At 56.7% G+C, this 54,305-nt stretch carries 67 protein-coding genes (1 of these 67 only partly in view); 33 read left to right on the top strand and 34 right to left on the bottom strand.

The features are described from left to right. On the top strand, positions 1–32 hold the 3' end of the coding sequence (locus I9187_RS18700; protein WP_171180944.1) for an iron chelate uptake ABC transporter family permease subunit. 766 nt of this gene lie to the left of the window's left edge; only the last 32 of its 798 coding nucleotides appear in the window; its start codon lies off the left edge, out of view; it ends in the stop codon at positions 30–32. Positions 33–44: 12 nt separating this feature from the next. On the opposite strand, the gene I9187_RS18695 is transcribed toward I9187_RS18700, so the two are convergent. Continuing rightward, positions 45–1,559: a malonyl-CoA synthase gene (locus I9187_RS18695; RefSeq protein ID WP_209940291.1), complete on the bottom strand. Its 1,515-nt coding sequence runs from the start codon at positions 1,557–1,559 to the stop codon at positions 45–47. A gap of 81 nt (positions 1,560–1,640) precedes the next feature. Beyond that, positions 1,641–2,237 carry a LysE family translocator gene (locus tag I9187_RS18690; RefSeq protein WP_171180940.1) on the bottom strand — a complete coding sequence of 199 codons (597 nt, stop codon included), beginning with the start codon at positions 2,235–2,237 and terminating at the stop codon, positions 1,641–1,643. Between the two features lie 73 nt (positions 2,238–2,310). Between I9187_RS18690 and I9187_RS18685 the strand changes: the two genes are divergently transcribed. Beyond that, the gene (locus tag I9187_RS18685) at positions 2,311–2,763 is read left to right on the top strand and encodes an Lrp/AsnC family transcriptional regulator (protein ID WP_171180938.1); all 453 of its coding nucleotides are present in this window, start codon (positions 2,311–2,313) and stop codon (positions 2,761–2,763) included. Between the two features lie 119 nt (positions 2,764–2,882). Then, positions 2,883–3,461 carry a PA14 domain-containing protein gene (locus I9187_RS18680; RefSeq protein ID WP_171180936.1) on the top strand — a complete coding sequence of 193 codons (579 nt, stop codon included), beginning with the start codon at positions 2,883–2,885 and terminating at the stop codon, positions 3,459–3,461. A gap of 42 nt (positions 3,462–3,503) precedes the next feature. Here the strand turns inward: I9187_RS18680 and I9187_RS18675 are convergent, their stop codons facing one another. After that, positions 3,504–4,466, bottom strand: a complete 963-nt coding sequence (locus I9187_RS18675; protein ID WP_171180934.1) for an L-malyl-CoA/beta-methylmalyl-CoA lyase — start codon at positions 4,464–4,466, stop codon at positions 3,504–3,506. Between the two features lie 295 nt (positions 4,467–4,761). Between I9187_RS18675 and dgcN the strand changes: the two genes are divergently transcribed. The 3 genes from dgcN (at position 4,762) to I9187_RS18660 (ending at position 7,674) form a co-directional block, all read left to right on the top strand. Beyond that, positions 4,762–5,763, top strand: a complete 1,002-nt coding sequence (dgcN, locus tag I9187_RS18670; RefSeq protein ID WP_171180932.1) for an N-acetyltransferase DgcN — start codon at positions 4,762–4,764, stop codon at positions 5,761–5,763. Between the two features lie 74 nt (positions 5,764–5,837). After that, positions 5,838–6,803, top strand: coding sequence for an N-acetyl-D-Glu racemase DgcA (gene dgcA / locus I9187_RS18665; RefSeq protein WP_171180931.1), 966 nt, complete (start codon positions 5,838–5,840; stop codon positions 6,801–6,803). Positions 6,804–6,813: 10 nt separating this feature from the next. Beyond that, a complete protein-coding gene (locus tag I9187_RS18660) occupies positions 6,814–7,674 on the top strand; it encodes a D-amino-acid transaminase (protein WP_171180929.1) in 861 nt (286 codons plus the stop codon). 42 nt (positions 7,675–7,716) lie between these two features. Here I9187_RS18660 and I9187_RS18655 read toward each other — a convergent pair whose 3' ends face one another. The 3 genes from I9187_RS18655 to I9187_RS18645 form a co-directional block, all read right to left on the bottom strand. After that, positions 7,717–8,031 carry a DUF1244 domain-containing protein gene (locus I9187_RS18655; RefSeq protein ID WP_170469595.1) on the bottom strand — a complete coding sequence of 105 codons (315 nt, stop codon included), beginning with the start codon at positions 8,029–8,031 and terminating at the stop codon, positions 7,717–7,719. A gap of 80 nt (positions 8,032–8,111) precedes the next feature. Then, a complete protein-coding gene (locus I9187_RS18650) occupies positions 8,112–8,351 on the bottom strand; it encodes a DUF6868 family protein (RefSeq protein ID WP_171180927.1) in 240 nt (79 codons plus the stop codon). 88 nt (positions 8,352–8,439) lie between these two features. Continuing rightward, complete coding sequence (locus I9187_RS18645) at positions 8,440–9,177, bottom strand: N-formylglutamate amidohydrolase (RefSeq protein ID WP_171180925.1); 738 nt, start codon at positions 9,175–9,177, stop codon at positions 8,440–8,442. 141 nt (positions 9,178–9,318) lie between these two features. Between I9187_RS18645 and pyk the strand changes: the two genes are divergently transcribed. From pyk to I9187_RS18615, 6 genes are all read left to right on the top strand, one after another. Continuing rightward, positions 9,319–10,764, top strand: a complete 1,446-nt coding sequence (gene pyk, locus I9187_RS18640; RefSeq protein ID WP_171180923.1) for a pyruvate kinase — start codon at positions 9,319–9,321, stop codon at positions 10,762–10,764. A 255-nt stretch (positions 10,765–11,019) separates the two neighbouring features. Beyond that, positions 11,020–11,457: a universal stress protein gene (locus I9187_RS18635; RefSeq protein ID WP_171180921.1), complete on the top strand. Its 438-nt coding sequence runs from the start codon at positions 11,020–11,022 to the stop codon at positions 11,455–11,457. Positions 11,458–11,470: 13 nt separating this feature from the next. Further along, positions 11,471–13,021, top strand: coding sequence for an alanine/glycine:cation symporter family protein (locus I9187_RS18630; RefSeq protein ID WP_171180919.1), 1,551 nt, complete (start codon positions 11,471–11,473; stop codon positions 13,019–13,021). Between the two features lie 184 nt (positions 13,022–13,205). Next, a complete protein-coding gene (rpmI, locus tag I9187_RS18625) occupies positions 13,206–13,406 on the top strand; it encodes a 50S ribosomal protein L35 (RefSeq protein ID WP_005981143.1) in 201 nt (66 codons plus the stop codon). 14 nt (positions 13,407–13,420) lie between these two features. Next, positions 13,421–13,786 carry a 50S ribosomal protein L20 gene (gene rplT, locus I9187_RS18620; protein WP_152457001.1) on the top strand — a complete coding sequence of 122 codons (366 nt, stop codon included), beginning with the start codon at positions 13,421–13,423 and terminating at the stop codon, positions 13,784–13,786. 200 nt (positions 13,787–13,986) lie between these two features. Then, the gene (locus I9187_RS18615; protein ID WP_171238786.1) at positions 13,987–14,793 is read left to right on the top strand and encodes a phytanoyl-CoA dioxygenase family protein; all 807 of its coding nucleotides are present in this window, start codon (positions 13,987–13,989) and stop codon (positions 14,791–14,793) included. Positions 14,794–15,049: 256 nt separating this feature from the next. On the opposite strand, the gene I9187_RS18610 is transcribed toward I9187_RS18615, so the two are convergent. Then, positions 15,050–15,535, bottom strand: a complete 486-nt coding sequence (locus tag I9187_RS18610) for a DUF3124 domain-containing protein (RefSeq protein ID WP_171180915.1) — start codon at positions 15,533–15,535, stop codon at positions 15,050–15,052. Between the two features lie 153 nt (positions 15,536–15,688). Next, the gene (locus I9187_RS18605; protein ID WP_171180983.1) at positions 15,689–17,080 is read right to left on the bottom strand and encodes an aminotransferase class III-fold pyridoxal phosphate-dependent enzyme; all 1,392 of its coding nucleotides are present in this window, start codon (positions 17,078–17,080) and stop codon (positions 15,689–15,691) included. A 222-nt stretch (positions 17,081–17,302) separates the two neighbouring features. Between I9187_RS18605 and I9187_RS18600 the strand changes: the two genes are divergently transcribed. Beyond that, complete coding sequence (locus I9187_RS18600; RefSeq protein ID WP_171180912.1) at positions 17,303–18,931, top strand: acyl-CoA synthetase; 1,629 nt, start codon at positions 17,303–17,305, stop codon at positions 18,929–18,931. On the opposite strand, the gene I9187_RS18595 is transcribed toward I9187_RS18600, so the two are convergent. The 8 genes from I9187_RS18595 to hmgA form a co-directional block, all read right to left on the bottom strand. Further along, positions 18,928–19,263 (bottom strand): DOPA 4,5-dioxygenase family protein, encoded by a 336-nt coding sequence (locus I9187_RS18595; protein WP_171180910.1) that lies wholly within the window; start codon positions 19,261–19,263, stop codon positions 18,928–18,930. The two genes, I9187_RS18600 and I9187_RS18595, sit on opposite strands and share 4 nt — an antisense overlap. A gap of 85 nt (positions 19,264–19,348) precedes the next feature. Further along, positions 19,349–19,987, bottom strand: a complete 639-nt coding sequence (maiA, locus tag I9187_RS18590; RefSeq protein WP_171238787.1) for a maleylacetoacetate isomerase — start codon at positions 19,985–19,987, stop codon at positions 19,349–19,351. Positions 19,988–19,998: 11 nt separating this feature from the next. After that, positions 19,999–20,196: a DUF2783 domain-containing protein gene (locus I9187_RS18585; RefSeq protein WP_171180906.1), complete on the bottom strand. Its 198-nt coding sequence runs from the start codon at positions 20,194–20,196 to the stop codon at positions 19,999–20,001. A 5-nt stretch (positions 20,197–20,201) separates the two neighbouring features. Continuing rightward, complete coding sequence (locus I9187_RS18580; RefSeq protein WP_171180904.1) at positions 20,202–21,812, bottom strand: FAD-dependent oxidoreductase; 1,611 nt, start codon at positions 21,810–21,812, stop codon at positions 20,202–20,204. A 131-nt stretch (positions 21,813–21,943) separates the two neighbouring features. Continuing rightward, positions 21,944–22,894 (bottom strand): MBL fold metallo-hydrolase, encoded by a 951-nt coding sequence (locus tag I9187_RS18575; protein WP_171180902.1) that lies wholly within the window; start codon positions 22,892–22,894, stop codon positions 21,944–21,946. Between the two features lie 10 nt (positions 22,895–22,904). Continuing rightward, entirely contained in the window at positions 22,905–24,161 is a 1,257-nt protein-coding gene (fahA, locus tag I9187_RS18570) for a fumarylacetoacetase (protein WP_171180900.1), read from the bottom strand. 21 nt (positions 24,162–24,182) lie between these two features. Next, positions 24,183–24,806: a LysE family translocator gene (locus tag I9187_RS18565; protein WP_171180898.1), complete on the bottom strand. Its 624-nt coding sequence runs from the start codon at positions 24,804–24,806 to the stop codon at positions 24,183–24,185. After that, on the bottom strand, positions 24,803–26,158 hold the full coding sequence (gene hmgA / locus I9187_RS18560; RefSeq protein WP_171180895.1) for a homogentisate 1,2-dioxygenase: 1,356 nt from the start codon (positions 26,156–26,158) through the stop codon (positions 24,803–24,805). Before hmgA ends, I9187_RS18565 begins: the two co-directional genes overlap by 4 nt. A gap of 56 nt (positions 26,159–26,214) precedes the next feature. Here hmgA and I9187_RS18555 point away from each other — a divergent pair, with 56 nt between their 5' ends. The 5 genes from I9187_RS18555 (at position 26,215) to I9187_RS18535 (ending at position 30,102) form a co-directional block, all read left to right on the top strand. Then, positions 26,215–26,667: a MarR family winged helix-turn-helix transcriptional regulator gene (locus I9187_RS18555; RefSeq protein ID WP_171180893.1), complete on the top strand. Its 453-nt coding sequence runs from the start codon at positions 26,215–26,217 to the stop codon at positions 26,665–26,667. A 60-nt stretch (positions 26,668–26,727) separates the two neighbouring features. Further along, the gene (locus tag I9187_RS18550; RefSeq protein ID WP_171180891.1) at positions 26,728–27,978 is read left to right on the top strand and encodes an adenylate/guanylate cyclase domain-containing protein; all 1,251 of its coding nucleotides are present in this window, start codon (positions 26,728–26,730) and stop codon (positions 27,976–27,978) included. A 136-nt stretch (positions 27,979–28,114) separates the two neighbouring features. Further along, complete coding sequence (locus I9187_RS18545; protein ID WP_171180889.1) at positions 28,115–28,525, top strand: hypothetical protein; 411 nt, start codon at positions 28,115–28,117, stop codon at positions 28,523–28,525. Continuing rightward, complete coding sequence (locus I9187_RS18540; protein WP_171180887.1) at positions 28,518–29,744, top strand: biotin/lipoyl-binding protein; 1,227 nt, start codon at positions 28,518–28,520, stop codon at positions 29,742–29,744. The genes I9187_RS18545 and I9187_RS18540 overlap by 8 nt, the downstream gene beginning before the upstream one ends. A gap of 31 nt (positions 29,745–29,775) precedes the next feature. Beyond that, positions 29,776–30,102 carry a potassium channel family protein gene (locus I9187_RS18535; RefSeq protein WP_209509767.1) on the top strand — a complete coding sequence of 109 codons (327 nt, stop codon included), beginning with the start codon at positions 29,776–29,778 and terminating at the stop codon, positions 30,100–30,102. Positions 30,103–30,191: 89 nt separating this feature from the next. Here the strand turns inward: I9187_RS18535 and I9187_RS18530 are convergent, their stop codons facing one another. After that, a complete protein-coding gene (locus I9187_RS18530; RefSeq protein ID WP_171236198.1) occupies positions 30,192–31,001 on the bottom strand; it encodes a division plane positioning ATPase MipZ in 810 nt (269 codons plus the stop codon). Between the two features lie 218 nt (positions 31,002–31,219). Here I9187_RS18530 and I9187_RS18525 point away from each other — a divergent pair, with 218 nt between their 5' ends. Beyond that, positions 31,220–32,107 (top strand): AEC family transporter, encoded by an 888-nt coding sequence (locus I9187_RS18525; RefSeq protein ID WP_171180881.1) that lies wholly within the window; start codon positions 31,220–31,222, stop codon positions 32,105–32,107. 93 nt (positions 32,108–32,200) lie between these two features. Then, the gene (locus I9187_RS18520; RefSeq protein ID WP_050605279.1) at positions 32,201–32,572 is read left to right on the top strand and encodes a VOC family protein; all 372 of its coding nucleotides are present in this window, start codon (positions 32,201–32,203) and stop codon (positions 32,570–32,572) included. Between the two features lie 72 nt (positions 32,573–32,644). On the opposite strand, the gene rpmE is transcribed toward I9187_RS18520, so the two are convergent. After that, positions 32,645–32,866 carry a 50S ribosomal protein L31 gene (gene rpmE, locus I9187_RS18515; protein ID WP_050605278.1) on the bottom strand — a complete coding sequence of 74 codons (222 nt, stop codon included), beginning with the start codon at positions 32,864–32,866 and terminating at the stop codon, positions 32,645–32,647. Positions 32,867–32,877: 11 nt separating this feature from the next. Next, complete coding sequence (gene rplS, locus I9187_RS18510) at positions 32,878–33,261, bottom strand: 50S ribosomal protein L19 (protein ID WP_170575547.1); 384 nt, start codon at positions 33,259–33,261, stop codon at positions 32,878–32,880. A 381-nt stretch (positions 33,262–33,642) separates the two neighbouring features. Here rplS and I9187_RS18505 point away from each other — a divergent pair, with 381 nt between their 5' ends. Continuing rightward, positions 33,643–34,443, top strand: coding sequence for a GH25 family lysozyme (locus I9187_RS18505; protein WP_171180879.1), 801 nt, complete (start codon positions 33,643–33,645; stop codon positions 34,441–34,443). Here the strand turns inward: I9187_RS18505 and I9187_RS18500 are convergent. The 10 genes from I9187_RS18500 to ffh form a co-directional block, all read right to left on the bottom strand. Next, a complete protein-coding gene (locus I9187_RS18500; RefSeq protein WP_171238791.1) occupies positions 34,440–34,865 on the bottom strand; it encodes a hypothetical protein in 426 nt (141 codons plus the stop codon). The two genes, I9187_RS18505 and I9187_RS18500, sit on opposite strands and share 4 nt — an antisense overlap. A gap of 134 nt (positions 34,866–34,999) precedes the next feature. After that, on the bottom strand, positions 35,000–35,809 hold the full coding sequence (gene trmD / locus I9187_RS18495) for a tRNA (guanosine(37)-N1)-methyltransferase TrmD (RefSeq protein WP_171180875.1): 810 nt from the start codon (positions 35,807–35,809) through the stop codon (positions 35,000–35,002). Further along, positions 35,806–36,621, bottom strand: coding sequence for a hypothetical protein (locus I9187_RS18490; protein WP_209940290.1), 816 nt, complete (start codon positions 36,619–36,621; stop codon positions 35,806–35,808). Before I9187_RS18490 ends, trmD begins: the two co-directional genes overlap by 4 nt. Then, complete coding sequence (rimM, locus tag I9187_RS18485) at positions 36,621–37,124, bottom strand: ribosome maturation factor RimM (RefSeq protein ID WP_171180872.1); 504 nt, start codon at positions 37,122–37,124, stop codon at positions 36,621–36,623. The genes I9187_RS18490 and rimM overlap by 1 nt, the downstream gene beginning before the upstream one ends. Before the next feature lie 148 nt (positions 37,125–37,272). After that, positions 37,273–37,908, bottom strand: coding sequence for a 5,6-dimethylbenzimidazole synthase (gene bluB / locus I9187_RS18480; protein WP_209509766.1), 636 nt, complete (start codon positions 37,906–37,908; stop codon positions 37,273–37,275). 12 nt (positions 37,909–37,920) lie between these two features. Continuing rightward, the gene (rpsP, locus tag I9187_RS18475) at positions 37,921–38,310 is read right to left on the bottom strand and encodes a 30S ribosomal protein S16 (RefSeq protein WP_170388164.1); all 390 of its coding nucleotides are present in this window, start codon (positions 38,308–38,310) and stop codon (positions 37,921–37,923) included. 67 nt (positions 38,311–38,377) lie between these two features. Continuing rightward, positions 38,378–38,674, bottom strand: coding sequence for a chorismate mutase (locus I9187_RS18470; protein ID WP_050605269.1), 297 nt, complete (start codon positions 38,672–38,674; stop codon positions 38,378–38,380). After that, positions 38,671–39,210, bottom strand: coding sequence for a GNAT family N-acetyltransferase (locus tag I9187_RS18465; protein WP_171238793.1), 540 nt, complete (start codon positions 39,208–39,210; stop codon positions 38,671–38,673). Before I9187_RS18465 ends, I9187_RS18470 begins: the two co-directional genes overlap by 4 nt. Then, positions 39,207–39,815: a GNAT family N-acetyltransferase gene (locus I9187_RS18460; RefSeq protein ID WP_171180859.1), complete on the bottom strand. Its 609-nt coding sequence runs from the start codon at positions 39,813–39,815 to the stop codon at positions 39,207–39,209. The genes I9187_RS18465 and I9187_RS18460 overlap by 4 nt, the downstream gene beginning before the upstream one ends. Beyond that, complete coding sequence (gene ffh, locus I9187_RS18455) at positions 39,816–41,324, bottom strand: signal recognition particle protein (RefSeq protein ID WP_171180857.1); 1,509 nt, start codon at positions 41,322–41,324, stop codon at positions 39,816–39,818. Between the two features lie 252 nt (positions 41,325–41,576). On the opposite strand from ffh, the gene I9187_RS18450 reads away from it, so the two are divergent. Next, positions 41,577–42,464, top strand: a complete 888-nt coding sequence (locus I9187_RS18450) for a sulfotransferase domain-containing protein (RefSeq protein WP_171180855.1) — start codon at positions 41,577–41,579, stop codon at positions 42,462–42,464. Here I9187_RS18450 and I9187_RS18445 read toward each other — a convergent pair. Beyond that, positions 42,461–42,982: a hypothetical protein gene (locus tag I9187_RS18445; protein WP_171180853.1), complete on the bottom strand. Its 522-nt coding sequence runs from the start codon at positions 42,980–42,982 to the stop codon at positions 42,461–42,463. The two genes, I9187_RS18450 and I9187_RS18445, sit on opposite strands and share 4 nt — an antisense overlap. Before the next feature lie 184 nt (positions 42,983–43,166). Here I9187_RS18445 and I9187_RS18440 point away from each other — a divergent pair, with 184 nt between their 5' ends. Then, complete coding sequence (locus I9187_RS18440; protein WP_171180851.1) at positions 43,167–43,697, top strand: prolyl-tRNA synthetase associated domain-containing protein; 531 nt, start codon at positions 43,167–43,169, stop codon at positions 43,695–43,697. Between the two features lie 51 nt (positions 43,698–43,748). Here I9187_RS18440 and I9187_RS18435 read toward each other — a convergent pair whose 3' ends face one another. Then, a complete protein-coding gene (locus tag I9187_RS18435) occupies positions 43,749–44,492 on the bottom strand; it encodes an aspartate/glutamate racemase family protein (RefSeq protein WP_171180850.1) in 744 nt (247 codons plus the stop codon). 72 nt (positions 44,493–44,564) lie between these two features. Continuing rightward, entirely contained in the window at positions 44,565–45,146 is a 582-nt protein-coding gene (locus I9187_RS18430; protein WP_171180848.1) for an NAD(P)H-dependent oxidoreductase, read from the bottom strand. 119 nt (positions 45,147–45,265) lie between these two features. Here I9187_RS18430 and I9187_RS18425 point away from each other — a divergent pair, with 119 nt between their 5' ends. The 3 genes from I9187_RS18425 to I9187_RS18415 all read left to right on the top strand — a co-directional run bounded on the left by I9187_RS18425 (position 45,266) and on the right by I9187_RS18415 (position 47,593). Continuing rightward, positions 45,266–46,144: a LysR family transcriptional regulator gene (locus tag I9187_RS18425; RefSeq protein WP_171180846.1), complete on the top strand. Its 879-nt coding sequence runs from the start codon at positions 45,266–45,268 to the stop codon at positions 46,142–46,144. After that, on the top strand, positions 46,141–47,055 hold the full coding sequence (locus I9187_RS18420; RefSeq protein ID WP_171180844.1) for a DMT family transporter: 915 nt from the start codon (positions 46,141–46,143) through the stop codon (positions 47,053–47,055). The genes I9187_RS18425 and I9187_RS18420 overlap by 4 nt, the downstream gene beginning before the upstream one ends. Before the next feature lie 124 nt (positions 47,056–47,179). Further along, complete coding sequence (locus tag I9187_RS18415) at positions 47,180–47,593, top strand: universal stress protein (protein WP_171180842.1); 414 nt, start codon at positions 47,180–47,182, stop codon at positions 47,591–47,593. On the opposite strand, the gene I9187_RS18410 is transcribed toward I9187_RS18415, so the two are convergent. Continuing rightward, a complete protein-coding gene (locus I9187_RS18410; protein WP_171180839.1) occupies positions 47,590–47,925 on the bottom strand; it encodes a metalloregulator ArsR/SmtB family transcription factor in 336 nt (111 codons plus the stop codon). The genes I9187_RS18415 and I9187_RS18410 overlap by 4 nt on opposite strands. A 612-nt stretch (positions 47,926–48,537) precedes the next feature. Between I9187_RS18410 and I9187_RS18405 the strand changes: the two genes are divergently transcribed. The 6 genes from I9187_RS18405 to I9187_RS18380 all read left to right on the top strand — a co-directional run bounded on the left by I9187_RS18405 (position 48,538) and on the right by I9187_RS18380 (position 52,140). Continuing rightward, positions 48,538–48,870: an AtpZ/AtpI family protein gene (locus I9187_RS18405; protein WP_209940289.1), complete on the top strand. Its 333-nt coding sequence runs from the start codon at positions 48,538–48,540 to the stop codon at positions 48,868–48,870. Between the two features lie 2 nt (positions 48,871–48,872). Next, complete coding sequence (locus I9187_RS18400) at positions 48,873–49,631, top strand: F0F1 ATP synthase subunit A (RefSeq protein WP_171180836.1); 759 nt, start codon at positions 48,873–48,875, stop codon at positions 49,629–49,631. Between the two features lie 49 nt (positions 49,632–49,680). Then, the gene (locus I9187_RS18395) at positions 49,681–49,905 is read left to right on the top strand and encodes a F0F1 ATP synthase subunit C (protein ID WP_005981269.1); all 225 of its coding nucleotides are present in this window, start codon (positions 49,681–49,683) and stop codon (positions 49,903–49,905) included. Between the two features lie 86 nt (positions 49,906–49,991). Next, a complete protein-coding gene (locus I9187_RS18390) occupies positions 49,992–50,543 on the top strand; it encodes a F0F1 ATP synthase subunit B' (protein WP_171096175.1) in 552 nt (183 codons plus the stop codon). Positions 50,544–50,548: 5 nt separating this feature from the next. Further along, a complete protein-coding gene (locus I9187_RS18385) occupies positions 50,549–51,109 on the top strand; it encodes a F0F1 ATP synthase subunit B (protein ID WP_171096173.1) in 561 nt (186 codons plus the stop codon). Between the two features lie 176 nt (positions 51,110–51,285). Beyond that, entirely contained in the window at positions 51,286–52,140 is an 855-nt protein-coding gene (locus I9187_RS18380; RefSeq protein ID WP_171236179.1) for a hypothetical protein, read from the top strand. A 40-nt stretch (positions 52,141–52,180) separates the two neighbouring features. Here the strand turns inward: I9187_RS18380 and I9187_RS18375 are convergent, their stop codons facing one another. Beyond that, on the bottom strand, positions 52,181–52,951 hold the full coding sequence (locus I9187_RS18375) for an FCD domain-containing protein (protein WP_171180832.1): 771 nt from the start codon (positions 52,949–52,951) through the stop codon (positions 52,181–52,183). 149 nt (positions 52,952–53,100) lie between these two features. Here I9187_RS18375 and I9187_RS18370 point away from each other — a divergent pair, with 149 nt between their 5' ends. Continuing rightward, complete coding sequence (locus I9187_RS18370; RefSeq protein WP_209940288.1) at positions 53,101–54,294, top strand: PLP-dependent aminotransferase family protein; 1,194 nt, start codon at positions 53,101–53,103, stop codon at positions 54,292–54,294. The last annotated feature ends 11 nt before the right edge of the window (positions 54,295–54,305 follow it).

Genomic DNA, 54,305 nt, shown 5'->3' with positions numbered 1-54,305 from the left:
TCCTTGGATGGAAATCCCAAGGCAGGGTGTAAAGACGCTCGGCCTTAGGCGTTTGTGAACATGTCCTTGTACTGATCACGCAGGATGTTTTTCTGAACTTTGCCCATGGTGTTGCGGGGCAGTTCGTCCATCAGGATCAGTTCGCGGGGATGCTTAAACCGGGCCAGGCTTTTGCACACTGAGGTCTGTATCTGATCCAAATCGGGGCTCGCACCGGGCTCGGCCACGATCACGCCCAGGACGGTTTCGCCGAAGTCCGGGTGCGGCACACCGATCACCGCGCTTTCCAGCACACCGGGTTGGTCGTCCAAAACCAGTTCGATCTCTTTGGGGTAAATGTTGTACCCGCCCGAGATGATCAGGTCTTTGTTGCGGCCAACGATGTGAACGTATCCGTCCTCATCAACACGGCCCAGATCACCGGTGATAAAGAATCCATCTGAGCGCAGTTCCGCAGCGGTCTTCTCGGGCATCTGCCAATAGCCCTTGAAGACGTTGGGGCCGCGTACCTCTAGGACACCGATTTCTCCTTGCGGAAGGGTGTTGCCATCGGTGTCGCAGACCTTGAGCTCGACCCCGGGCAACGGGAAGCCAACGGTTCCTGCGCGCCGTTCGCCGTCATAGGGGTTTGACGTGTTCATATTGGTTTCGGTCATGCCATAGCGTTCCAGGATACGGTGGCCGGTACGATCCTCGAACTGCACATGGGTGTCTGCCAGCAAAGGCGCCGAGCCGGACACGAACAACCGCATATGGGCCGACAGGTCCTTGGTGAAACGCGTGTCTCCCAGCAGGCGGGTGTAGAAAGTTGGAACGCCCATCATCGACGTGGCGCGCGGCATCCAGTCGATGATCTGGTCCAGATCGAATTTGGGCAGCCAGATCATGCTGCCACCTACCGCCAACATGACGTTGGTCGCCACAAACAGCCCATGTGTGTGAAAGATCGGTAAGGCGTGCAGCAGCACGTCGTCAGAAGTAAAGCGCCACTCGTCAACCAATGTCTGTGCGTTGGATAGCAAGTTGTTCTGGGACAGCATCGCGCCTTTGGATCGACCGGTGGTGCCAGAGGTATAGAGGAAGGCGGCCAAATCCTCTTCGTCCCGGTCAACGGTTTCGAAATGCGTGGGCAGCCCTGCTGTCTGATCTAAAAGAGAACCCGAGCCATCGGCGTTCAGGGTTTCGATCTGTGCGTCAAGTCGGGCTGCAATAGGCGAAAGGTTGTCTAGGGCGCCGCTGTCACAAACAACTAGCGACGCACCGCTGTTTTCGATGAAATAGGTCAGCTCGTCCGCAGTATAGGCGGTGTTGAGCGGCAGAAACACAAGGCCCGCTTGCGCGCAGGCCGCAAAAAGCGCCAGCGCCTCGGGTGATTTTTCAATCTGTGCGGCGACACGATTACCGGGTTTCAGGCCCAGCTTAACGGTCACATGGGCGATCTGAGCCGCGGTGTGCAAAAACGCTTGATAGCTGAGGGTTTTACCATCAGGCAAATACAAAAAAGTTGTGTCTTTTCCTGCGTGAACGCCGAACAAACCATCGTAAAGTGGGTTGGCCATCAGGGGTACCTTTCTTGCATGCCGCGTCGCGTGTCAGATGCCATGCGGAATAGCCTAAGTGCCAATGCTTGTCATCATCACTCAGTGTGGCCAAAGCACAGGGTAGAGCGAGGCAATAAGCAGCGCGGCCATCGTCCAGTTGAAAGCAACCAGCCTGCGCGGATTTGTCAGCAGGCGTGCCATCTGCTGACCAAGGACCGTCCAGGTGCTGACCGAGGGCAGATTGACCGCGCCAAAGACAAGGGCCACCAGCAGGATCGCGTGCAACGTCTGATTGGGGGCGTATGCAGTCGTGGCCGTCAGGGCCATGGCCCAGGCCTTGGGGTTCACCCATTGAAAGGCGGCAGCTTGCAGAAATGTCATCGGGATGCCCGACGCCTCTGATCCCTTGGCTGGCGCGGCATGGGCAATCTTCCACGCCAGATACAGAAGATAGACGACTGAAACGATCTTCAACGCGGTGTGGCTGATAGGGTATCTGTCGAACACCTGCACCAACCCTGCACCAACCAGCAGCACCATGACCGTGAACCCCAGGCCAATGCCCAGCATATGCGGGATCGAGCGTCGAAAACCGAAGTTCGCGCCAGATGCCATCAGCATCAGATTGTTGGGTCCCGGCGTGATCGAGGTCACAAAGGCAAAGACGATCAGGGCCATAAGGATGTCATAGGTCATAGCGCGTAGTATTGATCGTGCTCATGAAAATGAAATTGCTTATTTGTGCGTGTTTCCGGTAATTACACAACTTATGATGAAGAATGATCAAATTAACCGCCAGATATTGCGTGAACTAACGCGCGACGGGCGCATCAGCAACCTGGAACTGGCGGAACGGATCGGCCTGTCTCCCTCGGCTTGCTTGCGTCGTGTTCAAGAGCTTGAAAAGGCTGGGGTGATCACCGGCTATCGCGCCGTTCTGGACCCTGCCGCCATGGGTGTGGGCTTTGTTGCTTACATCGGTGTTGGCTTGGGTGAACACACAAAAGCCGCGCAGGAGGGGTTTGAACGCGCCTTGCAACAAGCCCCCGAGGTTGTCGAATGCCACAACATCACTGGCACTATCGAATACCTACTTCGGGTCGAATGCGCCGACCTGCCGTCCTACAAGACTTTTCATACCGAGGTGTTGGGAACGCTGCCCCATGTTACGTCGATCACGTCGTATGTGGTTATGGGATCACCCAAGGATTTGAGGGCATAACCCTTGAAATTGTGAAGTTTCACTCTCTTGCAGGGTAAAAATTCACAGCCTAGTGTCATGGTAATGACGTTGCCAGGGGATAGGCCCAGCCAAAACGGCGCGCAAACAGGGAGATTACGATGAAACTCGTTCGAACAGTGGCGACCGCAGTAGCCATGTCGCTTGTTGCCGGGGCTGCTTTGACTGCCCCGCTGAAACTGCAACCTGCCAGCCCGCAACCTGCTCCGAAAGCGGGGCTGAATGTGAAATACTATGGTACTGGCAACCAACACAAAAAGATCCGCGATCTGAGCCAGGCCAAAAGCTTGCTGTCTCAGGCGAAGCCGGGAAAACCGTTGCGTGGGTTGGATTACCGGGACACCAGCAAGGGCGAGGACGTCATGACCTTCGACCAAGCCTACAATGTTGCCGCCGAGGTGACGGGGTATATGCGGTTCGACTCGCCTGGGGTTTACGAGTTGGAAACTTGGTCAAATGACGGGATCGAGGCTTGGGTTGGCGGCCAACAGATTGGCCGTGTTACAAGCATTCAGGGCTGTGAAGCCAATCAACGCACCGAAGTAGAAGTACCCAAAGCGGGCTGGTATCCATTAAAGATCGTCTATTTCCAAAAACTGGGAACATCGTGCCTGATGATGAAGTCAGGAAAGAAGGGTGAACGCTTCACATGGACACCGAACGAGGTTTTTGGTCGTTGAAATAACACAAAAAGGGCGCTCGATTGAGCGCCCTTTTTTGACTTAACTGCCTGCCGCAATCAGTTCGGCCTGCGCCACAATGACTTCCGCCTGCTTGATTGAGGCGATGTCGACCAAGCGCCCCTTATAGACAGTCGCGCCTTCGCCATTTGCCTTGGCCTGTTCCATCGCGGCAAGAATTTCGCGGGCCTCGGAAACGGCTTCGTCAGATGGGGTGAAGACCTGATTGGCCAATGCGATCTGCTTGGGATGGATCGCCCATTTCCCAACCATACCCAAAGTCGCTGAACGTTTAGCCTGCGCGATATAGCCTTCGTCATCGCTGAAATCGCCGAAAGGCCCATCCACCGGCAACACGCCATGGGTGCGGCAGGCGGCCACGATGGCAGCTTGCGCCCAGTGCCATGGATCAGACCAGTGTTTCTCGCCTTCACGCAGCATGTAGTAGTTTTCTTGCGTGCCGCCGATGCCGGTGGTCTGCATTCCCATCGAGGCTGCGAAATCGGCGGCCCCAAGGCTCATGGCCTGCAGGCGGGGGGATGAGGCTGCAATTTCTTCAACATGCGCGATACCAGCAGAAGACTCGATGATAACCTCGAAGCTGATTTGTTTGGTACGGCCCTTGGCACGCTCGATCGCTGTGACCAGCGCATCGACCGCATAGACATCCGCCGCACATCCGACTTTGGGGATCATGATCTGATCCAGACGGTCGCCTGCCTGCTCCAACACGTCGACAACGTCACGGTACCAGTAGGGCGTGTCCAGCCCGTTGATCCGGACGGACATGTATTTGGTACCCCAGTCGACTGTGTTCAGCGCCTCAATGACGTTGGCGCGTGCCGCATCCTTGTCCGAAGGCGCAACCGAGTCCTCTAGATCCAGGTTGATCACATCCGCAGCCGACGCTGCCATCTTAGGGAACAGTTTGGTGTTCGACCCGGGGCCAAACAGCTGACAACGGTTGGGGCGTGCCGGTGCGGCAGGTTGGATGCGAAAGCTCATCGAGACCTCGTGCGAGTAATGAAATTGCGATTTTCCTGCTCAATGAGGTATTAAATTGCGCGGCGTGGCGCAAGGGCGATTATGCATCTGCGGCAATGCGGCTGCAGAATGGAGGTATTGGATAACTGCGAAAAGGTGATTAAAGTTTAATCATTTTGAAAACTTCGAATATTTTTGCGCATCAAAGTAAACTTGTGCAAGAATATCGCGCCTTAGTCGTATCAAGCGGATCAAAACGCGAAACGCTCGTTTTGCCGTTTCTCTAGCTTAAGCCGGAATCAAAGGAGTGACCGCAATGATCGAGACACCGTACCTGCTGTTTTTGGGCGATGCGCCCGACCAATTGGCGGCCAAAGTGGCTGTGGGCATCAAGGACTGGCGTCCAGAAAACGCCGTCGGCCAGTATCGCATGGACGGCTGCAAGGCTGATCTGGGCCTGACAGATATGACCTTGACCGAGGCGAAAGAAGCCGGCGCCAAGACGCTGGTTATTGGCGTGGCCAACCGTGGCGGCGTTATCAGCCAAGAATGGAAGAAGGTTCTGGTTATGGCGCTTGAGGAAGGATTTGACCTTGCCTCTGGCCTGCACAATCTGTTGCGCGACGAACCCGATCTGGTGGCCGTAGCCGAAGCAACTGGTCAAAAGCTGCACGACGTGCGTGTGCCCGAAATCGAATACCCGATTGCCAACGGGATCAAGCGTAAGGGTAAGCGTTGCCTGGCTGTGGGTACCGACTGTTCTGTCGGCAAGATGTACACAGCCATGGCGATCGATGCTGAAATGCGCAAGCGCGGTATGAAGTCGACATTCCGGGCGACCGGTCAGACTGGCATCCTGATCACCGGCGATGGTGTGCCGCTTGACGCGGTCATTGCGGACTTCATGGCGGGCTCAATCGAGTGGCTGACGCCCGACAATGATGAGGACCACTGGGACCTGATCGAAGGGCAGGGCTCTTTGTTCCACGTGTCCTATTCCGGTGTGACAATGGCGTTGATCCATGGTGGCCAGCCAGACGCCCTGATCCTGAGTCACGAACCGACCCGCGAACACATGCGCGGTCTGCCCACCTATCAGCAACCGTCACTGGAAACCCTGCGCGACACCGCGCTGGCACTGGCCAAAGTGGCGAACCCTGATTGTCAGGTTGTCGGCGTTTCGGTTAACACCCAGCATATGTCCGAAGAAGACGCGGTTGCCTATCTGGCCAAGATCGAAGCCGACATGGGCTTGCCTGCAACCGACCCGTTCCGCTTCGGGTCCGGCAAGCTGGTGGACGCGCTGGCAGCGATGTGAGCTGAACAACATGCCGGAGGTGGGGTCATCCGCCTCCGGTAAGAGCATTAGAAAAGAAATGAAGGAGCGGTTGCGTGCAGATAGAGGTCTCTCGCGATGTGTTTCGACTGGCGCAGGTGTTTACCATTTCGCGCGGGTCGCGGACCGAAGCAAAAGTTCTGACGGTTCGCATATCAGATGGAACCTATCAGGGTTGGGGCGAATGTGTCCCCTATGCGCGCTACGACGAAACGCTCGAGTCTGTTGAGGCCGAGATTGCAGGGTTGCCTGCGGAATTTACCCGACAGTCGCTGATGGACTTGCTGCCCGCTGGCGCTGCGCGAAATGCCGTGGATTGCGCCTTGTGGGATTTGGAGTGCAAACGCGCCGGTAAACGGGTTTGGGAACTGGCAGGTCTGCCGGTTCCGGGGCCTGAGATTACCGCCTACACGTTGTCGCTGGATACGCCCGAAGCGATGCGGGCACAGGCTGCCGATAACGCGCATCGCCCGTTGCTGAAGATCAAACTGGGTACACCTGACGACATGCCCCGGCTTGAAGCCGTGCGTGCAGGGGCGCCTAAATCCAAGATCATCGTAGATGCGAACGAAGGCTGGTCGGCTGAGGTTTATGCCGACCTCGCCCCGCATCTGGTGCGTCTGGGAGTGGCACTGGTTGAACAGCCCCTGCCGGCCGGAGACGACGATGCGCTGATCGGAATGGATCGTCCGGTACCGGTCTGTGCAGACGAATCCTGCCATGACCGCAACAGCCTGCCTAAGCTGAAGGGCAAATATGATGTCATCAACATCAAGCTCGACAAAACCGGCGGTCTGACCGAGGCGCTGGAATTGCGCAAAGCCGCGATTGCCCAAGGCTATGACATCATGGTGGGTTGCATGGTCGGAAGCTCGCTTGCCATGGCTCCTGCGACACTGCTGGCGCAGGGTGCGATGGTGACAGACCTTGACGGCCCGCTTCTGTTGGCCGAAGACCGCGACACCCCGCTGATTTTTGACGACGCCGGAGTGCACCCTTCGGTGTCCGCGCTCTGGGGCTGAGGAGACAAACATGACCCGAACCGTTTACGTAAATGGCGAATACCTGCCCGAGACCGAAGCCAAGGTGTCGATCTTTGACCGTGGCTTTCTGTTTGCAGACGCGGTTTACGAAGTCACCAGCATTTTGGACGGCAAGCTGATCGATTTCGAAGGCCACGCGGTTCGCCTGAAGCGCTCGCTGGACGAGTTGGAGATGGCCGAGCCTTGCACCAAAGACGAATTGCTTGAGATACACCGCAAGCTGGTGGAATTAAATGGCATCGAAGAAGGCCTGGTGTATCTGCAGGTGTCGCGCGGCAGCGATGGCGACCGTGATTTTGTGTTCCCATCGGCAGATACCAATCCCAGCCTTGTTCTGTTTACACAGAACAAGCCGGGTTTGGCTGACAGCCCGGCGTCGAAGAAAGGCGCCAAAATCATCTCGATCGACGACATTCGCTGGGGCCGTCGCGATATCAAAACCGTTCAGCTGCTCTATCCGTCGATGGGCAAGATGATGGCCAAGAAAGCGGGTTGTGATGATGCCTGGTTGATCGAAGACGGATACGTGACGGAAGGCACCAGCAACAACGCCTATTTCGTCAAGAGCGGCAAGATTGTCACCCGCCCGCTGTCGAACGACATCCTGCATGGGATAACACGTAAGGCTGTGCTGCGCATGGCGGCCGAAGCGCAAATGGAAATCGAAGAGCGTCTGTTCACCATTGATGAGGCCAAAGAAGCGGATGAGGCGTTCACAACCTCGGCCAGCGCCTTTGTCATGCCGGTGGTCGAGATTGACGGAGTCGTGCTAGGCGACGGCACACCGGGGCCGATTGCCAAACGTCTGCGCGAAATTTATCTGGATGAAAGTCGCAAGGCGGCGATCTAAAGAAAAGGCCCGCCGATTTGGCGGGCCTTGTTCATTTTGGACTTAGCCTTTTTTGGTTACATTCTCTTCAAACGCGACCTTGAAGGCTGCCTGTTTTTCGGGGCTGGCATCGGTCTGATAGTTGGCTTTCCATTCATCCATGGTCATGCCGTAAAACACTTCGCGGGCTTCATCCTTGCCCATCTCGATGCCTTTTTCATTGGCGGCTTCCTGATACCAGCGCGACAGGCAATTGCGGCAGAATCCGGCCAGATTCATCATGTCGATATTCTGAACGTCGGTGCGGTCTTCCATCAGGTGTTTTTGCAACCGACGAAACGCGGCGGCCTGAAGTTCGATTTCGGTTTGCTTGTCCATAAGGCTGCTCCGGGTGGTTTGGTGTGCTGTGCTTGACCTAACAATCCAGCAGACTTGTTACAATAAGCGGGCTGCCCCACCTACATCAGTTTCAAAGCCAACCATGGCACAATGCAAAAGATAAGGGTCAGGATCTTATAGTTGGCAAGATACCTGAAATACGCACGTTTCACGTCTGGGTGCTCCATCTGAAACAGCTTGCCGTGAATGCCCGCAATCCAATCCTGCAGCATCAGGACCATGACAGTGGTGAACAGAAGAACCGCGATATTGAGGGCGGCCATCCAGCCGAAGAACGTTGTCAGAAACTCATGTGTCACGACGATCCCCTTTCGTTCATTATATGGGGATCAGACTGTGCGCTCACAATAGCGTGAAGTGCGGATCGCAGGTGCACGACCTGCGTCTTCAAAGGTCGCTGGACTCCAGCGCGTCCTGCAAGACAACCGCCAACCGTTCGGCCCATTCTCGCTGCCCCTCGTGGTCGCCGATCAGGTCATTTCGCAGCTCGATCAAAGCGTTGGGGCGGCCAAAAGCGGTGCAGTGCTTGTCAATCGCATCTCCGGGCAGCACACCGGTATAGGGTTCATTGACGCCGACACACAGATCATCTTCGGCCTGAAGCCGCTCGATCAGGGGGCGTGAAAAACGTTCGTCTGGGGTGTGCAAGACGCCGATGTGCCAGGGACGTGGCTCACGCCCGCGCAGTTGGCGGGTGAAGGAGTGCATCGAGACAATCACCGCGTGGGGCAGGGCGGCCATCTGCGCCAGCGCATCATGATAAGGGCGATAGCACATGTTCAGGCGTCTTTCGCGCTCGGATGCATCCGCGTGGCGGTTGCCGGGGATGATCGAACCGTCATAGAGCTTCATCAACAGGGTCGGGTCGTCCTCGCCACGGTTGGGGTCAATGACAAGGCGCGAGAAATTGGCGGCAACCACTGGTGCATCCAAAATCTCACCCAGATGTTTGGACACTTCGTATGCTCCAACATCATAAGCAATGTGACGTTCCATATCTTCACGTGGCAAACCAAGGTCGCCGCCGTTTATTTCGGGGGGGACGGTATTGGTTGCGTGATCACATGTAATCAACCAGCGCGACGGGCGATCCGCGCCGTGAACAAAAAATGGGGTGTACGTCATGAGCCTGTCATCTAGTTTGTCGCAGGTGTAGGGCAGTTGCTTTGAAAAGGGAATTGGGCAATAAGCACTCAGCCAATGTTTGCGGTAACATTTTGCTGCACCCTAATCTGCAAGTAAGACGACGTAAGGAGATCAAGACCAATGCGACGCCTGAGAAATGTAAAAATCGTGGCGACGCTGGGACCGGCGTCTAGTGACTACGATACTATTCGCGCCTTGCATGAGGCCGGGGCCGATGTGTTTCGACTGAACATGAGTCACGGCAGCCATGATGAGATCCGCGAGCGGCACAAGATTATTCGGCAGGTCGAAAAGGATCTGGACAGCCCGATTGCCATTCTGGCTGACCTTCAGGGGCCAAAGCTGCGCGTTGGCGTCTTTGCAAACGAGGCGGAAGAGTTGGAGGAAGGCGCGGCCTTCCGCCTTGATCTTGATCCCGCCGCCGGAGACATAAACAGAGTATGCCTGCCGCACCCCGAGATTTTTGCGGCGCTTGAGCCGGGTGCGCGCCTGTTGGTGAATGATGGCAAGATCCGCCTGACGGTTCAGGACTGCGGTCAGGATTTCGCCAACTGCACGGTCGAAGTTGGCGGCACCATCTCAAACCGAAAGGGCGTGAATGTCCCGGATGTTGTGCTGCCGCTGGCAGCGTTGTCGGCCAAGGACCGGGACGATCTGGAGTTTGTCTGTCAGCTGGGTGTCGACTGGCTGGCGCTGAGCTTCGTACAGCGTGCCAAGGATGTGTTCGAGGCCCGGTCTCTGGCTGACGGTCGTGCTGCGATCCTGTCAAAGATTGAAAAGCCCGCTGCGGTTGAGGCGTTTGACGATATTCTCGATGCGTCAGATGGGATCATGGTGGCGCGGGGTGATCTCGGCGTGGAGCTGCCGGTCTCTGCTGTGCCGCCGATCCAGAAACGGCTGGTCCGCAGGTGCCGTGGCGCGGCCAAACCGGTGATCGTGGCGACCCAGATGTTGGAAAGCATGATCGAAAGCCCGATGCCAACCCGCGCCGAGGTATCGGATGTGGCGACGGCGATCTATGAAGGCACGGACGCCATCATGCTTAGCGCGGAATCGGCGGCGGGGGCCTATCCGGTCGAAGCCGTGCAAACCATGAACAAGGTCGCTATCGAGGTCGAGGCAGACCCGACTTACACCCAGATTATCGCGGCATCCCGGACGGCCAAGGGCAGCACCGTGGCCGATGGTATCGTCGCTGCCGCGCGCGAGATTGCGGAAAAGACCGACATCAAGGCCATCTGCTGTTTCACCCAAAGCGGCACAACAGCCTCGCTGACGGCGCGTGAACGTCCGGGCGTGCCGATCATCGCCATGACCTCGCAACGGGGAACCGCCCGGCGGTTGTGTCTGAGCTGGGGCTGCAACTGTGTGATGACACCTGAACTGCAACGGTTTAAGGGCGCTGTGGTGAACGCAGCCCGCGCTGCGCGGGCCGGTGGATTTGCATCCGAGGCGGATCAGATTGTGGTCACGGCGGGTGTGCCGTTTAATGTTCCCGGCACCACCAACATTCTACGAGTCGCCCCCTGTGACGAACGCCTGATTTACAGCACCGATCCCGAGTAGTTCGGGCCCAAGTCGACATCAGAACTAAGGAAACGGCTGCTGTTTAAGCTGCCGTTTTCCTGTTGTGCGACGGGTGAAAAACTTGATTTATAAGCGAAATTTGACCGGTATGGGCGAATTTGGCACAATGGTCTTCATTCGTGGGTAGAATTTCCTGATAAATGACCTAGGGGCAGTCTCAGCCAAAGTTCCAAGTTCCGGCTGCCCTGCCGGGGGCACGGGCCCCGGACCAAACAACAAAAAAGGAGGAACAAGATGACAACAAAGATTGTCATAGGACTCGACGGGACAGAGACCGGTGAGCGCGCGATTGCCTTTGCCACGGACCTGGCAAAGCTGATCGGATCATGTGAATTGCTGGTCGCATATGTGATTGAATGGTCCCCTTATACATTCCAGACACCGGAAGAAAACGCACAGCGCCACAAGCGGCGTGAGGAAGAGGTCGAGTTGGCGACGTCACGTATTGTGACGCCCGCCGTTGACGCCCTCAAGGCAGCTGGTTTCGCGGCGCAGGGCGTTGTGCGCCATGGCGATGTGGCGGAAACGTTGAACGCCATCACCGTTGAAAACGAAGCCTCTCAGATTGTTGTGGGCCGGGCTTCAGCGGACGGCATCAAGAAACGTATCTTCGGCAGTTCAACACAGAACCTTGTGATGCATGCCGATGTTCCGGTTACAGTTGTAAATTGAGGTGGGCAGAAGAATGAAAACGCTACAACACCTGTACCTTGCGGCGCTTGCCGCCTTCATGGCCACTGCAGCTTCGGCGCAAGAGGCGCCGGGCCTGGATGATAAGATCAATCAAGCCTTTGCAGATGCAACCGGGCCCTTTGTCAGCTTTATTTTTGCACCCTTCCCGGGAACCGGTTTTCCGTGGATCGTCGGCTGGCTGGTGATCGCGGCCACTGTCTTTACGCTTTATTTTGCGTTTGTGCAGTTCCGCTTCTTTGGACACTCGATCAGCCTTGTCAAAGGCGACTATTCCGATCCAAATGACGCCGGTGAGGTTAGCCACTTTCAAGCTCTGGCCACGGCGCTGTCCGGAACGGTTGGCCTTGGTAATATTGCCGGTGTGGCGGTTGCCATCGGAATCGGCGGGCCGGGAGCGACGTTCTGGATGATTGTCGCGGGCCTGTTGGGCATGGCGTCGAAATTCACCGAATGTACGCTGGGCGTGAAATACCGCAACGAATACGAGGACGGCACCGTCTCGGGCGGTCCGATGTACTATATGTCCAAGGGCTTTGCTGAACTTGGGTTGCCCGGTGGTAAAATCCTCGCGGTTCTGTTCTCGATCTTCTGTATTCTTGGCGCGCTGGGCGGGGGCAATATGTTCCAGGCCAATCAGGCACATCAACAGATTGCAGGAATCGTGGGGGATTACCCCGGTTGGATCACTGGTCTGGTCTTTGCGGCCATCGTCTTTGCAGTAATCGTAGGTGGTCTGAAGTCGATCGCGCGTGTGACTGAGAAGGTCGTACCGTTCATGGGCGTGATGTATGTGCTGGCAGCGCTGGTCATCATCATCATGCACGCTGATCAGATCGGATGGGCCTTTGGCCAGATCTTTGCGGGCGCTTTCACCGGCCTTGGCGTTGCGGGCGGTATGGTCGGTGCGCTGATCCAGGGCTTCCGCCGTGCTGCGTTTTCGAACGAAGCGGGTGTGGGCTCGGCTGCCATCGCCCACTCGGCTGTTCGGACCAAGGAACCGATCACCGAAGGGTTCGTTTCACTGCTGGAGCCATTCATCGACACCGTTGTGATCTGTACCATGACGGCGCTGGTGATCATCATCACGCAGCAGCTCATCGTTGACCCGGCGACGGGCAACTACATGCTGAACGAGGCGGGTAACGCCATTGCCACCGTTGATGGCAACTCCGGCGTCAGCCTGACCTCCGCCGCCTTCGGTAGCGCGTTCAGCTGGTTCCCCTTCATCCTGGCGATTGCCGTGGTTCTGTTTGCCTTCTCGACCATGATCAGCTGGTCCTACTACGGCCTCAAAGCCTGGACTTACCTGTTCGGCGAAGGTCACACCAAAGAGCTGGTGTTCAAGATCATCTTCTGCATCTTCGTTGTCATCGGTGCGGCGGCCAATCTGGGCCCGGTCATCGACTTCTCGGATGCGGCGATCTTTGCGATGGCTGTGGTGAACGTCTTTGCGCTTTACTTCCTGATGAAAGTCGTGCGTCAGGAACTGGCGTCTTATGCTGAGCGGTTGAAAAGCGGAGAAATCCGCAAGTTCGAGCATTGATCCAATCCACCGGGGCGGCCAATGTCGCCCCGGTGCCAGACCAGCCGCGCACAAAGCGCAGATTCTGGTCGAATCCCCCTTGCCAGTATGACGGAACTTGCGTAAATGGCGCGTCTGATCGCGTGACCGGCCGAGATGGCATGCCGAGTCGCGTTTGAAACCGAACCCGAAAAAGGAGACGGAAATGCCTAAGATGAAGACCAAATCGAGCGCTAAAAAGCGCTTCAAGGTGACTGCGACCGGTAAGGTCATGGCAGGCCAGGCCGGTAAGCGGCACGGCATGATCAAGCGGACCAAGAAATTCATCCGCGACGCCCGTGGCACCACCACACTGTCCGCCCCCGACGCCAAGATCGTCAAGGGCTACATGCCCTACGACCGCTAAGAGGAGATTAAGAGATGTCCCGCGTTAAAGGTGGAACCGTAACTCACGCCCGTCACAAGAAGGTCATCAAGGCTGCCAAAGGTTACTATGGCCGCCGCAAGAGCACCTTCAAGGTTGCCCGTCAGGCCGTCGACAAGGCCAACCAGTACGCAACCCGCGACCGTAAGAACCGCAAGCGCAACTTCCGCGCGCTGTGGATCCAGCGTATCAACGCTGCTGTCCGTTCGCATGACGAAGCACTGACATATTCCCGCTTCATCAACGGCCTGAACCTGGCCGGTATCGAAGTGGACCGCAAAGTTCTGGCCGACCTGGCCGTGCACGAACCGGAAGCGTTCGGCGCGATCGTCGCCAAAGCTCAGGCCGCTCTGACCGCCTGATCCTCTGAAAAGAGACAGTGAAAGAAAAGCCGTCCCGGTTGGGGCGGCTTTTTTGCATCATGGGTCGAAAAGCTCCAAGCGCGCATTCGGTACGGTATGTTTCAATTTTCATTGGCGCCGACGCAAACCAGAGCCGAAACAGGCTTGGCAGGTCATGTTTTTCCACTAACGATTGCTTAGTCATTTCGTGGGAGGCGACTATGGGAGTAGACCAAAGGGTAAGAACTTGGGCGAACGCTTACAATCGGGACGGTTATGTAGGTGGTGTTCCGATCCTGACTGAAGTCGAAGCGCAAGAACACCGGGCCGGACTGGAATGGGCCGAGAGCCAACTGGGTGCGTCCATGCATTACAAGTCCAAAGCACACACAATCTTAACTTCGCCCTACAAGCTTGCTACGCACCCTCTGATGCTTGATCTCATCGAAGCGCTGATCGGGCCCGACATTCTTTTGTACAATGTTACCTATATCATCAAAGAACCTGGCTCGACCTCGCATGTCAGTTGGCATCAGGATCTGACTTATTGGGGCCTGAGTCATGACGACCAGGTATCCGCTTGGCTCGCCTTGTCGCCAGCGGACGAGGAAAGCGGTTGCATGCGAATGCTCCCGGGAAGTCATGCGAACGGTGTGATGAGCCATGAAACAACGGAAGACGACGATAACGTTCTTTTGCAGGGGCAGACTGTTCTTGGAGTTGATGAGAGCCAAGCCAAGCTTTGTCCGCTGCGTCCGGGCGAGGCGAGTTTTCACCATGGTTGGACGCTACATGCCTCGATGCCGAACAAAAGCAAGGATCGCCGAATTGGGCTGAATATCCAGTATCTTGCGGCGCATGTACGTCAGACCAAACATGATCTCGATACGGCAATGCTGGTACGCGGCGAAGACAATTTCGGCCATTTTGGCATCGACACTCCCGCTGAAAGCGATCTTGATCCTGTGGCGGTGCAGAGGCAAATCGAGCTGGAACAGCGTCATGTTGAAATAGCAGGAACAGCCTGAGGCATTGACGAACCGCTTTGGGCAAAATGCAAAGCAGAGAGTGGCCCAAACGCTGGCCGCTCTGACTGCCTGATCCTCTTTCGAGAGATTGCGAGTTCAAGGCCGTCCCGATTGGAGCGGCCTTTTTTGAACGTAGAGAATGTCGGCTTTGAGCCCAAACTTAGCTCCAGTCGCAGTGGCAAAGAACCAGTCACTGTTGCTTAGGTATTAGCTTAATGGTCGAGCTGGTCACATAGAAGCAAAGTAGTGGTCGGTGTTACGGTTCTTGTGACAACACCTGACCTCGGCTTGTAAACGAGATCCCTTGAGTGCCGCTTCCACCGACCATGATTGCTTCTACGATAGGGGGTGACACCGGAACTTCTGCCGACCATGTGACTACGAAATTCGCGCCGATGCCGTCTCCGACGCTACCAATAGGTACAAGCGCATTCATTGACCCAAATGGCATCAGCTGAACGGGCTCATTTATGAGGGTTTCCAGAAGCTGCCCCGCTCTGTCGTAATATTCGACGCGCTCAACTTTGATCTCTGATTGAAGACTAATGTTGTGCACAACGAGGGTAGACGCGAGCGGTTCGCTGCGCCCTTCCTGCGTGAAAACTCGCGAGTAGGAGGGAACATAGATGACTTGAGATGTTACACTCTCCGAAACTTGTGCGAATGAAGGGCTTGGTACAGTCGTCAACGAAACCAAAGCCATTGAGAGTGACCAGAAATATCTGCGGGAGAAAAACTTCATTTAGGAGAATGCTCCGTTTGTTCAGTCGTGAATATGAGCATACGGATGACAAGATTCGGCGCAAGAAAATGACCGCTTTGTCCGCACTTCGACCATTCACAAAAAAACCGACACTCGATGTGCCGGTTTTTCTTTTTTTAATATTTGGTCAGCTTACCCGAAAACACGCCCCAACGCGCCGTCAACGGCGTCAGTGATCTGGTCGATGTCATCCGCCGTTGCGATCAGTGCGGGCGAGAAGCACAGCGTGTTGTTACGGCTGGGGATCGAGCGGTTGGTGGCACCGATGATCACGCCTTGCGCCATACAATCGGCGACAACGGCCTGAACCCGCTTTTCATCCATCGGGTCTTTGGTCGTACGGTCGGTGACCAGTTCGGCCCCCAGGAACAGGCCCTTGCCGCGCACGTCGCCGATAACCTTGTGCTTTTCCATCAGCGCTTGCAGGTTGTCGAACATGCGGTTGCCCATGTCGGTGCAGTTGCCCAACAGGTTCTCGTCTTCGATGATGCGCATATTCTCAATCGCCGCTGCCGGACCGGCGGTGCAACCGCCAAAGGTCGAGATATCGCGGAAATAGCCCATCGGGTCCGACGCGTCGTCTTTGAACATGTCAAAGACTTCCTCGGTCGTGACCATCACAGCAATAGCGGCATAGCCCGATGCAACGCCCTTGGCCATGGTTACGAAGTCAGGCTTGATGCCATACTGCTGGTACCCGAACCATGTCCCAGTCCGGCCTACGCCGCAAACAACTTCGTCGATATGCAGCAGCACGTCGTACTTTTTGCAGATCTCCTGCACGCGCTGCCAATACCCTTCAGGCGCTTCGATCACACCACCACCGGCGGTAACGGGCTCAAGGCACAGGGCGCCAACGGTGTCAGGGCCTTCGCGCAGGATGACTTCTTCGATCTGGTCTGCTGCCCATTCGCCGAAGTTTTCGACGGGTGCACCGTCGAGTTCATGCTTGCGATATTCCATGCAGTGCGGCACGCGTACAAAATCAGGTGCGAAGGGACCGTATTGCGCGGTACGCTCGTCCTGACCACCCGCCGACATGGTCGCCAGCGTCGAGCCGTGATAGTCGCGGTCGCGATACAGGATCTTGGTTTTCTTGCCGCCGTATTTCTTGTGCGCGATCTGGCGCACCATCTTGAACGCCTTCTCGTTCGCTTCGGATCCCGAGTTGGTGTAGTAGACGCGGCTCATGCCGGGCATCTTTTCGATCAGCTTTTCCGCAAAGATGGAGCCGGGGATCGAACCTGCGGTATTGGCGAAATAGCACAGTTTCATCAACTGGTCATAGACTGCCTTACAGATTGATTCGCGGCCATAGCCGACGTTCACAGTCCAGACGCCACCCGAAACAGCATCCAGGTGTTCCTTGCCCTTCTGATCCCAGACGCGCATACCTTTGCCTTCGACAATGATACGCGGGTCATTGGTTTCAAAGGGTTTATGCTGCAGCAGGTGGTGCCAGATATGGGCGCGGTCGGCTTCGACCACGCGGGAAAGATCGTTTTCGTTGAACGTGCCGTCCATGACAAGTCCTTTCACTGAGATGCGCTTCTGGGGTCGATGGTCAAGCGAGACCCCTGCATGTGTTTAAGATGCTCCAAATCACCGCGAAAGGCCCTTTGTAAGTAGGGCCAGATAACACCATCCCGTATTACCAGAATGGGTGCACACCGTATTACTACGGATTTGTCAGGCCACCAAGTTTATGTTCAAGTCGCGCGTACTGCGATTTGGGAGGATGAGCAGATGACAGCCACAAACATCTACGAGCGTCATTTGGATAAATGCCGGGCAAACTACACACCCTTGTCACCGCTGACCTTCTTGGACCGGACGGCGCAGGTTTACCCAGATTATCCTTCGGTGGTGTATGGTGAACGCAGGTATACTTGGGCTGAAACCTATGCCCGGTGTCGACGTTTGGCGGGCGCGTTGAGCGCGCGCGGGATAGGAAAAGGCGATACCGTTTCCATAATCGCAGCGAACATCCCCGAGATGTATGAAGCGCATTTCGGCGTTCCAATGGCCGGAGCTGTTCTGAACGCCATCAACACGCGCCTGGATGCGCCGATTGTTGCCTTCATTTTGAACCACGCCGAGGCTAAGGCGCTGCTGGTCGATCCAGAGTTTTCGGGCGTCGTGAAAGAAGCGTTAAAGCAGGTCGACCATGACATTCTGATCATAGACATCGAAGACCCCGGCTTTGAAGGTGGTGAAAAGCTGGGCAACCTGACCTACGATGCCCTTCTGAACGAAGGCGACCCGGAATTCAGCTGGTCTCTGCCCGAGGATGAATGGGACGCAATCACGCTGAACTACACTTCGGGTACTACAGGCAATCCGAAAGGTGTCGTTTATCATCACCGAGGTGCCACGCTGAATGCGCAGTCGGATCTGCTGGATTGGGATATGCCCAAGCATTCAGTTTATCTGTGGACCCTTCCGATGTTTCATTGCAATGGCTGGTGTTTCCCTTGGGCCATGGCCGCCAATGCAGGCGTGTCGGTCTGTCTGCGTGCCGTACGGGCCGAGCCGATCTATGCGGCTTTCCGCGATGAGAAAGTCACGCATTTCTGCGGGGCGCCCATCGTTTTGAACATGCTCGCCCATGCGCCGGATGAGCTGAAAGACTTTGATCATCAGATCAAGGTGATGACGGCGGGTGCACCGCCGCCTGCAGCTGTGATCGAAGCGATGGAGGCGATGGGCGTCGAGGTCACGCATGTCTATGGCCTGACCGAAACGTATGGGCCTTCGGTCGTGTGTGCCTGGAAAGACGAATGGAATGAAAAAGGCCCCGAAGACCGCGCCGCTCTGAAAGTACGCCAGGGTGTGCGGTACACGGCGCTGTCTGGCCTGATGGTGGCTGATCCCGATACCATGGAACCTGTTCCGGCGGATGGTGAAACCATGGGTGAGATTTTCATGCAGGGTAACGTGGTGATGAAAGGGTATCTAAAGAACCAAGACGCCACGGACGGGGCCTTTAAAGGCGGATGGTTTGCGTCCGGTGACTTGGGCGTCATGCACCCTGACGGCTATGTCGCACTCAAGGATCGATCCAAGGACATCATCATTTCGGGTGGCGAGAATATCTCGTCCGTCGAGGTCGAGGGTATCCTCTACAAACATCCGGCGGTAATGGAGGCGGCTGTGGTCGCGCGACCGGATGAGAAATGGGGCGAAACGCCTTGTGCGTTTGTCGAGCTGAAACCGGATGCCACCGCTACAGAGGCAGACCTAATTGCCTTCTGCCGAGACAACATGGCCCATTTCAAAGCACCAAAGACCGTGGTTTTCGGCACCCTGCCGAAGACATCAACCGGCAAGGTGCAGAAATTCGTCCTGCGGGATCAGGCGCGGGCGTTAGGTTAAAGCCTGTCGAAGATCGACAGGTCCAGATCCAGCATCTCACCCATCCAGAGCGCGCGATCACGGTGATCTTCCAGATGATTACCGGTTTCGGGGTGGGTGAACACGGTCAGGCCCTGCCGGTTCAACATCAGCCATGGCATGACTTGATCAAATGCATCGGCGTCAAAGCCCAACTGGCAACTCCAGCGTGGGTGGGGGCCGACGTTGCGGGCATGCATACGCCCCATCTGAACCGGGAATAGGCGTGCGGCCTCTTCACAGACCTGTTGTGCCGTCGCTTGTGTGTCGGCATCGAAATAGACATGGGCGTGGTAGCCGGTGATCTCAGGCATGGTGACCTCATAGCTTTGGTGTATCCAAGCTAAGGTCAAACAGGAAAAACGACTAGGCGCACAAGCACACAGTGCTTGTGCAGTGTTATTGGGGGGCGTGCGCGTCAGGGTGCGCTGCAACAAAGGCCGGATGACTAGCGCAGGCTGTTTCAACCTCCAGAACACGTGGCATGTCCGACAGGTCCACCTGCCAGCGGCGTGCGTTGTAGAGTTGAGGGATCAGGCAGAGGTCAGCGAGGCCAGGCTGCGAACCGACGCAATAAGGGGCCTGTTCAAACGTGCCCAACATGGTCTCAAAGGCTTGCAAGCCGGGCCGGATGAAGTGCCGCATCCAATCTCCGGGCATGTCGTCGGCGTCAGTGCTGAGCGAGGTCGCATGTCGCGCAACCGAGAGGTTGCAGACCGGATGAATATCGACTGCAATCGCATATGCCAACGCCTGAGCTTTTGCCTTCTGCACCGGGTCGGATGGCAAAAGGCCAAGACCTCGGGTTTGATCCAGATATTCAAGGATGGCCAACGATTGCGTCAATCGCAGCCCGTCAATTTCCAGAACTGGCACAAACCCTTGCGGATTGCGTAACAAATGCTCAGTGCTCTTGTGTTCGCCGCCTACCAGATCGACAACAACCGAGTCATAGTCGATCCCGGCCAAGTTCAGGGCGATCCGCACCCGATAACTGGCCGAAGACCGCCAATAGTCAAAGAGGACAACTTCGCTCACACGGGATCCTGTCAATCGTTGGACAAAGCAGCGGCGCGGATGGCATCAGACAGAACGGTGCCGTCTCCGATGTGATTGGCAAGTACCAACACCAGTCGGGCGTTCAGCGCGTCGCTGTCGGCTTTCTCAAGCCCTTCATGCGCCGCCAAAAGGGTGGCGTAAAAGTCGTCGGCGTTGTCGAAATTGGGGGTTAGGATCAAGTCTGACATTGCGCTTACTCCTTACCGCAAGCTCTGCGGATCGCATGACGGAAACTGTTTTCTTCAAAGCTGTCCCGCCGAGCGGCCACGTGCTGATCCGGGCGGATCAGATACACAGCGCTGGTTGCATCACCCAAGTAACGACGTTTGAGAGCCAGCGTCAGATCGTCTTTGACCGACAACGCCAGCCGAGTGACCTCAATCCCATCCTCTTCCAGAGTGTCTGGGGCATCGGCATCAATGGTCAGCAAGGTAAATTTGCCCGCCAGCTTGGGCAGCAGGAATTCATCGCCCAGCGGGGCATCCGGGCAGGCCGACCCCGGGCGTGTGCAGGCTGGGCCGTTCAGCGCATCGGCCGAGTTCAACGAAGACCCGTCATAGGTGCAGGGTTGGCTCAAGCGCCCGGAATTCACCAGTGGTCGGGCAAATTCATACTTTTCGCTTAGATCCAGAACCGCATCGCGCAGAACCCGCGACATCTCGGATTTTGGCGTGATGAAATCGGTGGACCGGCTGGATTTCTGGATATTTTCGTCTGCCCCGTACACACGTTCCGCGTTGTAGCTGTCCAGCAGGCTTTCAGGCGCTTTGCCGTCGAGCACAAGCTTCAGTTTCCAGCACAGATTGTCGGTATCTTGCAGGCCCGAATTTGCCCCGCGTGCGCCAAAGGGGCTGACCTGATGCGCACTGTCGCCCGCAAACAGAACACGCCCCTTGCGGAAGCTTTCCATGCGGCGACACTGGAAGGTATAAATCGAGACCCATTCCAGCTGAAAATCCACGTCGTCGCCCAGCATCGCCGTTAGGCGGGGGATCACATTCTCGGGGCGCTTTTCGCGTTCTTTGTCGATATCCCACCCCAGTTGCAGATCGATGCGCCAGACGTTGTCAGGCTGTTTATGGAGCAGCGCAGATTGTCCCCGATTGAACGGTGGGTCGAACCAGAACCAGCGTTCCGATGGGAAATCGGCGTCCATGATTACATCAGCGATCAGGAAGTTGTCTTCGAACACGCGCCCTTCGAAATCGATACCCAGCATCCGGCGGGTGGGAGAGGTTGCTCCGTCACAGGCGATCAGCCACTCGGCCTCAATCGTATAGGGACCTTCGGGGGTTTCGACCTCAAGTCGAACGTGATCTTCGTGCGTGCCAATGGCCTCGACCCTGTTGCGGCCACGAATTTCAATTGGTGCGCCTTCTGCCTGCAGCTCGCGTACACGTTCTACAAAGTAGTTTTCAAAGTGGTATTGCTGCAGGTTGATGAAGGCGGGGTTGGCATAGCCTTCATCCGGTTGCAGGTTGAAGTCATAGACCTGACGATCATCAAAGTAGACCTTGCCACGATCCCACATGACGCCTTTGTCGACCAAGTGGCGTCCACATCCCAGGCGGTCGGCAATTTCCAAAGTACGTTGAGAAAAACAGATGGCGCGACTGCCGAAGCTGACCTTGTCATTCTCGTCCAGAACCACAACCTCGACACCTTGTTGGGTCAGATCAATCGCGGCGGCCAATCCAACCGGACCGGCACCAATCACGATGACCTTGTGCCTGACGGGCGTGGGGCTGTCTTGGTCCGGGCTGCGTTCATAGCCGTAAAGCGGCGTTTCAAAGATCTTGTTCATGGGCTCCCCCAAGCAGATGCACCAATGTGCGGCATGTCCTGCCCCCGGCGACAGGCGCCGGAGGCCTTGGCTTATGGTTTCATTTTATCCAGACGCGTAAAACGATCTGGATCAAACCGAGCCGTTTTTCCTTAGCCCTGCAAGGCTTCCCACATCTCAAGGTCGCGCTGGGCGGTCCAGATGCGGGGTGTGTCGATGCCGCGTGCCTCGTCATAGGCGCGGGCGACGTTGAAGGGCAGGCAGTGTTCGTAGATTGCGTAGTCAGCGAATTTCGGATCACACTCGGCGCGTACGGCGTCCCAGGCTTCCTTCAGGCTGCCGCCGCGTGCAGCCACCTTGGCGGCCGGGCGGTAGGTGCTGCTGACGAAATCGCGGGTGTTTTCAATGGCCGCATTGACCATGTCCTTACCAACCAGCGCGTCGCCGCGACCTGGTGCAATTGCATCCACGTCGAACCATTTGATCGCATCCAGCGTGTCACCCCAGTCGCTGAAATGCCCGTCACCACAATAGCAGGCCGAGTGATATTCAACTATGTCGCCTGTGAACATCACGTTCTGATCTGGCACATGAATTACGATGTCCCCGGCAGTGTGGGCTCGGCCCAGATGCATCAGGTCAACGCGACGGTTTCCCAGATAGACGGTCATTGTGTCGCTGAACGTGGTGGTGGGCCAGGTCAGACCGGGGATGCTTTCATGCCCTTCGAACAAACGTGGGAAGCGTTGGAACTCGCTGTCCCAATCCTCTTGCCCGCGTTCCACGACCATGGCGCGCGCCATGTCTGACATCAGGATTTGCTGAGCGCCAAACGCGCTTGCGCCCAGAACGCGTACAGCGTGGTAGTGGGTCAGGGCCACATGCGTGATCGGCTTGTCTGTAACTGATCGAACGCACTCGATCACCTTGTTGGCCAGACGCGGTGTCGCCTGCGCCTCGACAATCATCACGCTGTCATCGCCGATGATGACGCCCGAGTTCGGGTCGCCTTCGGCCGTAAAGGCATAGAGCCCTTCGCCCACCTCGGTGAAGCTGATCTTTTTCTCCGACATGTCCCCCTGGGACGCGAATGCTCTGGCCATGATGGGTTCCTTAAAGTGTGTATGGGTTTTCAAGAGCGGACAAGACGGTGCCAACACAATCACCGAAGCCGATTGTGTAACCATCGCCCTTGGCCGCGCCGGTCAAGGTCAGCGTGTCGCCATCTTCGATGAAGCTGCGGGTTTCACCGCCGTCCAGCGTCAGAGGTTCCTTTCCGCCCCAGCTGAGTTCCAGCAACGAACCGCGTTCAGGTTTGGTTGGTCCGGAAATGGTGCCCGAGCCCAGCAAATCACCTGCATTCATCGGACAGCCGGATGTCGTGTGATGGGCCAGTTGCTGCGCGGCGGAATAGTACATCTGGTTGTAGTTGGTCTGTGCAATTGTCGTAGCAGGCTGCCCTGCGGGTGCCATGGTGATCGACAGATCAATATCATAGAGCATCGGGCCACAGTCTTTCAGGTGATCTAGTAGCTCGAACTCACGTGCAGGCGTGTCACAGCGGAATGGCTCCAGCGTTGCCTTGGTGACAATCCAAGGGCTGATCGAGGTTGCGGTGGCCTTGGCCTGAAACGGGCCCAGCGGCTGGTATTCCCAGGCCTGGATGTCACGCGCAGACCAATCGTTCAGCAGGACGTAGCCAAAGATATTGTCGTCCGCCTCTTGCACCGAGATTGGGCCATCCGAAGGGGTGCCGACAATCGCGCCCATCTCAAGCTCGATGTCAAAACGGCGGCTGGGCAGAAAGGCGGGCAGCTCTTGGTCGGGCGCTTTTAGCTGCCCCCATGGGCGGCGGATATCCGTGCCCGATACCACGACCGAAGACGCGCGCCCGTTGTACCCAATGGGAATATGCAGCCAGTTTGGCGGCAACGCGTTTTCCGGCCCCCGGAACATGGTGCCTACGTTGAAGGCATGGTTCCGGCCTGCATAGAAATCGGTGTATTCGCTGACCGCGAAGGGCAGGTGCATCTCGGCGTCGTCTTGTTTGACAAGCAGTGGTTCAACCTTGCTCTGCTCGTCCGAGCCCTCGGCCAGAAGGCTGATCAGACGTTCCCGCAGGGCGGCCCAGACGGCGGGGCCTTCCTCCATCAACGGGTTCCAGAACGGCATGTCGAACAGAGGCTCATCGCTCAGGGTGATCAACCCTTCGGCTTCGGCAGCTGTGACGTCGAGGATCATGTCCCCAATGGCCACGCCGCAGCGCGGATCGTCGCCCTCGGTCGAGAAGACTCCATAAGGCAGGTTGTTCAGTGGGAACGGGTGTGTCGCGTCATTGGCCGACGTCACCCAGGATGTCATTAGAGGCATACGATGTCCCTGTTTTGTTGGTTAAGTTGAGGGGCGAAGGGATTTCAGCCCCAACAAGATAGCAGCCAGGATCATGAAGCTGCCGCCAATGCGGTCAAGCCACAGCTTTGCAGGACCTTGCAAACGGCGGGCCAGCCAACTTGCGCTGCCGCCATATGCGGTCAGGAACATCCCGTCCATGACCAGATAGGTGGCCGAAAGAATGGTGAATTGCGGCCAGAAAGGCAGTGCTCCGTCAATGAACAGTGGGAACAGCGCTGCAAAAAAGACCACGGCTTTGGGATTCGCGGCAGAGGTAATAAACCCCTGCATCCAAAGCGATTTGCGACTTGCCTTGGGCGCGGTTTGCGCTTCAGATACGCGCGCCTTGAGGATCTGTTTGACACCAAGGTAAACCAAATAGGCCACACCAAGCCATTTGATGACGGTCAGCGCGGTTGCGGATGTGGCAATCAGGGCGGCCAGACCCAGCCCTGCTGCCAACATCTGCAGGAAGTTCGCCGTCAGATCTCCGGCAGCGGTGAACAACCCGCGCCGAAGCCCGTTGGTGGCCGAGTTTGACAACATCAGCAACTGGCTGGGTCCCGGTGTGCTCATCAGCAGCAGGACTGTTGCCACATAGGTGAACCAGATATCCAAGCTCATTTCTTACCCGGCGTTCCGTCGAACTTCTTCTCCAGCGATGTCCAGCAGTCGATATAATCATCCTGCAACGGCGCTTCGGTGGCGGCAAATGGCGTCAGATGCTGCGGGAAGCGGGTTTCGAACATGAACGACATCGTCTTGTCCAGCTTGTCCGGCCCCAGGTTGGAGTATGATGCTTTGTCAAAGGCTTCCCTGTCGGGGCCGTGCGGGATCATCATGTTGTGCAGGCTTGTGCCACCGGGCACAAAGCCCTGTGGTTTTGCATCATACTGACCGTAAATGTTGCCCATCAATTCCGACATGATGTTTTTGTGGTACCACGGCGGGCGGAACGTGTCCTCCATCACCATCCAGCGTTCGCGGAACAGAACAAAGTCGATATTGGCCGTGCCAGGCTGGCCAGAGGGTGCCGTCAGAACCGTAAAGATCGACGGGTCGGGATGGTCGAACAGGATCGCGCCAACCGGGCAATAATTGCGCAAGTCATATTTGTAGGGCGCATAGTTGCCGTGCCATGCAACCACATCCAGCGGGCTGTGTCCGATCTTGGTGGTGTGGAACTGGCCGCACCATTTGATCGTCACGGTCGACGGGGTTTCGCGATCTTCAAACGCAGCTACGGGCGCTTTGAAGTCGCGCGGGTTGGCCATGCAGTTTGCGCCAATCGGGCCACGGCCCGGCAGCTCGAACTTTTGCCCGTAGTTTTCGCAGACAAAACCGCGCGCGGGGCCTTCCAGAACCTCGACCCGGTAAAGCAGACCACGCGGAATGATCGCGATCTCTTTGGGTTCCAGATCGATGATGCCCAGCTCGGTCGCAAAACGCAGGCGTCCCTCCTGCGGAACAACCAACAGCTCGGAATCGGCTGAGAAGAAGTAGTCATCCACCATGGATTCGGTGACCAGATAGATGTGACAGGCCATGCCCACTTGCGTGTTCACGTCCCCCGCCGTGGTCATCGTGCGCATCCCGGTCATCCAGTTCAGACCTTCATCAGAATGTGGGACGGGATCCCAGCGATACTGACCCAGACTGATCACATCGGGGTCGATGCACGGTGCCGATTTCCAATAGGGGAGGTCGATTTTTTCGTAACGATGTGAATGCTTCACCGACGGGCGAATGCGATAACACCAAGTGCGTTCGGGCGGGTTCGCAGTGAAGGCGGTGCCGCTCAGCTGCTCTCCGTAAAGGCCATAGTTGCACCGTTGTGGGCTGTTCATCCCTTGTGGCAGCGCGTCGGGCAGGGCCTCGGTCTCAAAGTCGTTTCCAAAGCCGGGCATATAGCCGGCATGTGTGCCGACCGGCGTTGCAGCCTGCGTCAGCATATGTGGATCACTCGGACGATTCATGGTGTTTTCCTCCGTTGCTGCTTGTCGGGTAATAGTTGATTTTGTAACTAACAAGCATGACACACGAAGAATCCAAAAAAAATGATGAGTTTGATCTGCAGAATTTTCTGCCTTTCCTTCTGAACCAGGCGGCCGAGCATGCCTCGTTGGAGTTTCAGAGCGTCTATAAAGGCCGTTACGGGATGCTCAGAACCGAATGGCGGGTGCTGTTTCACCTTGGGCTATTCGGTGAGATGACGGCTAAAGAGATTTGCGAGCGCGCCAGAATGCACAAAACCAAAATCAGCCGCGCGGTCGCCAAGCTGGAACAGAGAAGGTATCTGAAACGCACACGCGACGAAGGAGATCGGCGGGCGGAATGGCTGACTCTAACACCGACGGGGCAAACCGTGTATCGTGATCTGCATGGCGTCGCCGCCGCCTATGATGCAAAACTGTCGGGCCTATTCGATGCGGAAGAAGCTGCTCTGCTGCGTAAAATGCTGCAAAGACTGGCTGGTTTGGACTGACCACTGGCAATTGATGCGTGTCGCCCCCAGATGGGGGTCATGCTTGATACGGATATTTAAATGACTTCTCAGGACTCTTCTTCGATTCCCGCACACGACCTGATCGATTGGCTGGTCGCCAAGGGGCTTGAAGGCGCCGGGCAAGAAGAATTGCTGGAAGGGTTTTGCACCCGGCTTGTCGATATGGGCATACCTTTGATGCGGTTTCACGCGGCGCAATCTACCCTGCATCCGGTTTACGGCGGCACCGGCTATAGCTGGTACAACGGCGCGGGTGGTGAATCCGAGAGGTTCGAGAATACAGATACGCCCAGTGAAGTCTGGCAGCGAAGCCCATTGTATGCCCTGTTGCACGAGGATCTGGATGAAATCCGGGTCAAGCTGGTTGATCATAACGAGCCTAGTCGCTTTCCCTTGCTCAATGATCTGCGGGAAATTGGGGCGACGGATTACTATGCTACGGGCCTGTCTTTTGAAGGGGTTAAGCAAATCCGCCCCAACGGCGCAAAAAAGGTCAGTGATGGCGTTCTGATGTCTTGGACCAGCGACGCACCAACCGGGTTCGACGACAGCGACTTGAGGCAAATTCATACCGTCCTGCCGCATCTGGGGTTGGCGCTTAAATCCGCCAAGAACCAGAACCTGACCAAGGATCTGTTGCGAGTGTATCTGGGCCGAGATGCCGGTCGCCGGGTTCTGTCGGGCGAAATCCGGCGAGGGTCGCTGCAACAAATAGATGCGGTAATCTGGAATTTCGACCTAGAGGGCTTCACCACCCTGTCCGAGGATCTGCCGGGGAACGAGATCATCGATATGCTGAACGACTATCTGGCCGTGGCGGTAGGAGTGGTGCATGACAACGGCGGGAATATCCTGAAATTCATGGGTGACGGCGTGATGGCCATGTTTGATGTCGGCGAGATCGACGAAGATGCCCGTGCCGCGCTGAGCGCTGTGCCGTTGTTGCAATCGCGCATGAATGAGTTGAACTCCAGACGTCAGGCGCAGGGTCTGCCAGTGGCAAACTATACGCTGGCCTTGCATTCGGGTGAAATTCTCTACGGCAATATCGGGTCCGAGACACGGCTGGATTTCACCGTGATCGGTGCTGCCGTCAACCAGGCCTCCCGTATTGCCGGAATGCACCGATCTTTGGGTCAGAGGATCCTGATCTCGGACGACGTCGCCCGCGCCGCGCAACCCTGTGAGCAAGAACTTGTCTCGGTCGGTCGCTACATGCTGCGCGGCGTGAATGAGCCGAAAGAGTTGTTCACGGTGTATTCACCAGTTGGTTCATCCCACGCCGATTGAAACTTCGTTTTAAGCCCGAAGCGGCCATTCTTATCCCTCTCTCTTTTCATTGTTTGAACCGGTAGAAGAAGCTTGGCGTCCGTCTCTTACGCAATGGAGACTGGCGGCTAAAAAGTGTTGAGGGTTCTTCACAGGCTTGGGCAAGATTGATCTTTTTGATTTCAATCGTTTGTCCTTGCATCAGATCATTGAGAAACAGGAGGTTCTTTTGGGCAGCTCTATTTCTGATGAGGCGATGGCCAGACTCCCCTTCTGGGTGACACCACCGGGCGAGACGGATGGCTTTCTGATCGTGGTGGGAATTCTGCTCGTTGTTGTGCTGCTTGGTTTCGGCGCACTCTACTTTACCGTGCAGGCCATTCCCGACCGCATGGCAGCAGGTGCTCATAAAGTTCAAATGCAATTGGTTGGTGTGCTGGGGTTGATTTCTCTGTTTACACTTAACAATGCGTTTTGGATCGCGGCAATTCTAATCGCTGCCGTACCTTTGCACGAAATACTCCCGCTCAAGAGTGACGTGGATCTCTCGGAGAGCCAGGATGCTTGAGCTGGTCTTTTCTGCCCTGATCACGATCGTCCCGGATTACCTATACAGGCGTTACAAGCAGGGTAAGCGATGGGGCCATGAAATCACGCTGTTCAATGTCTGGTATGAATTGCGTTGGGGTTTGACGGCCTGTGCAATCCTGGCAATCACTTTGATCACCGTGATTTTCTATTTTCATCCGTCCACGCGGAACGTCTCCGCAGCATTTCGCACGGTAACTATTCTTTCTGATCGCGGGGGCCGGGTTTCGGAGGTCTATGTCGCGAACAATGATACGATAAAAGCGGGTGAGGCAATCTTCCGGTTGGACACGACGCGGCAGGAAGCTGCGGCAGAAACTGCACAGCGACGCATAGAAGAAATCGAGGCAGCGCAGGGACTGACAGCAACCGAGATCGCGGGTGCTGAGGCACGGGTTGGTTCGGCGGAAGCGAATCTTGCTCAGGCGACCAGCGATTTGGATCGCCGCCTTGAACTCGCGGAGCGCAACGACACAGTTGTAAGTGAGCAGGAATTGGAGCGTTTGCAAACCGCTGTGTCCAGTGCCGAAAGTCAGCGCGCAGCTGCAGTTGCAGCCCTTGACGGCGCTAAACTGCGCCAATCTACTCTGCTTCCTGCGCAGCTTGAAAGTGCGCGTGCTGTTTTGGCTGAGGCCGAAAACGAAATCTCTAAATCCACTGTTTTTGCCGAAGTAGACGGGACCGTCACACAGTTTTTGTTGAAGCCAGGTGACATCGTGAATCCAATTCTGCGCCCTGCAGGAATTCTGGTTCCCGAAGTCTCAGGGCAGGGTCGCCTTATTGCGGCTTTTGGTCAGATTTCGGTCAGTGTGCTCAAGCCGGGAATGTTAGTGGAAATTACCTGTGCGTCCAAACCCCTGACCATAATCCCAATGGTGGTGGACGACGTGCAAAATGCGATTGCTGCGGGGCAGTTTCGACCCGGTGATGCTCTGCTTGACCAACAGGATCGTGCGCGGCCCGGAACGGTTACAGCTTTCCTTGCGCCAATTTTCCCTAAACATCTGGAAGACATCCCGCCAGGAAGTGCGTGCGTTGGCGTTGCCTACACGAGCCGCGCAAAAGAAATAGACGCGGGGAAAATCACCGGGTTTTCGGCTTTTGTTGCACGGATTGTGGACGGGATGGGCATAGCGAACGCCATAGTCTTGCGCGCACAGGCCATTTTGCTTCCTGTTAAGACGCTGGTGTTCAACTAGGCCGCGCGACACGGAGAAGGAGAGCTTCGCCATGGGTTGTGACGTCAGCTATATATGCACCTTCTTGTCAGTCTTCTTTCAGGACCTGATATATCTGTCGCCGATTTTGCTGTTTTTGTTGGTATCTATATGTGCGCTGGGGCAATGGATTGGCAGGATCGAAGGCTGGTCCACCGGAGTGAGCCTTTATCATGCGTTCATAAACGTAACCACGGTTGGCTACGGTGACTTTAAGCCGATGAAATCTGCCAGCCGGATTTTATCCGTTATCAACGCGATTGTCGGACTGATCTTCGTAGGAATTGTCGTCGGAATAGGTGTTCACGCCGTGGAGTCGGCGATGAGCGTCGTGTTCTGAATTAGGGGCTTCCTAACTCCAGATCTGGTACGAACATTGCAACTGCCAAAAGCCGGTTGGTTGCGCAAACCAATCAAAACGGTAGCCGCTTAGAAATCAATCTCCACACCCGGCAGGTTCAGCTCTTTCATCATATCGCGCAGTTCCTGGCGGGCGGCGATGTTTGAGATGTTCAACTGCTTGACGCCGATGTCCTTGAGGTCCAGCAGGGTCAGGCCGCGTGGGAACAACTCGCGGAAGATGACCCGTTCGGAAAAGCCCGAGGCGACGCGAAAGCCGATGCGCTGCGACAGCATCTCGATTGCGCGCTGCATCTTTTCCTTGTTGACCATCCGCTGCGTGCCGACCCGGTTGCGGACCACAACCCAGTCGATCGGCTTCAGCCCGGCCTGCGCCCGCAACTGCCGCGCGTTCCAGACCATTTCGGAATAAACCGATGGTCCTAGGATTTTCTCACCCTTCGAATCGATCCGCGCCAGCAGGTCGAAATCAATGAAACTGTCGTTCAAGGGCGTGACAAGCGTATCAGCGAGCGAATGTGCCACCTGACTGAGCCGGGTGTGAGAGCCCGGGCAATCGATCAGGATGAAATCGCTGTCGCTTTCCAGTTGTGATACGGCGGCGGACAGGCGGTGGTCATAGATATTCTCACCAGGTTTCAGCGTGGCAGCGTCGATCTCGGGCAGGTCGTGATGGCGCGGGCTGGGCAGGGTCAGGTCCGAGCTTTTGAGGAAGTTGTTGCGGTTCTCAAAATAACGTCCCAGGCTGCGCTGACGCAGGTCCAGATCAAGTGTGCTGACCTTGTGTCCCAATCGGGCCAGCGCGGTGGCCACATGCATCGACACGGTCGATTTGCCTGCGCCACCCTTTTCGTTCCCGACCACAATGATATGTGCCATGCTTGTATTCCCAAGTCCCGCCGTGCTTCACTACACGTTGTTGACACCCACTATATGTTGTGTGGGTTGGGAAGAAAAGAACCTCAAGCGGCGGTTTCGGGCAATATCAGACCCTATTTTGGAAAACCCTGCGTGCTGCGCGGGTTACAGGCGGGCACTTGTCAATGCAACAGCTCTGATTCACAGTCCACATGCAGGTCTGGCAGGGAGAATTTGGCTTGGAACACCTGTTCCTGAACGTCTTGAACGTGGTTTTGCCGGTTTTGATCTGTGCCGGGATCGGTTTTGGGCTTGCACTGATTCATGCCCCCTTTGACAGCAAGGTGATCGGTGGGATCGTTTCAAAAGTCGGCTACCCAACACTGATCATCTCGCACTTGTCGACCACTAAACTGGCGGTGGGCACCTTTCTGGACGTGATGACCGCAGCCGCTTTGGCAGTGGCGGGGTTTGGCGTGTTGGGTTTTGTTGCCCTGAAGGCCCTGCGCCTGCCGGTCAGGGCGTTTCTGACGCCTTTGATGCACGGAAATGTCGGCAATATCGGTTTGCCGATTACTCTGCTGGCATTGGGTGATGCGGGCATGGCTTATACCATGGCGTTTGTGGTGGTCGTGCTGATCAGCATCTTCACCTTGGGCATGTGGATTCCTGCCGGGGAGTTTTCGCCCAAGAAGCTGGCCACGTCCCCGATCATCTATGCCGTGGCGCTTTCGCTGATCCTTATGGCGACAGATACCAGCCTGCCTCAGCCGATTTTGAAGTCGTTTGATATTCTGGGCGGGCTGTCGATCCCGCTGATGCTGCTGACGCTGGGCCATACCCTGGCGACGTTGCGGGTTAAAACCCTGGGGCGGTCGATCCTTTTGACGCTGCTACATTTGGCGATGGCAGTTGTCATTGCCGGTGCATTAATCTGGTTTTTCGGATTTACAGGGCCGGAACGAGGTGCCGTGATCCTGTGCTGCCTGATGCCATCTTCGGTGGCGACCTATCTTTTCATCGATCAGCATGTCCCGGAGTACGGGCCCGATGTGGCAGGCTATATTCTGGTCTCGACGCTGGCGACAATACTGGTTCTGCCGGTGGCGCTGTCGTATTGGATTTGACATCTGACCGATGCCGGTTTCGTGACTTGTAACCGTCCGGTGGCTGGCGGACTATGCCCCGGAAACCATCCAGTATTCGAAGGGGTTCCGCATATGATCGGATATGTAACCATTGGTGTTTCCAACATGGACGCCGCCAAGACATTCTACACTTCGCTGTTCGAGGACAAAGGCGCGCAAGTTCTGATCGACGCTGGTCGCATTGCATTTATCGGCAATAATCCGGCGGCACCGATGCTGGCCGTTTGCGAGCCGTATGATGGCAATGATTGCGCATCAGGGAATGGCAATATGGTGTCTTTCGCTGCCGACACAAAAGAGGCCGTTACCACAATGTATGACAAGGCCATCAGCCTTGGTGCGACGGATGAAGGCGAGCCCGGGCAGCGCGTACCGGATCGGTTCTACGGTGCTTATGTGCGGGACCCAGACGGCAACAAGCTTTGCTTCTACGTCTTCGGATGAATTCGGACACATCGCAGGCAAGAAAAAAGGCCGCCCAATGGTGCGGCCCTTTGCAATTCAATCCAGTCAAGCTTAGAAGCCCAGACCTTCGTATTTCTTCTTGAACTTCGACACGCGGCCGCCGGCGTCCATCAGGCGCGACGAGCCACCGGTCCATGCCGGATGCACGGAAGGGTCGATTTCCAGAGCCAGCTGGTCGCCTTCTGCGCCCCAGGTGGATTTCATTTGAACCACTGTGCCATCGGTCATTTTGACGTCGATGACGTGATAATCGGGATGGATGTCTTTTTTCATCTTTCCGTTCCTTACGCTTCGGCGCCAGCCTTGGGCTTGTAGTTGGTGACTTCTGCGATACGTGCGGATTTACCGCGACGGGTGCGCAGATAGTACAGTTTGGCGCGACGAACGCGGCCACGGCGGACAACGGTGATGCTGTCGATGTTGGTCGAATACAGCGGGAACACACGCTCCACACCTTCGCCAAACGAGATTTTGCGAACGGTGAACGAACCGGCGATGCCTTCGCCGTTCTTGCGCGCGATGCAGACGCCTTCGTAGTTCTGCACACGGGTGCGCGACCCTTCGGTCACCTTATAGCCGACACGGATGGTGTCACCGGCTTTGAAATCGGGGATGTCTTTCCCCAAGGCGGCAATCTGTTCCGCCTCAAGCTGTGCGATCAGGTCCATCGCAGGTACTCCTATCTGCTCGTGGTTGGTCCACGAAGTTTGGGCACGGCCTGAGAGCTCTTGGTCTTCACCGGGTCCTGCACGCAGCCCGCCAGAGATCAGATCGACTGTTCCTTGGATCTGGTCTGATCTGACACGTCCCGGCCGAAGAAAGCTGAGCGTCACGCCGTGATGCAAACCAAAACACCGGAGTCGCATGATGCGGCACCGGATTGCGGTCGTTTAAGGGGATTGCGCGCAGGGATCAAGAGCTAATCGCACAGATTTCCAGCGTGGCACAGGTGGGAATCCGCCAGTCACAAATTGCAGCGTTGCCTTAGCCCGCAGATCGGGCATTCTGAGGCAAATTGAAAGAGCAGAATTTTGAACAGGACTTCAAGGATGCGATTGGCTTTGCTTATGGCGGTGGCGGCCGCAATGCTGGTATCTTGCGGGCGCAGTGGCCCGCAACCGCAGACGGTAGAACCCACGCAGGTCGTGGACCGGACGGCCCCTTCTATAATCTATCCCGATTTTGGCGACGCCGACCCCCATGACTGGGAGGGACGGCACCCCGGATTATACCCTGTCCACGGTCTGGACGTGTCGCGCTGGCAGGGACCTATAGACTGGCGCACGGCCAAAGCATCGGGTGTGAGTTTTGTTTTCATGAAAGCAACCGAGGGCGGAGATGTAGCCGATCCGATGTTCGATGAGCATCGACGCGGCGCGCAGGCCGCCGGAGTGCCCTGGGGAGCCTATCACTACTATTATTTCTGTCGTTCAGCGCGCGAGCAGGCGCGCTGGTTTATCAAGAACGTTCCCAAAGGGGCTGACCTTCCACACGTGCTGGACATGGAGTGGACGCCCCATTCGAAAACCTGCACGCTGCGGCCAGATGGCAGAACCGTCCGGGCCGAAGCGCAGCGGTTTCTGGATATTCTGGAACGGCACTATGGCCGTCGCCCGATTGTCTATACCACTGTTGATTTCTTCGAAGACACCGACATAGGCCGCCTGCCCAAAACCGAATTCTGGCTGAGGTCGGTCGCCGGCCACCCGCGCGAGGTCTATCCGCGCACCGTTTGGCGGTTCTGGCAGTACACTGGCACCGGGCTGGTGCCAGGTGTTCAAGGCAGGGTCGACATCAACACCTTTAACGGCACACCGGAAAACTGGGCCAGATGGAAGGCCAAGTCTTAGGTGTTCGGTGTCCGGTAGGTTTCAATCGTACCGCCGCTGACCAGGTGGTCCAGCCGCCGCTCACGTTCTTCACCATAGGCATTGCGCAGCCAGAAGGATTCACCCGCGTTGAGCTCGCGGCGTTCAAAGCCGCGTTCACGCAGGCAACGGTCGACCTGATCAATTTCACCCTGCACGCGCAACTCGTCTTGAAACGGGGCCGTAACCGCAGGCCCGATAATGATCCCCCAAAGAAGGATATTGGTCGTATAGCCGCCAATGACGGCGCTGTTTCCACCTTCATCCGCTTCCTGAGAACAGGAATCGACCGCCACCCGCGCCGAGTGCAGATTATGGCCAGCTTGTGTAGGAACAGACATCCCAAGCGGCTTTGTGGTGCAGGCTGAAACAGCCAGCACAACGCCAAGCAATAACTTTTTCATAATGTCGACAGACTCACTTTAAGCAACCCACGATTCTTATGGGCCTTAAAGGTGAATATTTTGAGGTGCGTTCAACTTCAAATGGCAAGTCGACAAACATTGAAGCTGCGGCATCCTCGCCACATTGTGTGCCCTTAGTCTCCGGTTTCCGAGGTGGTTTTCAGATACTCTGTCCAGATATCGGGGCGTCTTTCACGCGTGATGTCTTCTGACATTTTATGGCGCCATTCCGCAATGCGGCCATGATGGCCAGACATCAGTACCTCGGGGATCGGGCGACCTTTCCAGTCTGCCGGACGTGTATATTGAGGGTGCTCCAACAGACCCGAGGAAAAACTCTCCTCCTCGGTCGATGCCTGATTGCCTAAAACGCCGGGGATCAGACGAACCGTTGCGTCGATCAGGGCTTGCGCTGCAATTTCACCTCCGGTCATCACGAAATCGCCCAGAGACACTTCTTGAACGCCGTAATGTTCCAATACGCGCTCGTCCACGCCTTCAAAACGACCGCACAGGAGGGTCATGCCGTCACATCGGGCAAGGTTCTGCATCATGCGCTGATCCATGCGCCGCCCGCGCGGACTAAGGTAGATAAGCGGCCAATTGCCGTGTACACCCGCCATCGTATGTTCAATAGCTTCACCAAGAACATCTGCACGCAGCACCATCCCGGCACCGCCGCCAGCGGGTGTGTCATCGACATTGCGGTGCTTGCCGACGCCGAACTGCCGTAAGTCCACGGTTTCCAGCTGCCATAACCCTTCCTGCAATGCCTTGCCGGTCAGGCTTTCGCCCAGCACTCCGGGAAAGGCGGTGGGAAACAGCGTGATGATCTTGGCTTTCCAGACGCCGTGCAAATCCGGGGTCGAGGTCATCAGCTCGCGCGGTTTCAAGGTCGGTCGGATCGCCTTTCGACCATGGGATTTTTGGGGTGTGTCTGTCATATCTGGCGGGCCAGCTCGGTCTGGGCGGTTTGAATCAGAGCCCTCTTCTGGGTGATCAGAGCAGCTTCGTCCAGTGTCGAACGGTTCAGCGCCAGCATTTCTTGCAACACCTCGGCAGAAAAGCTGGGGGTTGAATGTGTGGGGCCCACGAGTTGCGATGTTTTATCGGGTGGCAGGTCGAGGAAACTAACAAATGATGCACCTGCGCCAAAGCGATGATCCTGAAATTGCTCCATCCATTCGGTTTGAAAGGTGACGGAAGGCAGCCGGTCTTTGATCCGGTCTGCGGTTTCCTGCAATGCAGGCAGGTGCGCGAGGTCAGCACGGAAGCTATCCAGGTCCTGCACCAACCGCGATTGCTGCAGGTCGTGTGCCCAAAGGCTGTACAGCCATGCATCGCGCTGGCGCAGTGACAGGTAGATGGTGATATCGACTTCGTCGCCCAGAAATCGTCGGTGCAGCACGCTGACCAGCGTTTCGGCCAGTTCCGGAGCAGCAGCATACCCCTCGTCGCGGTTCCTGCTGGGGCGCAGGCCCAGAAAGTTCTCCTCGCTCAGGATCAGCCCCCGGCGCTCACCAAAATCCAGTTCATTCAGAAAGGCTTGAACCTGACCGCCAAATCCGGCCAGCGTTGCGTCCAGCCTATAGATAGAATGGCGGGTGGCGGCCTCGTTCAGCCCGGCCTTGCGGGTCTTGTAGGGCAGAATCAGGGCAAATCGGGGCCAGATCAATCTGCGGTTTTCGTGCAGAAACGATTGTGCTGCGGCCATGCCTGTCTTGTGCAGGCCCAGATGCAGCAAAATGCGTCGCATCAGATCAGACCTTCGGGCGGGTCAGCCACGATGCGGCCTTGCTCCAGATCCACAGTCGGCACCACTTGCAGCGTAAAGGGCAGCAGGACCGTTGATTTCAAGCCTAGCCCATGCAGTTCCAGCAAATCCGCGGCGCCGTGGTTCTGCACGGATTTTACCTTGCCCAGCAGCGTACCGCCGGTGTCATAGACCTCAAGCCCGATCAGGTCGGTGTGATAAAACTCATCATCGGGCAACGAAGGCAACTGATCGCGCCGCGCAAACAGGCGCAGACCGTTCAGCGCATCGGCTTCTTCCTTGGTTTCGACCCCGCCCAGACGTGCCGCAAACCCGTTTTTGATGGTGCGCGTCAAAACAACCGGATAACGCTGTTCGCCGGTCTCATCTGTCAACGGAGAGTAGTGTTCGATATCTTCGGGCACGGCGCAAAAGCTTTTCAGGCGCACTTCGCCGCGTACGCCGTAAGACCCCGCAACGCTGCCGACGCAGATCAGATCACTCATTGGACGCGCCTGTTGTCAAACAAATCCCGTTTCTCCATTCGCCAAGGCCTTCGCAGGCCTCGCGTTGATTGCTGCGTTCAAAGAACACGCCGACAATAAAGGCGATCAGCAGCAAAATGGGAAGTCGAATCAATGCGAACATAAGGCCTTACCGTGTTTCGATTGTCAGGCCGTCAGCCCGGCTTTCCCAACCAACCCGCTCCAGTTCTGGCGTGTCCGAGGCTCGTTCCGGCCAGCCAACACAGAAATATCCGATCAGGCGCCAGTCTGCGGGAACATTCAGATCACGAGTCATTTGGTCAGGGTTCAAGATCGATACCCAACCCAGCCCCAATCCTTCGGCCCGCAACGCAAGCCAGAATAGCGTTATGGCAGAAACGACCGAATAGCGCCGCATCTCGGGCATCGTGCCCGCACCCAGCCCCAGGCCCTTGTCGGTACTGTCATCGCAAAAGACGGCCAGTTGCACCGGGGCTTCTTGCATTCCGGACAGTTTCAGGCGGCTGTAAAGCTGCGCCTTGTCGCCGGAATACCCCGCCAGCGCATCATCGTTGGCGGTTTGAAAATTCTTCAGCGCGGCGGATCGCGCCGCTTCGCTTTCTACGCGGATCACGCGCCAGGGTTCGCTGAGCCCCACCGAAGGGGCCAGTTGAAATGCGTCGAGGCAGCGCAACAGCACTGCCTCGTCCACGTGATCGGTGCGGAACCGGCGCACATCACGCCGGAGCCGCAACAACAGGTCAAACTGCGTGCGAAAATCGTCGGTGAAAGTCTGATCCCGCACGCGCTTGCCTGCTTATTCTTCTGCAGCCGCTTCTTCAGCCGGTGCAGCCGCCGCTTCGGCAGCTTCAGCAGCCTTTGCAGCTTTCTCTTCCGCGCGTTCCTGAGCTTTCTTGCCCGGGGTGCCCTTGTTGGGGTTGTTACGCTCGGCTTTTTCACGGGTACCGGCAGCTTCCAGCATACGTGCAATACGGTCGGTGGGCTGAGCGCCCTGATCCAGCCAGTACTGGATGCGCTCCATGTTCATTTTCACGCGCTCTTCGCTGTCTTTCGGCAGCAGCGGGTTGTAGGTGCCCAGCTTTTCGATGAAACGGCCGTCGCGGGGCATGCGGCTGTCAGCAGCCACGATGCGATAGAAGGGACGCTTTTTCGAGCCGCCGCGGGCGAGACGAATTTTCATTGCCATGGTGGTATCTCCTTTGAATGGCATCACGCCGGAGGCGTGTCTTTTGTTGAGCCGGCGTAGGCGCCGGTTAGTTCTGATGTTTCTTATGGTGTCGGATGACTTCCTGAATGATGAAATTCAGGAAAGCCTTGGCGAAGTCGGGGTCCAGATCGGCCTCTTTCGCCAGGTCTTCTAGCCGTGCGATCTGTGCCGCTTCACGCGAAGGATCGGACGGGGGAAGGTCGTGTTCGGCCTTGAGCTTGCCAACGGCCTGCGTGTGTTTGAACCGCTCGCCCAGCGTATAGACAAGGATCGCATCCAGTCGATCGATGCTTTCGCGATGCTCTTTCAACAGCGTGGCAGCCTGTGTCACGGGGTTGGTCATTGGCCGGTCCTTTCGGTGGTCAGGTCAATCTGCGGGTGACGCCAGATCTGGGCGCGTTTGCCCAGTAGCTCGGCATTTTCAAGCTCCAGCGTGGCTCCAAGGCGTTCTGCCAAAGCGCGCGAGCGGTCGTTGGCATGGGCGATGTACGAGATCACGCCGTTCAGCCCCTGTTGCCGCGCTGCATAGTCGCGTGCCGCCTGCGCCGCCTCAAATCCCAGCCCTTTGCCTTCGGCCTCGGCCATAAGGGTCCAGCCCAGCTCGGGCTCGGCCCAGCCGGGGGCATCGATCATACCGGCCCATCCAACAAATGCGCCGCTGGACTTTTCGGTCAGGTGCCACAGGCCAAAGCCCTTAAGAGCCCAATGTCCAAGGCGTTTCACGAGGGAGTCCCAGCTGCCAAGCTCATCCTTGGGTCCGCCGACCATATGGCTGCGCTTAGTCGCAAAGAACGCGGTCATCGCAGGCAGATCGTCCAGATGTGGCGCGCGCAGGATCAGGCGCTCGGTCTCGATGGTGGGGATAGTGAACGAGGTCATGCGTATGCCTCCATTCCGCCATCATTGTCCGATGAGACATAACGGTAAACGTGAACGGGCTCGTTGAATACGCTTTCGGCTTGCGCGTCCCGAGTTGCACCCACGCGCCGTGCGACATCTGCGGATTTCGCGTTGTCGGGATCGACATAACTGACCAGCGAAGGCAGGTCGTGTGTATCGAGCGCAAAGCTACGCACGGCAGCCACTGCTTCGGTTGCGATGCCTTGGCCTTCGGCTTCAGCGGTCAGCATGTAACCCAGTTCGTGTTCCTGATCGCCGAACTCCATAGCGACCGAGACAAATCCCGTGACAGTTCCGGTCGCCTTATCCTCAACTGTCCACACACCCGCGCCGCGCAAAATCCATCCTGCCACGTATTGGGTGAAATCCTGCCACGCGCCATTGCGATCAAATGGGCCATCCATAAAGCGTGCACGATCAGACATCAGAATTTCGGCATAATCCCCGAAATCCCGCAACTCAGGCGCGCGCAGCAGCAGACGAGTGGTCTCGATACGCGGCACCAAAGCACCCAACCGCGCAGACAGCGCGGCTGCAGGACCGGTGGCCGGAGCCTCCCAGGGATATGCCGATGGGGCCGTCATTTACTTTTTCTTGCCGAACCCGCTGAGGCCCTGCGGCAGACCCATACCGCCACCCAATCCGGGTAGGCCGCCGGGCATCTTGCCACCCATCGCCTTGGCCGCTTGTTCCAGCGCCTTGGGGTCCATGCCTGCGGCCATTTCCTCGGGCGACGGGCCACCTTTGCCGAACATGCCTTTCATGGCTTGTTTCAGCATCTTGCCTTTGCCCATCTTGCCCATCTTTTTCATCATGTCCGACATCTGCCGATGCATCTTGAGCAGCTTGTTCAGGTCGCTGACCTCCATACCCGAGCCTGCCGCGATCCGTTTCTTACGGCTCGCCTGCAATAGCTGAGGGTTGGCGCGTTCGCGTTTGGTCATGGATTGGATCATGGCGATCTGCTGGCGCAGGATCTTGTCGTCCAGACCGGCCTGATCCATCTGCTTGGCCATTTTGCCCATGCCGGGCATCATGCCCATCATGCCCTGCATGCCGCCCATCTGGATCATCTGCTCCAGCTGCATTTTCAGGTCGTTCATGTTGAACTGACCTTTGACCATGCGCTTCATCATGCGCTCGGTCTGTTCCATCTCCATCGTTTCCTGGGCCTTTTCGACCAAGGCAACGATGTCGCCCATGCCCAGAATACGACCGGCGATCCGGTCCGGCTCGAAGGTTTCGAGCGCGTCCATCTTTTCGCCAAGACCAACAAAGCGGATCGGCTTGCCGGTGACCGCGCGCATCGACAGCGCCGCACCGCCGCGTCCGTCACCGTCCATGCGGGTCAGAACCACGCCCGAGATGCCGACCTTTGCGTCGAACTCTTCGGCCACTTCAACGGCGACCTGACCGGTAAGGCCGTCGACGACCAGAAGGGTCTCGCGCGGGTCAACCGCGTTGCGGACCTGCTCGACCTCGTCCATCAGGACTTCGTCAATGTGCAGGCGGCCCGCAGTATCGAGCATGTAGACGTCGTACCCACCCAGAGTCGCCTGCTGCTTGGCGCGCTTGGCAATATCGACCGGTTTCTGACCAGGGATAATCGGAAGAGTATCGACGCCGACCTGAGTGCCCAGAACAGCCAACTGGTCCATCGCGGCCGGGCGATAGACGTCGAGCGAGGCCATCAGGACCTTCTTACCCTCTTTCTCTTTCAGGCGCTTAGCCAGCTTACCGGTGGTCGTCGTCTTACCCGAGCCTTGCAGACCGACCATCAGGATCGGGGCAGGCGGGTTGTCGATCTTCAGCTTGCCGGGGTCTTCTTCGCCGCGCAGGGTATCGACCAGCGCGTCATGCACGATCTTCACGACCTGCTGGCCAGGGGTGATCGATTTGGTGACGGCTTGGCCGGTCGCCTGTTCCTGAACCTTTTTGACGAAAGCGCGGGCTACTGGCAGCGAGACGTCGGCCTCAAGCAGCGCAACCCGGACCTCGCGCAGGGCGGTCTTGACGTCTTCTTCGGACAGAGCGCCCTGTTTGGTCAGCCGGTCAAAGACGCCAGAGAGGCGTTCGGATAGATTTTCAAACATGCCTTCGGCCTCCTATGCCGGTTATATTGTGGCACTTCCTACGTAGGAAACACCGGTTAAATACACAATTTCCCCCACGGGCGAAACTCGCTGGTGGGGGGCGATCCCTGAACGACTCAAGGGACCGGAAGATCGAAAGGCTTCCGGATGTTTGGCGGTCATTTACGCCTTGCGGCCGGGTGAGTCAAGATAAGCTATGTGAAGCCTGCTGGTGTAATGTACTCTGATCAAAACAAGCTTGGGGAGGGGGCGATGAGGGAGGATCTTCCTCAAAAGACAACCGACTATGTTGGCGAGGTGACAAACACCGATATCTGGTCCGGGTTCGAGATACGGCCAGACGATGTCTTTGTGTGCACTCCGCCAAAATGCGGCACCACGTGGACGCAGACTCTGGTGCGAATGCTGATCACGCAAACCGCTGACCCTAGCGTTTACGACAACAAGATCTCACCTTGGCTGGATTGCGGCTTTCGCGACCGTGTTGAGCAAGCAAATACACTGGACGCACAAACCCATCGGCGCTGCATCAAGACACATACCCCGCTGGATGGAATAAAATTCTCACCCGATGCGCAGTATCTGGTTGTGCATCGCCATCCCGTCGACGTTCATTTCTCACTGCGCCGGCATGTTGAAAACATGAAGGACGATTGGCTGGATTACCTATTCCCAGAAGATCTTTCGGAAGCTTTTGCAATGTTTCTGGATCGCCCCGCTTCTTCAAAAGGTACGGATGACTTGACCCTCAGATCTTTTGTTCATCACTTCAGGTCTTTTTGGGCCTATCGCGATTTGCCCAACATTCATTTTCTGCATTACGCCGAACTCAGCCGCGATCTGCCTGGGCAAGTCGCACGGCTTGCCCGCATCATGGATATCGAGATTGGGCCGCAATTGATCAAGGACATCGCCGAGGCGGGCAGTTTCGGGTCGATGAAAAACAACGCAAAACGCCTTGAGCAAACGCCCGGGTTCACCAGTGGGTTCCACGACTTTGCACAGTTTTTTTCATCGGGCACCAGCAACAAGTGGGAAGGCAAGCTGACGTCTGATGACATGGCCAAGTATGACACATGTATCTCTGAAATGGTCTCACCTGAAGAACGTTTGTGGCTGGAAAGCGGGTTTGCCCGTTAACCTACGCCTAGGTTGTGGTTGTTCTGTTTGGACGCAGGGAGCCAATTGTTTACTGCCTCAGCCAGCCGATGAGAACCCGACCCGCTAACAAAGGCTTCGACAATAGGGTGGCGACCAGCGCTCATTCCCTTATCCAGTACAAGGACGGTCCGATACATCCGCGAAGTGCTTTTGTTGCTTCTGGACGTCGTGCTTTCAACTTCGGCATGAGACAGGTTGGACAGTTTGTGTTCCACGGCCTTATAGCCGAACACCGACTGGCGGCGGATCAGAACACTGTCTTTTTGCCGGTCCAGTACAATCTGAACCCGCCTCACAAAGGTGCAGAAGGCACCAAGACCCATGCCACCCCCGAAGACTGCGAAGAAAAGGCCGAACCAAATGCCCTCGCCGCCTTTACTGGCCATGAACAGGCCGGCACATACAAAGGCGAGTATGAAGAGGACCAGTGTGATGCCGATGAACCAAGGCGTGTTTGAAAGGATCAACTGGTCAGGGGTATTGCGCTTGATTTTCATGACGGAACACTACAGCCTTTTCAGAATTCGTTGAAGCAAAGCGCAGCGTTCTTTGCCTGTGTCGAAAGGATAGGCAGCTTACAAACGATCTTGCGTATGCCGACAAGCTTGAGCTTCTGGGCCACTGATTGCAGGCGGGGTCGTTCTATGGCACTGCCCTTGAAACTTTCGCAAGGAGGCCGGGATGGACGCTTCATCCGCTTTTCAGGACACATTACCTTTGAGCTCTGATGCGTTGCTGGCGCAGCTAAATGACTGGGGGCTGGCCTATCGTCTGCACACGCATGTCCCGTTGCGCACGGTCGAAGACTCGAAGGCGGTCGAAGATCAGTTCATGGTTCCCGGTGAAAACGCATTAAGGGTCAAAAACCTGTATTTGCGCGACAAGAAAAAACGCAATTATTTGGTAACGCTCGAGCAGAACCGGGCAATCGACCTCAAAGCACTGGGTGCGGAGCTGGGTGTCGGTAACCTGTCTTTCGGCTCGGCAGACCGGTTGTTGCAAAACCTTGGCATACGTCCCGGCGCGGTTAGCCCGTTGGCGATGATCAACGGCGTTCAGAATGAGGTGCGGTTCTTCATGGACGCTGCGGCCCGGCAGACCGATGTGGTTTACATGCACCCATTGGTTAATGATCGCACTGTTGCGATGTCCCGCGCCGATTTGATGGATTTCTTTGATCGCGTCGGGTGCGAGGTAACCTGGTTGCCGTGATCACACGCGACTACAGACGCTGAAAGTATGCTTGAACCTAAGAAGAGCACTTCAAGTGCCGGTTAGCGCTTCCTTGAGGGCGGCGGTGACATGCGCGGCAGATGGATTGACGAACAGGTGCCCGTCAGCCTCGAACACGGGATCGTCCAGATGGGCCGGAAAGGCCAATGGCAACTCGGTACATGCCAGCAAGATCGCGGTGCCAGGACTTGCGTGCTTGTTACAGAAGTCAAGCAATCGTGCCCGAGCGTTATCAGACGCACCGCCATAGAAGTCGCTGTCGATCATGGCTTGCATTTCAAAGATTTCGGACTCGGGCAGGCGACTATTTGCCGTGATGCCTTCGGCGGCCAAACGTTCAGCATAGTTGGTGGCCTGCATCGTTACAGTCGTTCCAAGCACCAAAGCCTTGGGTGCCCCGGTCCGCGCCGTGGTTTCGGCGGTTGCGTCGAAAATACTGAGGATCGGCATGGATACGCCCCGACGGATCGCGTGAAGCCGTGCATGGGGTGTGTTGGACGCAATAATGCCGAAATCGCAGTCCGCGCGTTCCAAGGTCAGCAGGGCTTCGCGGAACACTGAGTCAAAATCCGCCCAGCTGGCCTCATCCCCAGCGACACCGCGCAGGGCTCGCGTTCTGGCTTGAGTGACAGATTCGATGGTCATCGGGGGGATCGGTAAAGGTGAGCCATGGCCGCGTTCCGCGAAGTGACGCCCGGCCCCTTCGGCTATGGCGCGGTAGTAGTCAACGGTCGAGGCCCAGCCCACCCCGCCGAGAATGCCGATTTTCTTCATGGGTTTCGTCCAGCCTGCCAATCCCAACACATTGGCAGGCTGAAGGTTTAAAAGGTCATTGACCAGAGCAGATCAAGCCGCGAGGTCTGAAACTGCCTTATGCGCACTTTCCAGCGCCGCTTCGGGATTCACGGCCATCTGATCCGCTGCGATGACGTCCACGTCATGAATGCCGATAAAGCCCAGCACATGGCGGGCGTAGTTGGTGGCGAAGTCCGCCTCGGAGCCGACGGGCACACCACCCGACGCGATGGCCAGAATGGCGCGCTTTCCTTCCAACAAGCCTTTTGGGCCGTTTTCAGTGTAGGCAAAGGTCAGGCCTGCGCGGGCAACCAGGTCAATCCATGCCTTGAAGGCGGCCGGAACCGAAAAATTGTAAATCGGCAAACCAATTACGATGGTGTCGGCGTCCTGCAATTCGGCCACCAGCTCATCGGACAGGGCCAGCCGATCCCGCTGTACATCGTCGCGCTGGTCCGCAGGGGTGAAGTTCGCGGCGATCCAGTCTTCGGTCAAAAGGGGCAGAGGGGTTGCCAGATCGCGACGGATGATGCGTTCCGCGTCCAGTTGCTTGACCACACGGTCGGACAGATCGCGGGTCGTCGAGTCAACGCGGCGTGCAGAGGAATCGATATGAAGGATTGTTTTTGGCATTGTTCAGGTCCTTTGGGTCAGGGAAATCTTGTACTGTCCCCAATATGATTATTGCGTTGGTGAACAAAACTCGGATACATCAACAGTTATTGTTGGAAATTGCACAGTGACGCATTGCCATGGATAATTGGGACGAAGTGAGAACCGCCTATCAGGTGGCGCGCATGGGGACAGTCAGCGGCGCAGCCGAGGTTCTTGGGGTTCACCACGCCACCGTGATCCGCCACATTGATGCGATCGAGGCGCGGCTGGGTGTAAAACTGTTCCAGCGTCACGCACGCGGATACACGCCGACCGAGGCAGGCGACGATCTGTTGCGCGTCGCACAGGCCACCGAGGATCAGTTCAACCAGCTAGTTGGCCGCATGAAGGGTCGGGGCGACGACGTTTCAGGTGAATTGGTGGTGACATCGCTTGGTTCACTTGCACCCTTGGTGGTGCCCACACTCACCGCGTTTCAAAAGATGCATCCGGATCTCATCGTGCGCTACTTGACCGGCGACCGGCTTTTCCGTCTGGAATACGGCGAGGCGCATGTGGCGATCCGCGCAGGGTCAGCCCCGGATCAGCCGGACAACGTTGTGCAGCCATTCCGACAGGAAGAAGTCGGCCTGTATGCCAGCACAGCGTATATCGAACGGTTTGGCACGCCGTCGGGTATAGAGGATTTCGGGAAACACCATTTCGTCAGTTCTGACGACGAAAGCAGTCGCGCGCCTTTTACCCGATGGCTGCGCGCAACAGTTCCGGCAGATCGCATCACTTTCCGCTGTACCAATAATTTCTGTATGCGCGAGGCTGTCATGGCCGGGGCGGGCATAGGTTTCATGGCGCGCTGGGAAGCGGCCCGCCACGACAATCTGGTCGAGGTGATGGATCCGCTTCCAGAATGGTTCGGAAACCTGTGGCTTGTGACCCACGTGGATTTACACCGCACCACCAAGGTACAGGCCTTCCTGAGTTATCTGAAAGAAGAAGCCAAAGGCTGGAAACCATGAGCCCTCAGGCGCGTGGCCATCTGGCCATGCTGACCTTTTCGGCGCTTGTTGCGGGCAGTTTTTCGTTGGGATCCATGATCGCCAACGAAATTGCGCCGTCCGCCTTGAACGCGGTGCGATTTGCGATTGCGGCTGTAGTGATTGGTATTGCGGCACTGGCCACAACAGGCCTGCCGCGCAGCGCTGTACAGGCGCCTTGGCGCTACCTTGTGTTGGGTGGGCTGTTTTCGACCTATTTCGTGCTGATGTTCTATGGGCTACAAACCGCCCCGCCGGTCAGCGCCGCTGCGGTGTTCACCCTGACGCCCGTTGTTACAGCCCTTGCGGGTTGGGTTTTATTGCGTCAGATCACCACCCCGCGCATGGCATTGGCTTTGACCATTGGTGCGGTGGGCGCGCTTTGGGTAATCTTTCGAGCCGACTGGCAAATGTTCCGCGCCTTCGAAATCGGACGTGGTGAGATCATCTACTTTTGGGGTTGTGTATCTCACGCAATCTATACACCCATGATCCGCAAACTGAATCGCGGAGAGCCCGCAGTAGTGTTCACTTTCTGGACACAAGTTGCCGGGTGCTTGTTGCTGATCGTGTTCGGGTGGTCCGACCTGATGACGACCAACTGGGCGGCTCTTCCGGCCATCGTCTGGATCGGACTGATCTATATTTCGCTCTTCGCGACGGCGGCCAGTTTTGTGCTGGTGCAGTTTTCATCGCTCCGACTGCCCTCGGCCAAGGTGATGGCTTACACCTATCTGGTGCCCAGTTGGGTGATCTTGTGGGAGATAGCGCTGGGAAAGGCTGTGCCCACCGGTTTGATTTTGGGTGGCGTTGCGCTGACCGTCATTGCGTTGTTGATGCTGCTTAAGGAAGAAACGCCGCCTGCGGTGCCCGCGGGAACGGCCGCTGATTAACCGGAGCTTTGCTTGCAGACGCCTCGGCTCTTTGATGTATTCCAAAGGTAGAATTTGTTGAGCCAGATCAAAGCCCGTGAAAAACCTCTTCAATACACTTTAAAGCACGTGAGAGGAGGAAGTTATGTTCAACCACATCATGCTGCCGATCGATCGGCATCTACCGCCCGAGGTTCGCAAAGCTGCCGATATTGCCGCGCAGGTGGCGAAATGGCAGGGGGCCAAAATCACTTTGGTCAGTGTTACCGGCGCCCATTTGGGGGAATCCACGGAAACCGAAGCTGAGATCGACAAGGAACTGGCCGCTTTTACGGAAAAACTGGCCGCCGAGGGCGGGGCCGAGGTTGCCGTGCGCAAGATACACTCGGTTGACGTTGCCGCCGAAGTGGACAGCGACCTGACCCGTGCTGCGGAAGAGATCGGCGCCGACCTGATCATTGTGGGGACCCATGCCCCCCGGATCACCGACTATATCTTCTCAAGCCACGCCGGTTATCTTGCAAAACACGCCAGCATGTCAGTCTTTGTCGTGCGCTAGGCTTCGTCTGGTGTCGGAAGCTCTACTTCCAGAAATCGTTCGAACGCGTCCAGATTGACGGGTTCGAATTGTCCGAAACCCTGCATCCAAACCGATGCGGCGCGCAGGGCGTCGGGTTCCAGCTTGCACCATTTCACCCGCCCACGCTTTTCCTGGGAAATCAATCCGGCTTTGGTCAGGATGACCAGGTGCTTTGAAATCGCGGCCAATGACATCTCGAAGGGTTCGGCCACATCCGTAACGGCCATATCGTCCTCAAGCAGCATTGCCAGGATGGCGCGGCGGGTTGGGTCGGCAAGGGCCGCGAAAACAGTGTCGAGCGTGTCGGTCATTGCCCTGTCATAACCGTTTGGAGCAAGGGCGAAAAGGGCGTTACAGCATTGGGTGTTGATAGCTGTCGCTGGGAAAACGCACGCTCATCCCCCGGCTGTCGGGCTTTTACGCGGCCAACCCCGGTGTTGATCTGCGCTTGGAAGCTTTACGTGCGCTGGCGGATGGGGACGGATCTGTCGCTGACGGCGGCACTGAGTGGGTTGGGCGTTTATCTTGGACCCGAGTAATGCGTGCTGACCGATCTGCAGGCGGGTCGTTTGATCCGGTGCCTTCCCATCGGATTCCGTGAGGGAAGTTTCCGGCTGGTTTCGGGGTCAGCTACGGTGCACGGCAGAACGGTACAGGCGTTCCGAACGTGGTTGCTGGATCAAAGCGCAAAACTGCGCGGCCAAGCTGTGTTGCAGGAATAATCAACTCGTTGGTTGAATATGCGGATTCAGCACATTTCAAGCTTCTTCCAGTTTCAGGGTACTCTTTCACAATGATCTGCATCTAATAAAAGTGTTATTTAACAGGTATTTAACCTGCGTCATTTCGGTCTCACGACAGCGTTGACTCTGGGCCATTCGCGCCTTAGCACCATGCCTCAAGACAGCGCGAGGAAACCGTCCGTGACCGAAGACGACCAAAAGCAGCGTATGGCGCAGCTGGAGGCTAAGATCGAAGCGGCGAAAAAGGCTAAGGAACCGGCCCCCCGTGCAGACAGTGACATATCCGGTGGCGAACTTGCCTGGAGGATGGTCATCGAAATGGTATCCGGTCTGGGGATCGGATTTGGCATCGGATACGGGCTGGACAGCCTGCTCGGGACTATCCCGACTTTTCTGGTGCTGTTTACATTGCTGGGCCTTGTCGCGGGCGTGAAGGTTATGCTCCGCAGCGCGAAAGAGGTTCAAGAGAAACAAATGGCGGCGACGGCTGCCGAGAAGGATAAGAGGGACTGAACGTGGCAACTGAGACCACCGCAGCAGAAGGCAGCAGCCTGGTTTTCCACCCGATGGATCAGTTCATCGTGAAACCGTTGTTCGGCGACGGTGCGGTCGGCATGTTCACTGTGACCAACGTGACCCTGTGGCTGTTCTTTGCCATCCTGGCGGTTGTCGCATTGCTGGTTCTGCCCACGTCCAAACGCGCGATTGTGCCGACGCGGATGCAGTCTGTCGCAGAGCTGACCTATGGCTTCGTATACAAGATGCTGGAAGACATCTGCGGCAAGGAAGGCGTTAAGTTCTTCCCCTATGTCATGACCCTTTTCATGTTCATCGTCTGCGCGAACTTCCTGGGCCTGATCCCGACGTCGTTCACCACCACATCTCATTTCGCCGTCACCATCCCGCTGGCGCTGGCCGTGTTCCTGACTGTGACCATCCTGGGCTTCGTAAAGAACGGCGCCGCGTTTCTGGGTCTGTTCTGGGTGTCCAGCGCACCGCTGGCGTTGCGTCCGATCCTGGCAATCATCGAGCTGATCTCGTACTTCGTGCGCCCTGTCAGCCACTCTATTCGTCTTGCCGGTAACGTCATGGCAGGCCACGCGGTTATCAAGGTTTTTGCGGGCTTTGCCGCAGTTGCCGTGATCTCGCCTGTGTCCGTTCTGGCGATCACCGCAATGTACGGTCTTGAGGTCCTCGTGGCCTTCATCCAGGCCTACGTATTCACCATTCTGACCTGTGTTTATCTGAAAGATGCGCTGCATCCTTCGCACTAAAGGTCCGATACCCAAACATCGAAACTTCCAATTCGTAAGGAGACACATCATGGAAGGCGATCTCGCACACATCGGCGCAGGCCTGGCAGCAATCGGTTCCGGCGCAGCCGCAATCGGGGTGGGCAACGTTGCAGGCAACTTCCTGGCCGGCGCCCTGCGCAACCCTTCGGCGGCTGCTTCGCAGACCGCAACCCTCTTCATCGGTATCGCATTCGCAGAAGCGCTGGGCATCTTCGCATTCCTGGTCTCGCTGCTGCTGATGTTCGCCGTCTGATCTGCGGAACCTGATCCTTACGCGCAGGTGGGTCCAAGCCATAGCGGCCCACCTGTTGTAAAGACAACGTTCCGACGGAGGACATCATGGCGACTGAACCCATTACGAAAGAAGTAGCTGGCTCGTGCGTTGACTCCTATGGCTCTGCCATTGGCATGCCGCAGCTCTGCTTCGATTGGTTCCCCAACCAGATTTTCTGGCTGGTCATTACGCTGGTCGTCATCTTTCTGGTCCTGTCCCGCGTGGCTCTGCCCCGCATCGCGGCAATCCTGGCTGAACGTCAGGGGACCATTACCAACGACCTGGCTGCGGCCGAAGATCTGAAGGCCAAGGCGGTCGAGGCTGAAGAGGCCTACAACAAAGCGCTGGCCGATGCCCGTTCTGAGGCACAGCGTATCGCAGCGGAAGCCCGCGCCGAAATTCAGGCTGGTCTGGATGACGCGATTGCAAAGGCGGACGCGGAAATCGCTGCAAAAGCGGCTGAATCGGAAAAGGCAATTGCTGAAATCCGTGCCGGTGCGCTGGAAAGCATTCAAGTGGTTGCCAAGGACACGGCGGCTGAACTGGTCACAGCGCTGGGCGGCGAAGCGGATGCGGATGCCATTGCCGGTGCCGTAGATGCGCAGACGAAAGGATAAGTGACATGCGGAACACTCTTGCCCTTATCCTGACATTTGGTGCGGCCAGCCCGGCCTTTGCGGCCAAAGGCCCGTTCTTCTCGCTTGGCAACACAGACTTTGTCGTCCTTCTGGGCTTTATCGTCTTCATTGCGGTCCTGTTCTACTTCAAGGTCCCCGGCATGATCGGTGGGGCGCTGGACAACCGTGCCGAAGGCATCAAGTCCGAACTGGACGAAGCACGCGCTCTGCATGAAGAAGCACGTAGCTTGCTGGCTTCTTACGAGCGCAAGCAGCGTGAAGTTCAGGGACAGGCTGATGCGATCGTTGCAGCGGCCAAGGAAGACGCGGCTCTGGCAGCGGAACAGGCGAAGGTTGACCTTGAAAAGTCGATTGAACGCCGTCTGGCTGCAGCTCAGGATCAGATTGCTTCGGCTGAAGCGTCTGCTGTGAAAGAAGTGCGTGATCAAGCCGTTTCGGTCGCAGTGGCTGCGGCGGGTTCGGTTCTGGCCAAGCAAATGACTGCTGCACAGGCCAACAAATTGATCGATGCGTCGATTGCAGACGTTGGCACCAAACTGCACTGACGGTTGACCTGACAGAAAAATGAAACAGTTGACCCGAGAGCGTTTCGCTTTCGGGTCTTTTGTTTTGTGGTGAGTTCTGCTTGTTTTGAAGGACACTCCGAATCCTGCCGACCGTTGGGGAACTGGTAGACAGGAAAGCTCCGCAGCAAGCGTGAAAAAACAGGGAAAGACAGGACGTGTCGGGCGACGCAGTTTCGATGAATATTTTAGGCGTGGTCAGAAATGGCGGCTCAGCGCTGATTGACACGATCAACAGGATTGAAAGCCTGTCTGTTCAACTGCACCGCTACTCGGTCACCATTGCGACCAACGACAACACGGACGATACGGACCGGGTATTGTCCGAATACGCGGATCGGAATCAGCGTGTCGAAATTCTTCAACTGGATGGTTTGATTTCTAAACAACCTGACCGGATTGAGCGTATCACTATGGCCAGAAATGCTGTTCTCAAAAGGCTGGAAGAGAAAGACAGCGACCTGGATCTGACTCTGGTTCTGGACTTGGATGGTCCAAATGTCTGTCTTGATGTTCAGGCGGTTCTGACAGCTGCGCAGAGGGTTGTCCCTTTGTGGGAGGGTGTCTTTGCCAATTCCAAACCTGCATATTACGACATCTACGCCTTGCGCTGCCCCGGCTGGTGTGACGAAGACGTCTGGCAACGCATTCAAAACACGCGCAGACCGCTGTTTGGACGTCTAAAGTGGCGCAAGGCTTTGCTGAAGTCGGCGGTTTTTGACCGGCAGTTCCATATTCCAGCCGAAACGCCGCTGATCCCGGTCGACAGTGCCTTTGGTGGTGCTGGGTTGTACAAAACCCGAGCCTTGAGAGGTTTGCGGTATTCTTGTCGGGACGAGAAAGGTCATCAGGTGTGCGAACATGTGATGCTGCATAAACAGTTACGCGACCGTGGTGCCAGGTTGTTCATCGATCCGGCTTTGACAACACTGGCCCCCGATCATCATTTGGGAGAAAGCAGCGGAAAACCTTTACCGCAACATCTGATCCCCGTTGCAACCGGGGCCGCGTAATTCAGCTATTTGTCGTTCGGCCGTCTACTAGGGGTAGCGTTCACTCCCGCCCGGCCTCGTGTTGCAATCTCTGCTGCGCAATGGCTTCGTTCTGGTCGGACTTTCTTTGATCCGCCATGCAACGCTCCACAAAATCCAGATGCTGTTCGATCGCGGTGCGAGCAGCCGAAGGATTTCGCGTTTGTAACGCTTCGTTTATGGCCCGGTGCTGGTCCAAAATCGCCTCGCGCGTGGCCCGCTGTTGGAACATCGTCTGACGGTTATAAAACACGCCTTGTACCAACAGATCGTACATCGAACGCATCATGTGAAGCATGATGACATTGTGGCTGGCTTCGATGATGGCCATGTGGAATTCGGCATCCAATCGCGCCTCATCATCCGCTGCGTTCCGGTCATGGGCCGCCTGCATCTTGTCAAAGACCGCCTGAACCACTTTCAGGTCGCTGTCAGAGCCTTGCCGTGCGGCCCTTTCAGCTGCCAACCCTTCCATGTCGCGGCGAAAGGACAGATAGTCAAAGACCGCTTCGTCATGGCTGCCAAACAATCGGATCAGGGCCGGAGCAAAAGCCGATCCGAGAACATCGGCCACATATATACCGGACCCGGCTTTGGCGGTCAGCAATCCCTGCGCCTGAAGCTCGGAAATCGCATCGCGCAGGGACGGGCGTGACACGCCCATCCGCTCGGCCAGATCGCGTTCCGGGGGCAAACGCTCGCCGGGGCGCAGGATGCCACGCAAGATCAAAAGCTCGATCTGGCGAACAACAGCAAGCGAGAGTTTTTCGGTTTCGACTTTGTGAAAGGGCATCAGAGTTCCTGATTTGGTCAAGTCATTTGACCACGAGCGCATGACGCGTTCAAGGATGCCCGTTCAAATCGCTTGAAATAAAAGGTCAGCATTATTGACTTTAAAATAGACCGCCGTAGGCTGCCCGGAATTGAGATCGGAGGAGCCTCATGTCCCAAAACACATTGTTTGCCACCCGGGCTTCCCGGATGAAGGCATCAGAAATCCGAGAGCTGTTGAAACTGCTCGACCAACCAGGGATCATTTCGTTTGCGGGCGGCATTCCGGATCCAGCGTTGTTCCCAGCCAACGCGTTTGCGCAGGCGTTTCAAGCGGCGCTGGGACCAGAGACACAAGCCCAGGCACTGCAATATTCGGTCAGCGAAGGTTATGTCCCGCTGCGCGAATGGCTGGGGCAGCATATGCGCGAGATTGGAGTGACGTGTGACATCGACAACATCCTGATCACGTCAGGGTCGCAGCAGGCGCTGGACTACCTGGGCAAGTTGTTTCTGTCCCCCGGTGACACGGCCCTGGTTGGATGGCCCACCTATCTGGGCGCGCTTGCTGCGTTCAATGCGTATGAACCCCGGTTTGATCGGTTGAACGGCAACAGCGGGGCCGCGGAATACAAGGCAGCAGCCGGGGATGGGGCGGTGAAATTCGCTTACCTGTCGGCAGATTTTGCCAACCCAACCGGCGAAACTCTGGATCTGCAAGGCAGGGAGGTTTTGTTGGATCTGGCAGAAGAGTTGGATTGCGCCATAATCGAAGACGGGGCCTATCAGGCGTTGCGCTATGACGGGGATCCGATCCCACCGATCCTGTCTTTGGAGCTGGCTCGGAAAGGGTCTATCGAAAACTGTAGGACAATCTATTGCGGCAGTTTCTCAAAAACCCTGTCGCCGGGGCTGCGCATGGGCTGGGTCGTGGCGCCCAAGCCGATCATATCTCAGTTGGTTTTGTTGAAGCAGGCGGCGGACCTGCATTCGGCGACCATAAACCAAATGGCCGTTCATGACGTGGCGCAAGCGTGTTTTGACAGCCATATTCCCCAAGTGCGTGTGGTTTATCAAACCCGTCGCGATGTGATGCTGGACGCGTTGGAACAGCATATGCCCGAGGGGGTTGAGTGGACCCGGCCCGAGGGCGGTATGTTCATTTGGGTCACGCTGCCTGCTGAGGCTAGTGGGTCTGAATTGCTGGCGCGTGCGTTGGACACGGTGAAAGTGGCCTTTGTGCCGGGACAGGCATTCTACCCGGATGGCAGCGGCGCCAATACCATTCGACTTAGCTTTTCAAATTCTGATGAGGCATCAATCCGCGAGGGTATTCGCCGGTTGGGAGAAGTTCTCCGGACCTGAGGCGCGGAAAG

It is taken from the genome of Ruegeria sp. HKCCE4148, assembly GCF_017872495.1.
In the GTDB taxonomy this organism is placed as follows: Bacteria; Pseudomonadota; Alphaproteobacteria; order Rhodobacterales; family Rhodobacteraceae; genus Ruegeria.
This window is presented reverse-complemented; position numbering and strand designations above follow the sequence as displayed.

Bases quoted from the DNA above. Each gene is read 5' to 3' on its own strand.
- I9187_RS18695 (WP_209940291.1), bottom strand. From the start codon at position 1,559: ATGGCCAACCCACTTTACGATGGTTTGTTCGGCGTTCACGCAGGAAAA.
- I9187_RS18690 (WP_171180940.1), bottom strand. From the start codon at position 2,237: ATGACCTATGACATCCTTATGGCCCTGATCGTCTTTGCCTTTGTGACC.
- I9187_RS18685 (WP_171180938.1), top strand. From the start codon at position 2,311: ATGATGAAGAATGATCAAATTAACCGCCAGATATTGCGTGAACTAACG.
- I9187_RS18680 (WP_171180936.1), top strand. From the start codon at position 2,883: ATGAAACTCGTTCGAACAGTGGCGACCGCAGTAGCCATGTCGCTTGTT.
- I9187_RS18675 (WP_171180934.1), bottom strand. From the start codon at position 4,466: ATGAGCTTTCGCATCCAACCTGCCGCACCGGCACGCCCCAACCGTTGT.
- dgcN (WP_171180932.1), top strand. From the start codon at position 4,762: ATGATCGAGACACCGTACCTGCTGTTTTTGGGCGATGCGCCCGACCAA.
- I9187_RS18660 (WP_171180929.1), top strand. From the start codon at position 6,814: ATGACCCGAACCGTTTACGTAAATGGCGAATACCTGCCCGAGACCGAA.
- I9187_RS18655 (WP_170469595.1), bottom strand. From the start codon at position 8,031: ATGGACAAGCAAACCGAAATCGAACTTCAGGCCGCCGCGTTTCGTCGG.
- I9187_RS18645 (WP_171180925.1), bottom strand. From the start codon at position 9,177: ATGACGTACACCCCATTTTTTGTTCACGGCGCGGATCGCCCGTCGCGC.
- pyk (WP_171180923.1), top strand. From the start codon at position 9,319: ATGCGACGCCTGAGAAATGTAAAAATCGTGGCGACGCTGGGACCGGCG.
- I9187_RS18635 (WP_171180921.1), top strand. From the start codon at position 11,020: ATGACAACAAAGATTGTCATAGGACTCGACGGGACAGAGACCGGTGAG.
- I9187_RS18630 (WP_171180919.1), top strand. From the start codon at position 11,471: ATGAAAACGCTACAACACCTGTACCTTGCGGCGCTTGCCGCCTTCATG.
- rpmI (WP_005981143.1), top strand. From the start codon at position 13,206: ATGCCTAAGATGAAGACCAAATCGAGCGCTAAAAAGCGCTTCAAGGTG.
- rplT (WP_152457001.1), top strand. From the start codon at position 13,421: ATGTCCCGCGTTAAAGGTGGAACCGTAACTCACGCCCGTCACAAGAAG.
- I9187_RS18615 (WP_171238786.1), top strand. From the start codon at position 13,987: ATGGGAGTAGACCAAAGGGTAAGAACTTGGGCGAACGCTTACAATCGG.
- I9187_RS18610 (WP_171180915.1), bottom strand. From the start codon at position 15,535: ATGAAGTTTTTCTCCCGCAGATATTTCTGGTCACTCTCAATGGCTTTG.
- I9187_RS18605 (WP_171180983.1), bottom strand. From the start codon at position 17,080: ATGGACGGCACGTTCAACGAAAACGATCTTTCCCGCGTGGTCGAAGCC.
- I9187_RS18600 (WP_171180912.1), top strand. From the start codon at position 17,303: ATGACAGCCACAAACATCTACGAGCGTCATTTGGATAAATGCCGGGCA.
- I9187_RS18595 (WP_171180910.1), bottom strand. From the start codon at position 19,263: ATGCCTGAGATCACCGGCTACCACGCCCATGTCTATTTCGATGCCGAC.
- I9187_RS18585 (WP_171180906.1), bottom strand. From the start codon at position 20,196: ATGTCAGACTTGATCCTAACCCCCAATTTCGACAACGCCGACGACTTT.
- I9187_RS18580 (WP_171180904.1), bottom strand. From the start codon at position 21,812: ATGAACAAGATCTTTGAAACGCCGCTTTACGGCTATGAACGCAGCCCG.
- I9187_RS18575 (WP_171180902.1), bottom strand. From the start codon at position 22,894: ATGGCCAGAGCATTCGCGTCCCAGGGGGACATGTCGGAGAAAAAGATC.
- fahA (WP_171180900.1), bottom strand. From the start codon at position 24,161: ATGCCTCTAATGACATCCTGGGTGACGTCGGCCAATGACGCGACACAC.
- I9187_RS18565 (WP_171180898.1), bottom strand. From the start codon at position 24,806: ATGAGCTTGGATATCTGGTTCACCTATGTGGCAACAGTCCTGCTGCTG.
- hmgA (WP_171180895.1), bottom strand. From the start codon at position 26,158: ATGAATCGTCCGAGTGATCCACATATGCTGACGCAGGCTGCAACGCCG.
- I9187_RS18555 (WP_171180893.1), top strand. From the start codon at position 26,215: ATGACACACGAAGAATCCAAAAAAAATGATGAGTTTGATCTGCAGAAT.
- I9187_RS18550 (WP_171180891.1), top strand. From the start codon at position 26,728: ATGACTTCTCAGGACTCTTCTTCGATTCCCGCACACGACCTGATCGAT.
- I9187_RS18540 (WP_171180887.1), top strand. From the start codon at position 28,518: ATGCTTGAGCTGGTCTTTTCTGCCCTGATCACGATCGTCCCGGATTAC.
- I9187_RS18535 (WP_209509767.1), top strand. From the start codon at position 29,776: ATGGGTTGTGACGTCAGCTATATATGCACCTTCTTGTCAGTCTTCTTT.
- I9187_RS18530 (WP_171236198.1), bottom strand. From the start codon at position 31,001: ATGGCACATATCATTGTGGTCGGGAACGAAAAGGGTGGCGCAGGCAAA.
- I9187_RS18520 (WP_050605279.1), top strand. From the start codon at position 32,201: ATGATCGGATATGTAACCATTGGTGTTTCCAACATGGACGCCGCCAAG.
- rpmE (WP_050605278.1), bottom strand. From the start codon at position 32,866: ATGAAAAAAGACATCCATCCCGATTATCACGTCATCGACGTCAAAATG.
- rplS (WP_170575547.1), bottom strand. From the start codon at position 33,261: ATGGACCTGATCGCACAGCTTGAGGCGGAACAGATTGCCGCCTTGGGG.
- I9187_RS18505 (WP_171180879.1), top strand. From the start codon at position 33,643: ATGCGATTGGCTTTGCTTATGGCGGTGGCGGCCGCAATGCTGGTATCT.
- I9187_RS18500 (WP_171238791.1), bottom strand. From the start codon at position 34,865: ATGAAAAAGTTATTGCTTGGCGTTGTGCTGGCTGTTTCAGCCTGCACC.
- trmD (WP_171180875.1), bottom strand. From the start codon at position 35,809: ATGACAGACACACCCCAAAAATCCCATGGTCGAAAGGCGATCCGACCG.
- I9187_RS18490 (WP_209940290.1), bottom strand. From the start codon at position 36,621: ATGCGACGCATTTTGCTGCATCTGGGCCTGCACAAGACAGGCATGGCC.
- rimM (WP_171180872.1), bottom strand. From the start codon at position 37,124: ATGAGTGATCTGATCTGCGTCGGCAGCGTTGCGGGGTCTTACGGCGTA.
- rpsP (WP_170388164.1), bottom strand. From the start codon at position 38,310: ATGGCAATGAAAATTCGTCTCGCCCGCGGCGGCTCGAAAAAGCGTCCC.
- I9187_RS18470 (WP_050605269.1), bottom strand. From the start codon at position 38,674: ATGACCAACCCCGTGACACAGGCTGCCACGCTGTTGAAAGAGCATCGC.
- I9187_RS18465 (WP_171238793.1), bottom strand. From the start codon at position 39,210: ATGACCTCGTTCACTATCCCCACCATCGAGACCGAGCGCCTGATCCTG.
- I9187_RS18460 (WP_171180859.1), bottom strand. From the start codon at position 39,815: ATGACGGCCCCATCGGCATATCCCTGGGAGGCTCCGGCCACCGGTCCT.
- ffh (WP_171180857.1), bottom strand. From the start codon at position 41,324: ATGTTTGAAAATCTATCCGAACGCCTCTCTGGCGTCTTTGACCGGCTG.
- I9187_RS18450 (WP_171180855.1), top strand. From the start codon at position 41,577: ATGAGGGAGGATCTTCCTCAAAAGACAACCGACTATGTTGGCGAGGTG.
- I9187_RS18445 (WP_171180853.1), bottom strand. From the start codon at position 42,982: ATGAAAATCAAGCGCAATACCCCTGACCAGTTGATCCTTTCAAACACG.
- I9187_RS18440 (WP_171180851.1), top strand. From the start codon at position 43,167: ATGGACGCTTCATCCGCTTTTCAGGACACATTACCTTTGAGCTCTGAT.
- I9187_RS18435 (WP_171180850.1), bottom strand. From the start codon at position 44,492: ATGAAGAAAATCGGCATTCTCGGCGGGGTGGGCTGGGCCTCGACCGTT.
- I9187_RS18430 (WP_171180848.1), bottom strand. From the start codon at position 45,146: ATGCCAAAAACAATCCTTCATATCGATTCCTCTGCACGCCGCGTTGAC.
- I9187_RS18425 (WP_171180846.1), top strand. From the start codon at position 45,266: ATGGATAATTGGGACGAAGTGAGAACCGCCTATCAGGTGGCGCGCATG.
- I9187_RS18420 (WP_171180844.1), top strand. From the start codon at position 46,141: ATGAGCCCTCAGGCGCGTGGCCATCTGGCCATGCTGACCTTTTCGGCG.
- I9187_RS18415 (WP_171180842.1), top strand. From the start codon at position 47,180: ATGTTCAACCACATCATGCTGCCGATCGATCGGCATCTACCGCCCGAG.
- I9187_RS18410 (WP_171180839.1), bottom strand. From the start codon at position 47,925: ATGACCGACACGCTCGACACTGTTTTCGCGGCCCTTGCCGACCCAACC.
- I9187_RS18395 (WP_005981269.1), top strand. From the start codon at position 49,681: ATGGAAGGCGATCTCGCACACATCGGCGCAGGCCTGGCAGCAATCGGT.
- I9187_RS18390 (WP_171096175.1), top strand. From the start codon at position 49,992: ATGGCGACTGAACCCATTACGAAAGAAGTAGCTGGCTCGTGCGTTGAC.
- I9187_RS18385 (WP_171096173.1), top strand. From the start codon at position 50,549: ATGCGGAACACTCTTGCCCTTATCCTGACATTTGGTGCGGCCAGCCCG.
- I9187_RS18375 (WP_171180832.1), bottom strand. From the start codon at position 52,951: ATGCCCTTTCACAAAGTCGAAACCGAAAAACTCTCGCTTGCTGTTGTT.
- I9187_RS18370 (WP_209940288.1), top strand. From the start codon at position 53,101: ATGTCCCAAAACACATTGTTTGCCACCCGGGCTTCCCGGATGAAGGCA.